Genomic DNA, 43,213 nt, shown 5'->3' with positions numbered 1-43,213 from the left:
TGTCTCGCAGGGCGCGCGATTTCATTCGTCGTCGGAGATCATGAGAAAGTTGCGTCGTCTACGACAGAAAGATCCGCAAGAATTGGACAATCCGGTCGGTGATCGCCAGCACACTGGTGCACGAGAGACGAAAGAGTTTCTTTCATCGACATGAGTTTAGAGATCTTTTCATCAATCTGGCGCAGGTGCACCTCTGCGACGGCCTTTACCTGCGCACTTTCTCGATTGTCATCGTTATAGAGCGCCAAAAGCGTACGGCAGTCTTCGATTGTAAATCCCAAGGCTCGCGCTCGTCCGATGAATGCCAGCTTATGAAAATCGATCTCTCTGAAGCTTCGATACCCGTTTGCAGCGCGCAAAGGTGTTACTAGACCGATATCCTCATAGTAGCGAATGGTCTTGGCCGGCACTCCTGACCGCTCGGCAACATCACCAATGTTCATTTCTGCCTCCTCTCACTCGGCCGGGACGGGGGCGAAGTCCTCCACCCGCCCAGACTCTTGGCGCTCGTCCATCGCCGGTCTTACGCGCCGCAGCCGCAAGGCGTTCGTCAAGACAAAGACCGAGCTAAGTGCCATCGCACCGGCAGCGACGACCGGTGACAGCAGCACGGCGAAACTCGGATAAAGCGCTCCGGCGGCCAAGGGTATCAAAGCCACATTGTAACCAAAGGCCCAACCAAGGTTCTGTTTGATGTTTCGCATGGTGTGTCGCGAGATCTCGAAAGCGTTCACAACGCCGCGAAGATCACCGGACATCAATACGACATCTGCGCTTTCGATCGCCACATCCGTGCCAGTGCCGATGGCGATGCCAACATCCGCGTGGGCGAGCGCGGGTGCATCGTTGATGCCATCGCCAACAAAGGCCAATGTGCCCTGCTGGCGCAGATTTTCCAGTGCCGCCACCTTGCCGTCGGGCAAGACCCCCGCGATCACGTGGTCGATACCAGTCTCTTCGGCAATTGCTTCTGCCGTTTCGCGTTTGTCGCCGGTAATCATTGCCACCTTCAAACCCAGACTGTGCAGTGCGGCAATCGCGGCTCGGCTCGAGGGTTTGACCGGATCGGCGACGCCAATCGCAGCCACCGCCTTGCCATTGATTGCGGCGAAGAGTGCGGTGCGACCTTGCCGTGCGAGCATAGTTTCAGCCTCTGCGAGTTCACCAAGATCGATCCCTTCGCGCTGCATCATTCGGTCAGCTCCGACAACAACCTCGGCCCCGTCAACGATGGCGCGCACGCCATACCCTGTAATCGAAGTAAACGCGCTCGGTTCCGACAGTCTGATGTTTTCCGCCTGCGCGCCGCGCACGATAGCTTCGGCGATCGGGTGTTCTGATCTGGCTTCGACCGATGCGACTGCCGCAAGAACGGTGCAGCGCTCGGCTCCTTCCGCCAGCACAAGGTCGGTCAGCGCGGGACGTCCGGCGGTGACGGTGCCGGTCTTGTCCAGAGCGACAACCTTGACGTCCCCCAATGCTTGCAGAGCATCCCCCTTGCGGAACAACACGCCCATTTCAGCAGCGCGACCGGTCCCGACCATGATCGACGTCGGCGTCGCCAGTCCCATCGCGCAGGGACAAGCAATGATGAGAACTGAGACACCCGCGACCAGCGCATAGGTGAGGGCGGGATCAGGGCCGAATATTAGCCAGACAAGGATCGTCAAGGCGGCGAGGGTCATCACAGCGGGGACGAACCAAAGCGTGATCCGATCCACCAACCCTTGAATGGGGAGCTTGGCGCCCTGCGCATCTTCGACCATGCGGATGATTTGGGACAACGTGGTATCCGCACCAACACGCGTTGCTTTATAGGTCAGACTGCCCGCGCCATTGACCGTACCGCCCGTGACAGGATCACCAGCCGACTTGCCGACCGGCACGGGTTCCCCGGTGATCATGCTTTCATCGACATGGCTTTCGCCGTCCACAACCTCACCGTCCACGGCGAGTCGTTCTCCGGGGCGCACAACAATCAGATCTCCGGTGCGCAAGGCATCGATCTCGACCTCGACCGCATCGCCGTCACGCAAAATACGCGCCGTACGAGCCTGTAGGCCGAGCAGCTTCTCGATTGCAGCCCCTGTTCGCCCTTTCGCTCGCGCTTCGAGCCAGCGCCCGATCAGGATCAGGACCACGATGACCGCGGCGGCCTCGAAGTAGACAGCGCGGACGGCCTCGGGCATCAGCGACGGGAAGAACGTTGCGACAACTGAATAAAGATAAGCTGCGCCTGTGCCGACGGCGACCAGACTGTTCATGTCTGGAGCACCTTTCAGCAAGGCCGGAAACCCTTTCAGATAGAACTGTCGGCCGGGCCCAATGAGCACAGCCGTTGTGAGGATGAACTGGATCAACCAGCTGGCCTGCTGTCCTATGGTATTGTTGATCGCCATATGCACGGCCGGGATCAGGTGCCCGCCCATTTCCATCAGGAAAACCGGCAAAGCGAGTGCTGCGGCCAGTGCCACCCGGCGTGCCAACCCGCGCGCTTCCTCTTCTTTTCGCGAAGTGCGATCCTGTGTTGCCGTGGCCTCGGCCACGCTGGCTGGATATCCGGCTTGCTCGGATGCACGGATGAGGGCCACAGGGTCGGTCATGCCCTCAAGATATGTGATGCGCGCATTTTCCGCCGCAAGATTAACGTTGACCTCCAACACGCCGGGAACCAAGGCAAGTGCCTTGTCGACGCGCCCGACACAAGAAGCACATGACATGGACGCGATGTTCAGCGTCACGGATGCCGTTCGCGCTGGATACCCGAGATCTTTCAGGGCTTGGACCGCATCTTGCAGGTGGGGCGAACCATCCACGCTGAAACGCGCCGTCTCGTTCGCGAGGTTCACCGAGACATCGGATATTCCCCTCAACGCGGCTAGGCCCCGATCCACGCGCCCTACGCATGAGGCGCAAGACATTCCTTCAATCGAGAGCGTCACTTTGGATTGATCTGTCATTTCAGTCTCCTGGAATCCCATTTGACACCCCAAATAGGAGTTCCAGTGACTGGAAGGTCAATACCCAATTTGAACTTTCCTGGCTTCGCTTTAAAAATCTACGGAGACCCTTGACCTTCCCCCCACTGGAAGCCCCATCTGCACTGAACAAGCTGTCACAGAGGAGACATCGACATGAAATTCAACGTTCCCGACATGAGTTGTGGTCATTGCACCAGTACGATCGAAAAGGCGATCAAGGCAGCTGACGCAAATGCGAGCGTATCTTGCGACATTCCGGCCCGCACGGTTTCTGTTGAAGGTGCACTGTCAACAGAACGGCTGACGGCCCTGCTTCGTGAAGCTGGGTACGAAAATACCGTGACTGCCTAATCTATGGGTCATCGCACCCGTCGTGACGGGTGCGATGACCTAGCGATTTCTAGCGACGGATTTGCCTGGTTTTCTGAGGTTCCGCAGATCATGAGCGCGAAGGCAACAGGATGAGAGCACTGCCTAAGAGGCAAAGAAGAATGCCTGCAATGTCCCAGCGGTCCGGTCGGCTCCCCTCCACTAGCCACATCCAGATCATGGACGCCGCTATGTAGACGCCCCCGTAAGCTGCATATGCCCGACCGGCCATTTCGCTTTCTGCGCGCGTCAAAAGCCATGCGAAGAGTGCCAAACTTACCAGACCTGGCCCGACCAAAAGTGGCGAACGATCGAGCCGCAACCATGCCCAGAAAGCAAAACATCCGGCGATCTCGGCAAAGGCAGCAATAAGATACCAAAGGTAAGTCATCTTCTCGCCGCCTCTTTCAGTGGTAGGCCGTGCCTAGGTCTTTTGGTATGTAGGGGCTCCGGCTCATTCGCCTGCATCATTGCTCATCGGGCGTGATGTCAGAACCCACCGCAGAGTGCTAGTTTGCCGACGCCCGCACGTTGTCGACCAGTTCCGTGAGCTTATCGCTCTCCACGAAGCCTGGAACCAGATTGTCGCCGATCACAAATGAAGGCGTGCCACTGAAGCCGAGCGACTGCGTCAACCGCATCGAGGTCGCGATGTGCTCTTCAATTTCGGGGCGCTCCATGTCGGTTTGAAGGCGTTCGATGTCGAGACCAACTTCTTGTGCTATCCTGAGAACGCTTGCCTCTTCCGCCCGGCCGTTCATACCCATTAGGGCCCAGTGGAATGCCTCATACTTGCCTTGCAGCCGCGATGCGAGTGCAGCTTTGGTTGCAAACACTGACCCGTCCCCGAGAATTGGCCATTCGCGATAGACCAGACGCACATCAGGATCGGCCTCCAACAGAGCCTGAACTTCCGGCATAGCGCGTCGACAATATGGGCAGTTGTAATCGAAAAATTCGATAACGGTCACATCCCCATCGGGATTGCCGAGAACCGGTGCATTCGGGTCTTGCTCGAGCAATTGTCGCTGATCGCGCAAGACGGTTGCCTGCGCTTGTGCCTGGGCTTCGGCGTCCTGACGTTGAAGTATTTCGACTGCTTCCATGATGATTTGCGGATTCTCGCGGATAGCCTCATATACAAGTTCCTTGACCCGCGCTTCGTCCAGGTCTGCGGCCTGCACTGCCATTGGAAGTAAGGCAAATGACGATACGAGCATCAAATTTCTGAAAATCATGTCCATTATCCCTCTTGTTCTGCTGCTGTGCGTGCGGCCTGAGCATTGCGCTCTCGCTCTGGCCAGGTCGACTTAATGAAGCCGAGAATGTTCCAAATTTCCTGATCTGTGAGTTTGCCGGCGAAGCCCGGCATGCCACTGTCGAAATCTGAGCCCTGTTGTCGCATCAGTTCCGCCCCCCCGAGCTTGGTGTAGGAGAACAAAATCTGGTCACTATGGTGCCAGGTATGACCGTTGCGATCATGCGGCGGCGCGGGCAGGCGGCCATCTGAACCAGGGCTTCGCCAGTCTGGTTGCCCTTCGAGATTGGCGCCATGGCAGGACGCACAGTTTTCAGAATAGAGAGCTTGCCCCAGTTCGATATTGACGTCGTCAAACGGGGAAGAACCCTGGGAGGCATTGCCGCTGAACCACCAGGTTGCACCTAGCCCAATCAGGCCAATGGATGAAATTACCGCCAGGTAAGCTGATCTCATGCGACCTCCAGCCACGTCATCATGCCGGATGCCGCGTGCGAGAGCATGTGACAGTGAAACAGCCACTTTCCCGGATTGTCGGCAACGAAGGCGATCTCGCGAGTCTCGCCACCGAACATCAGCAAGGTATCCCGCAGGGGACCAACTTCACCGCCCTCCAGCACCTCCCGGAAATGCATCCCGTGCAAATGCATGGCGTGGGGGAAGGATGTATCGTTGTAGATCTCCACTCGCGCTGTTTCACCGCGTGACAGGCTAGCCAGTGGCTTCTCGGTCATGCCCACGGTACCATTGAAAGCCCAGAACTGGTTCGCGTCGACCAGTTGGCGGAACGTTTTTCGCTCACCCTCAAGTATGGCTGCGTCAAGGTTGCCCATTGCCCCGCCTTCCATGTTGAGCCTGATGCGTCTCGCCTGCTCCAGTCCCGGCACATCCATATTAGGGTTCGGTGGCAGAACTTGGGGGACATCCCGCACAGCGGAGGCCAAAGTGCCGGTCACGCGAAACTCGGTTTGGGCAAATCCCTGGCCGTCTTCAAGCCGCACCAGATGAGCACTTTCCCCTTCATCCGCAATGACGTCGACAAACAAATCCGCTCGTTGGCCCGGCCCAAGGATGATCGGTTCGCTGATCTCACTCGGCGTCACCAGTGGCATTCCGTCGAACGCCATCACCCACCCCTTTAGACCTGACAGGCCCAAAACAAAGATCCTGGCATTTGCCGCGTTGATCAACCGAAGCCGCATCCGCTCACCCTGGCTCACGTTGAGCGTAGAATTGAAGCTTCCGTTGGTGGCGACAAAGTTGCCACGTCGGCCTGCATGGCTACGATCATGAACGGCTTCAAAATCTGGGTCGAGTTGTGCGGTCTCCGGGTTGAGGAGCCAATCGTCAAGAATAAGGACTTCATCGCGATCAACATCCGGGGCTATCGGTTCTTCGACGATCAACGCTCCGTAGAGCCCACGAGCGACCTGTTCGACGGAGCGATTATGCGCGTGAAACCAAAAAGTTCCTGCATCTGGAACGGCAAAATCGTAGTCGAAGGTTTCGCCTGTGGGGATGGCATCTTGGGTGAGCCCGGCCACGCCGTCCATCGCATTTGATATCCGCACGCCATGCCAGTGCAGGGACGTCGCCTGCGGCAACTTGTTGACGAGCCGACGTTGAAGACGCGCGCCCTGCCGAACACGGATCACGGGGCCAGGAAACTTTCCGTCATAGCCCCAAATCTCCGTCTTGGGGTAGTCCGGAGGGGCGAGTTGTACGGCGCCACTTTGCGCTGTCATCACCTGAAATTCAGGGGTGGCTGCAGATCCGGCCTTGGGGAAGACGCTCAACGCACTCATTGCCAACCCCGATTGAATGAATGCTCTTCTGGTGTGTGTCATTTCGTTCTCGTTTGTTGTGCGAGCCAGTTTTGGCTCACACATTGTCTCTATTGCAGTCACATGTCTTTATTAGCAGCGGCGCCCTCGCCCTGAGCGACCCGGTCGGCTCGAGGTTCGTCACCATCAAGCAAGTACACGGCCATCGCTTCCAGATCATCGGGGGACAAAAAGCGCGTATTGCCCTGCACGACCTCCACCATGCTGCCGCCGAAAGCGTCGCCTGACGGCGTCACGCCAGTACGCAACGCATAGGCGAGGTTGGAAACGGTCCAGCCGCGTTCTGCCAGAGAGTTCGGCGTGATCGAAGGCGCCTTGCTCCCCCCTGGCAATGCCTCATTTCCAGCAAAAACCGCGTCAAGCAGGCGCCCGCCTCCGATATTGCGTGGCGTGTGGCAAGCACCGCAATGTGCTGCACCTCGAACCAGCTCGCGACCGCGGTTCCATTGTGCGTTTTTCTCGTCAATGGGTTCCGTGGGTGGATCGTAGAGATAGGCCGCCCGCCATAGCTTCAGGCCCCATCTCTGATCGAAAGGAAACTTGACATCATGCTCAAGCGCTGCCTCGGCGACTGGTGGCACGGTCTGGAAAGCTGCCCAAAGGTCGGCAATGTCCTGATCCGTGAAATCCGCATAGAACGGATAGGAAAAAGCGGGATAATACGGCTCTCCGCTAGGACTAATGCCCTGGCGAACCGCCTTGGCGAACTGCTCAACCGTCCACCCCCCGATGCCGTTCTCTTTGTCTGTCGTCAGATTGGGCGGAAAAAACGTGCCAAAATCTGTCGCCAGCCCCGCGCCGCCTGCGAGTGCGGCGCCGCCAGCCTCTGAATTGGTGTGGCATGAAATGCACCCGGATACGCGAGCCAAATAGGCGCCGCGCTGGACATCACCCGTTTGCGTGATCGACGCGGGCACCTTGCCAATCGGCCAGATCACAAGGCCGCCGACCACAAGGGCGCAAAGCGCCCCTGCAGCAAAGACCAGTTTTTTCATCCGGCACATCTTTACTTCGCCTCGTAGCGGAATTTCGCGTGACATGCCGAACATGTCTGGGTCACCATGTTGAATGCCCCATCTGCGGGCATCGAGGCATAGTCCATCATCGGGCTTCCTGACGAAGTTCCCATCATGGACGAAGCTCCCATCATGCTTCCGGGGGATTGCGTGCCCATCATGGAGCCTGCATCCATTCCCGCACCTGACGCCATAAGCCCGTTGTCGGCGGCCTCGGCAAGACCTTCGCTAACCACCTTGAGCTGCTCTGCGAGCGCACTGAATTCTTCCCAATCCGACCAGATCTCGGACTTTGCTTCGGACGGTTTCCCAGCAGACCCTTCGGGAAACAATTCGGTCATGCCTTCGCTATGTTCGACAAAGACGCGTGCTCCCGTACGAACAGCTTCAGCATCATAGGTGATTTCACCACGCATCATCGGAGCCAGTTCTTTGACCGATTGCCCCATGGCCATCATGCCGTCCATGCGTTCTTTGACGACACCTTCCGCGCCACCATGTGCAAATGCAGCTGCGGCCATTGTCGTTCCAGCCAAGAGGCCGATCATCAGTTTGCTTTTCATCGTTCCGTATCCTGTATTTCCATGCTTGATAGATTTAATTTGATGAGGCGTGGTTGCCCCTAGGTCAGGATAGGTGTTTGGGAGGCGGGGTGTCCCTTAGGACATTCCGGTTAGAAAAGCTCTGATCTGGATGTTCGCGAGGCAATTGCGACAAGTTGGTCGAAGCTCTCGGAGCTGATAAAATGACAATTACCATATTTTTCGAGCAGTCCGGCCCCGGATCGCAATGCCCGGGGAGAAGATTATCTGCATCTTCCTCATGAGAGGTCTGATGTTTTTGCGCACTTCGTTCGGAAACTTTGGCAGCGACCGTTTCATGGCCAATTGCATCGAGAGATCCCGCCGGGAGGACGACAAATAACGCGATCGAGACCAACAGGAGAATCTGGATCGCGCTACGGAATATGTTCAGCCTGGCGACCAAAGTCAGTTGATCCCGTTCGCGCGCTGCAGTTCGCGCACGTATCCCGCAATCATCTTCACATCACCTTGGGTGAGGCCTTCAACGGGAGGCATATTGCCAAAATTCCAGTGATGAGATTGGACGCCGTTTTGCGCCGCATTCAGGAACGCGGCATCCGAATGGTGGTTCGGCTCGTAGATTTTGTGAACAAGCGGAGGAGCGACCCCATTCTGGCCTGCGGCATTTTCACCATGACAGCTGGCGCATTTTGCCTCGAACGCGCGTTGCCCCATTTGGGCTTGCGGAGAGAATTCAGCTGGAAGGAGTACATTGGCAATGGGCGCGCCCTGAGGTATGCCGCTCGTGTCCGGCGGAACCATTGAGTGTCCTTGAGCGGTCTGCGCCGGGGCCGGCTGCAACGCCTGCCAACCGACCGCTCCAAGGCCGAGCACGAAGAACCCGCCAACGAACCATCCCCAGAAATTCATAGTGTTTTACTCTCCTGCATGTGATCCGTTCAGATCAACTTAACCTGCGTCCCGACCGGCGTGCGGTCGAAGACCTCTTCTATATGTTCGTTGTAAAGGCCGATGCAGCCGTTTGATGATCTACGCCCGATTTTCCGCGTGTCTTGAGTTCCGTGGATCCTGTAGTATTGCCACGACAGATAGAGCGCACGCGTTCCCAAAGGATTGGAGGGATCTCCTCCAGGCACATAGGCTGGCCATTCCGGGTTGCGTTCACGCATTGAAGGGGTCGGCGCCCAACCTGGATTTTCCCGTTTCTCGACAACTTCTGTATACCCGCGCTTCGTCAATTCATCAGTCAAGGGAACAGAGGTCGGGTAAATCCGCATCTCTTCATCTTCTGTCCAGTGTTGGAGCACCTTTGTGACAGTATCCGAAATGATGATGCCCTTCCCGAGACGGTCAAAGTGATCACGCCAATTGTGGAGAACGAACGACGAGATATTGCGTCTTACCACACCAGCCTCTTCCGCCCGGAGAGTGTGGGGGGTCATCAAGAATGCGCCTGAAATTGCAATCAGGCTCCGCCTGTTCAAACTCGGTCTCTCTGCCATTTGTTCGTCCTTGGTTACTCAATTGGACGAGACAGGCATTGCTCAGATGGGGCTGAATCTCAACCGCAACAGGCCGCAAGATTTGTATCGAAGTGTATCCTTGACCTTCCAGCGGGAGATCAAGCTAAACAGGATACGTTGACCAAAATCAGAGGTGGATTCCATGCAAGAGGATAGCGAGTCAGGTGGCAATCGCCACGGAAAGTTGATGCACTGGGGCATGATGGCTTGCTGTGCTGTCATGCTTCTACCCATCGCAGCTTTCCTGATTGGCGGAGGCACCGTCGCAGGCCTTTGGGCAAACGCTACCGTCTTTGCGCCTCTGGTGCTCTGCGTTGGCGCCCATTTTGTGATGCACAAGATGATGGGGCGTTCATGCCATGGAAGCGACAAGCACAAGAAGACCGCCCCCCAGCCAGTGCTGATTGAAGATATGACCGACAGCGCCGTCCGGCGGTAAGTCGAAATGAGAACAAGAGCGCGGCTGGCGACTGTCTTCTTGGGAGCGATTTTCGTGAGCGCTTGTTCCGGCGGACCAGTCCTGTGCCCGACAAACCCGCCGCCAACTTTGTCGACAAAGTCACCAGAGCTGGAGCTGCCCAATGGATGTCGTCTGGCAGGGCCTATCTCCAACGGTGTGGGCCAGTTGGATTGTGTAAACGGCCGATCAGGCTTTGTTGCCACTCAAGTTCAAAGCCTGGAGATAGTGCGATGACCATCTGGCGCTCGCCAATCCGTCTTGCTTTCTGCGGTACCCTCGCTGCCGCAATGTTCTGGCTCTTGATCCCCTTTGCTGCAACGGCCGAGGTATCAGTCGCCCACAAGGTCACTGCGGTGGAAGCGCGGCTGATCTCCGCCGAGGATGCCGTTTCCGCCGAAGCTCAAACGCTCTCCGCCGGTCTGGATCTGAACCTTGCTGACGGATGGAAAACCTATTGGCGTTCGCCTGGCGAGGTTGGCATTCCGCCACAGATCGACTGGAGCGGGTCGACGAATGTCGCGGGCGTTGATTTCCTATGGCCTGCGCCCGAGCGGTTCACTGCCTTTGGCATCGAAAACTTCGGCTATCATGATGAGGTTGTCTTTCCACTTCAGATCACCCTGAAGGATCCTGGGGAACCTGTCGAACTCAGAGCAAACGTCAAGCTCTTGACCTGCTCAGCAGTTTGTGTCCCCCAGGATTTTGACTTGGCACTTTCGTTGCCTCAGGGGAACTCAATCGATCAAGTCTCGGCTAATCGTATCGGGGCATTTCTCGCACGCGTTCCGGCGGAAGGAGGAGCGGCAGGCGTGACCGCCGCCACATCCCATATAAACGATGATTTCACCCGCCTAACGATAGAAATAGCTGCCACGACTGCCTTCAAAACCCCGGACGTCTTTCCTGAAATTGGTGATGGCAACACGTTGGGGAAGCCCGACATTCGCCTTGGGGCAAGCGGGCGAACGCTTTGGGCTGAATTCCCAATTCTTGCCTACATGGCAGATACAGACGCGCCGCCACGGGTAACCGTGACGGACGGGCCGGATCACGCCCTCACCGTCACGCCAGATCGGGCAACAACCGCCCCAACTCCCCCTTTCAGTATTGATCGGGTGGTCCCCGGCATTGATCAAGTGATCTGGATCGCCATCATCGCTTTTCTTGGGGGCTTGATCCTGAACGCCATGCCTTGCGTGCTTCCTGTTCTGTCGATCAAGTTATCTTCTGCCCTGAAATCCGAAGGACGCGGCAATGCCCAAGTCAGGGCAGGCTTCTTGGCCGCCGCCGCCGGAGTCATGGTCTTTATGTGGGCACTCGCGGCTGTTCTCTTCGCATTGCAAAAGATTGGCGTTGCCGTCGGTTGGGGGCTCCAGTTCCAGAGCCCAACGTTCCTGGTTCTGATGCTCCTGATCCTTGGTCTGTTCACCGCAAACCTGTTTGGACTGTTCGAATTCTCTTTGCCTGCCGCCCTGACAACGCGGTTGATGAAAGCAGGAGGTACGGCCGGGTATGGAGCGGATTTTGCCACCGGATTTTTCGGGGCGGTCATGGCTACTCCCTGCTCCGCGCCGTTTCTTGGAACAGCTATCGCATTCGCACTTGCGGGGCGGGTGATAGACATCGCTGTCGTTTTCACCTTTCTCGGGTTAGGTCTGGCCAGCCCATATCTGTTGGTGGCCATCGTGCCGAACGTTGTTCGGTTCGTGCCCAAGCCCGGCCGCTGGATGATCGCCTTGAAAGCCGGCCTTGGCATCCTCCTGATGGGTACCGCGGCATGGCTGTTCTATGTCCTGCTCGGCGTTGCTGGATCGCGCGCGGCCCTAACAGTTGCATCTCTCGGTGCGGTTATGCTCTTCATAGCGGCATCGCCCTGGGTGCCAAGATCTCTTCGCTGGCCCTTTGGGCTGGCGCTGGCGGCACTCGCGGTCGCGGCCGCGCCATTCTTGGCAACACCCGCCGCACCCGATGCCCAAGCAGGAAAAATTGCCTGGGTCACATTTGACCGCGGCGATATTGCCCGTCGAGTATCACGCGGAGAGGTCGTTTTTGTCGATGTAACCGCCGATTGGTGTTTGACCTGCAAAGCCAACAAGGCGCTCGTTCTTGAACGCGACCCGGTTCTTTCGGCATTGAACAGCTCTGGTGTCACGCCGATGCTGGCCGACTGGACCCGCCCAGATGACGCGATCACCCGTTTTTTGGAGACCAACAACCGTTACGGCATTCCATTCAACGCGGTTTATGGGCCGTCTGCTCCCGAAGGAATTATCCTATCTGAAATATTGTCGACTCAGGATGTTCTTGCTGCTCTGCACGCGGCGCGTCCGGGGGCCGCTCAAGCAACGCTCATCGAGGACGATGTGAAGGTTTCCAGATTTGGAAACACTTTGGAGCAAAGTGCCGACTGAGTAATTTCGCCTAAGCTGCGCATCAAGGACGCCGAGTCAGGCAGCATTTAACGCCCTGATTTAGATCAACCACACCATCTGGATAGCGTGTTATAATCACCTAGGAAGGACTCAAATCATGCGATCAAGGCCACATATCGATGTCAGAAGAGTGTCGCGTATTCGCGTCAGCTTCGTCCTGATATTGATCGGAGCCTTGTTTTTCGGTCTCATTGCCGATGGTTTGCATGCGCATGAGGGCGAGCCTGCCGGGTTAGAGACGCAGATTGTTCAGGTCACCGACGCAAATTCCTCCGTCCACGTTATTCTGGACGCGGATTGCGGAATTCATCCCGGTTGCGCCGCTGCTCTGATCCCTAACGGGCTTGTCAGCGCAGTAGTTTCGAACCGTAGCACGCGAATGGTAATGTCGTGGCGGCAATCGGCGTCTTTCGCCGATGACGAATTCATACACGTCCCCATTCTCTTCTGAGCATTCCAGTCAGCGAGGTAGCGAAGCGCCTCCCTTTCGGCTTTTACGCCAATCGTGACGCTTAGGTTTTTCGACAGGCTCGTAGTCTGGATGTCCGGATTCTACCTGACCGCGCTCCTCACTTCATTCGCTCCTATCAACCGTGGATCCGCCGGTTTTCTGCCCTCGCCACGGCCACCGCATGATCTCGACCAGATAAAGGTTCCAAAAATGAACATGTCGTCCCGCATCGCCTATACGCTCGCCACTTTGTTCGTGTCAGCACCAGCTTTGGCCGCTCCGCCTACGGTCTTCATTCCAGAGGGCAGCGCCAATTCAGTCCTGATGGTTCAGGCGGAGACTGGAAAAGTCCTGCGTCGGATCAATGATGTCGAGGCGGTCCACGGTCTCGCAGGCGCACCCGGCGTGCCGTATCTGGTCGCCGGCAGCTATTCGGAGATCCCGCGCGAGGATGTCGCGTCGCTAGAAAAGCCCTCCACCGTGTCTGCAGACGATCACGCCGCGCACCACGCACCAAAGGCCGCGCCAATGGGGCCACCGGATGCCGGGATCAGTCTTCTCTCGATTCTGGACGCAAAAAGTGGCGATATCCTCCGCCGGATAGAGGTGCCGGGTGCCGTACATCATACGGCAGTTTCCCCTGATGGACGCTTTGCCGTTGCGACCCATCCGGCAGGTGACGGAATATCGGTGATTGACTTGGCGACTTTCGGCATGACGGCATTTGTCCCGACTGGATCGATGCCGAACTATGCAGCGTTCGGAACTGATCCAAATCTCGTCTACGTCTCCAACACCGGTAACGGAACGATCAGCGAAGTAGATCTGTCGCGGGGTATCGTTCGTCGCAACTTCATTGCAGGTGACACCCCGGAACATATGGCGGTTTCGCCCGAAACTGATCGACTCTTTGTCGCAGACGCGGACGCAGGTCAGGTTCTGGAACTGTCTTTGAGTACCGGTGAAAAGCTGCGGACCTTCGAAATTGGCGGCGAGATTCATGGACTGGGGCTGTCAAATGATGGGGCAACTTTGTTCGTCGCGGGTAGGGGAGAGGACAAACTCGCCTCAGTTGCACTCGCTACCGGGGAAGTGCGCACAGCCACGCTTGCACCAGAACCCTACCACCTGACGGTAATTCCAGGCTCCGACATCCTTTATGTCTCAAGCCGTGCAGAGCCCGTGGTTTGGCTCATCGATACCAGCTCACTGCAAACGCGTGAAACAGTTTCTGTCGAAGGAGAAGGACATCAGATGGTGGCGCTTCCCTGAAGGGCTGCCGATGGGAATGAAAGGCACAGGATCATGGCACAGGACACTCGCCCAACACTTCGTTTTCTGGGAGCCGCCGGAACAGTAACCGGATCGCGCTATCTGATTGAAACCGGGGATCGCCGCATTCTAGTTGATTGTGGCTTGTTTCAAGGCTTCAAATCGCTGCGGGACCGCAACCGCAAGGCGTTTCCGGTACGCCCCACCACCATTGACACCGTACTTCTGACGCACGCGCATCTCGATCATTCAGGCTATCTGCCTGCGCTGATCCGCGGCGGGTATCGAGGGAAGGTGATGTGTACCGAAGCGACGGAGGAACTCTGCGGCCTGATCCTGCCGGACAGCGGCCATATCCAGGAAGAGGAGGCACGTTTTGCCAAAAGGCACCGATACTCCAAGCACAAGAACCCCAAGCCGCTCTACACGTTGAAAGATGCTCAGGCGGCGCTTGAGCATTTGCACAGAGTTCCCTTCAACAGCACAGTCGATGTTGGTGACGGAATATCCGCAGAGTTCATCCCGGCGGGCCATTTGCTCGGTGCGGCGCAGATCCGTATCAGACTGCCAGGAAGGACAATCCACTTCAGTGGCGACCTCGGCCGACAGAACGACGCACTGATGCGACCACCACAACCGTTCTCAGGTGCGGACGTGTTGGTTTGTGAATCCACCTATGGCAATCGCCATCACGCAGCCATCGACGCGGAGGAAGAGCTTCTGCCAATCCTGAAACGTGTTTTCGGGCGGGGCGGTACGGTTCTCATCCCCTCATTCGCGGTTGGGCGCGCGCAGGGGCTTATGTATCACATTGCACGCCTGCAAAACCGCGGCGAGATCCCATATGTGCCGGTTTATCTCAACTCGCCAATGGCGATCGACGCGACCGAAATCTACCACGGCCATCACGAAGAACATCACGTTGCCTGGGAGGATTGCCTTGCGATGTTCCAGATCGCCAAGCGGGTCACTTCGGTCGAGGAGTCGAAGAAGCTGAACACGCAGCATGGCCCGATGATCATCATTTCGGCGAGCGGCATGTTGACCGGCGGGCGGATCCTGCATCACCTCGCCAGCTTCGGCGGCGACCCGCGCAACGCAATCCTGCTGTCGGGCTTTCAGGCTGGCGGTACCCGCGGGGCGGCACTGGCCGCTGGCGCGGACAGTCTGCGCATGTTCGGTCGAGATTTCCCGATCAGGGCAGAGGTGATCCAGCTCGAAGCCTTTTCCGGACATGCCGATGCCGAAGAGTTGCTGGCCTGGATGCGCGCGTCGGATCGCGCGCCGCGCATGACCTATGTGACTCACGGCGAACCTTCTGCCTCGGACCGGCTGCGCTGGCGGATCGAACATGAACTCGGCTGGCCTGCCCGCGCCCCCGAACACCTCGAAACGATCCGGCTGGACAATCCAAAATGACAGAAATCGACAATACGCTCGCCCTGTCCCGCGCGGGGATCGACACTTACCGGCAACCCGTTGTCTTCATGCGCGAAGACTGCCACGTCTGCCGCGCCGAAGGCTTCGCAGCCCTGACCCGGATCGAGGTCACGCTCGGCGACAGGTCGGTGATTGCCACGCTGAACGTGTTGACCAATGGCGACTGGCTGCCCGACGACACTGCCGCCTTGTCGGAAGAAGCCTGGGCCGCCCTGAAGCCCCAACCGGGGGACCGGGCAAGTTTTACGCACCCGGAGCCACCGGACTCCGTCTCAGCGATCCGCGCCAAGGTCTATGGAGAAACCCTTGAGCAGCAAAGGTTCGACGCAATCATTCGTGACGTCCTCGATCATCGTCTCTCCGATCTCGATCTGGCAGCCTTCATCACCGCCTGCGCGGGCGACCGGCTTTCGATTGCGGAAACCATCGCACTGACCCGATCCATGCAGGCGGCGGGCGAAACGCTGGATTGGGGCGGCGCCGAGATCTACGACAAGCATTGCGTCGGGGGGCTTCCAGGAAACCGCACCACGCCGATCATCGTTTCGATCATCGCGGCGGCGGGGCTGATGATCCCCAAGACCTCTTCTCGCGCGATCACTTCCCCCGCAGGCACGGCCGACACGATGGAGGTCATGGCTCCCGTCTCGCTCGACATCCCCGCGTTGAGACGCGTCGTCGAGGCTGAGGGCGGGTGCATCGTTTGGGGGGGCAACCTCGCTCTCAGCCCTGCGGACGATGTTCTGATCCGGATTGAACGGCCACTCGATTTCGACAGCGACGGACAGCTGGTGGCGAGCGTCTTGTCGAAGAAGGCTGCGGTCGGTGCGAAGCGCGTGCTGATCGATGTGCCCGTCGGACCAACGGCCAAGGTCCGCTCGGCGGAAACCGCCGCTGCGCTGGCAGAGCGGCTCCGCGCCGTTGGCAAGGCCATCGGCCTGACGCTCTCGATCCATCAAAGCGACGGGACTGCACCTGTCGGACGCGGAATTGGACCCGCACTTGAAGCCCAAGATGTCCTTGCCGTGCTACGCCGCAACGAGAACTTCCCTGTCGACCTGCGCGACCGTGCACTCGACATCGCTGGAGCGCTGCTGGACCTTGTCCCCGAGACGGGCGGCGCGGGCGGGCGAAAGGTGGCCGCACAGCTGCTCGACAGCGGCGCTGCCGAGGCGAAGTTCATTGCGATTTGCGATGCACAAGGCGGTTTCACTGAGCCCGGTGAGGCGCGTTATCATGCGGTGATCACCTCCCGCACGGCGGGGCGCCTCATTGCGATTGACAATCGCCGCATCGCGCGCACAGCGAAACTCGCCGGCGCACCGCGGCAGCAGCTCGCAGGGCTGCGCCTTCTGGTCCAGATCGGTGACCATATCGAATTTGGCAAGCCGCTGTTCGAGATCCACGCCGAAACGCTGGGAGAACTGGAATACGCCCGCTCCTATGCCGAGGCGCAATTGGGACTTTGCACAATTGAGGAGGCAAACTGATGACCATTATCGCCCCCTTTCCCGGCATGGAGCCATTGGCGCGCAGAATGGCGGCGACATCCGGTGCCGAAATCCAGCCGGTGGACTTGCACCATTTTCCCGATGGTGAAACCCTCGTGAAGCTCGGCGGCGATCCTGCAGGACGCGAAATCGCCTTCCTCGCCACGTTGCGCGATCCTGATCGGCTGGCGTTGCCTCTGCGTTTCGCAGCTCTGACGGCGCGCGAACTTGGGGCCGCGCGTGTGGGGCTGGTCGCGCCCTATCTTGGCTACATGCGCCAGGACAAGCGGTTTCATCCACGCGAAGCTGTGAGCGCCCCGATCTTCGCGGGATTTCTTGATGAATGTTTCGACTGGGTGATGACCGCTGACCCCCATCTGCATCGCAACCCGAGCCTTTCAGCGCTGTTCCGCATTCCCGCATATCGTGTCGCCACAGCCCCTCTGCTGGCCGACTGGATTGCGGCGAACGTTCCAGAGGCCGTGCTCCTTGGGCCTGACAGCGAAAGCCAGCAATGGGTGGCTGAAGTCGCCAGGCTCGCCGGACGCCCCTACGAAGTGCTGACAAAACATCGCTCCGGGGATCGGCAGGTCGAGATCAGCCTGCCGGGCAGCGCCGTTTTCCGACAGGGGACACCCGTGATCCTCGATGATATCGCCTCGTCCGGACACACGCTGATCCGAACGCTCGAACAACTCGAGCAGGCCGGTGCCCGACCTGCGACTTGCGTAATTATCCACGCGGTTTTCGCACACGGCGCAGAGGAAGCAATCCGCCATGCCGGTGCCGCGCGGATCGTCAGTACCGATACGATTCCACACTCAACGAACGCAGTCTGCGTCGGCGAGCTGTTAGCGACAGAAATGAAAGTTGCTCAATGCGCCACTTGACCTTCCAGTTACTGGAAGAATTAGGTTTGAGGCAATGAGCTAGAAATACGGGAAAGGATCCCCGAATGAACAACCATCACGAACATGCCAACGGATCTGACGATCAAGTTCCTTCTGGCTACGCGGGCACGGTCTTCACTTGCCCGATGCACCCCGAGGTACGCCGCGCCGAACCGGGAGATTGCCCGAAATGCCAGATGCATCTGGTGCCGGAGGGCGAGCCCTCGCAACACCACGCCCATCATCAGCACACGGGCGACGCGGTGGAGCCAAACCACTTGGACTCGGTTCCCAACGACTACACTGGCCCGGTTTATACCTGTCCGATGCACCCTCAGGTGCGCCAGACGCATCCCGGGTCTTGTCCGATCTGCGGTATGGGGCTGGAACTGGAATCGGCCGCCATGGAAGCGGAAGGCCCGAACCCGGAGCTTGTGGATTTCAGCCGTCGTTTCTGGGTGGGGGCCATTTTGACCGTACCGCTCCTTGTGCTGACCATGGGCCCCTATCTTGGCCTGAGCGGGGTGCGCGAGATATTCGGAGAACGCGTCACCCTCTGGGTCGAACTCGCGCTCGGGACACCCGTTGTCTTTTGGTCCGGCTGGCCTTTCCTTGTTCGTGGCTGGAACTCGTTCCGGACAAGGAACCTCAATATGTTCAGTCTCATTGCCATGGGTGTAAGCGCCGCATGGCTGTTCAGCATCATCGCCGTCCTGGCACCGGGCATATTCCCCGATGGGTTCCGGGATGCCGAAGGGCATGTCGGCGTCTATTTCGAGGCGGCGGCTGTGATCGTCACGCTGGTCCTTGTGGGACAGGTGATGGAGCTGCGCGCTCGCGAAGGCACTGGCAAGGCGATCCGTGCTCTTCTGGATATGGCCGCCAAGACGGCACGTATTATCCGCGACGACGGAAGCGAGGAAGAGGTTCCATTGGAACAGGTCCAGGTCGGCGACCGACTACGTGTGCGACCCGGTGACAAGGTGCCGGTCGATGGTATGGTCGTCGAAGGCAGGTCCTCAGTTGACGAAAGCATGATCACGGGCGAGCCGGTACCGGTAGAAAAGGTCGGAGGAGACCCTGTAACGGGCGCCACGATCAACGGAACCGGCAGCCTGATCATGGAGGCGACGCGCGTCGGCGCCGACACGATGCTGAGCCAAATCGTCGAGATGGTGGCCAATGCGCAGCGGTCTCGCGCGCCGATCCAGAAATACGCCGACAAGGTCTCCGGATATTTCGTGCCTGCAGTTATTGGCATCGCCGTGCTGGCCTTCATTGGCTGGGCCATTTGGGGCCCGGTCCCGGCCCTTTCCTATGCTCTTATTGCGGCCGTTGCCGTTCTCATCATCGCTTGTCCCTGTGCCCTCGGCCTTGCGACACCGATGTCTATCATGACGGCGACGGGGCGCGGCGCGCAGGCGGGTGTCCTGATCAGGAATGCAGAGGCACTGGAACGGTTCGAGAAGGTCGATACCCTGATCGTCGACAAGACCGGCACGCTGACGGAAGGCAAGCCGAAACTTGTCGGCGTCTACCCTGAACCGGGTCACGATGAGGTAGAAGTGCTTCGGCTTGCCGCATCGCTGGAACGCGGCTCCGAGCATCCTCTCGCGGAAGCCATCGTACGCGGTGCTGAAGAGCGTGGCGTCGACCTGGCAAAAGCCGACGCCTTCGAGGCGGTCACCGGCAAGGGCGTCAAAGGCACGGTGGACGGGCGGGTAGTGGCGCTCGGCAACGTGAAACTCCTGACTGACCTCGGACTTGATGCAGCAGAGCTTCGGGACAAGGCGGATGCCCGTCGGGATAATGGCGAAACGGTTATGTTTGTCGTCGTCGAGAATGACGTTGCCGGTCTTGTCAGCGTCGCAGACCCGGTAAAGGCGACCACACCGGCCGCCCTGAAGGAACTGCACGCACTTGGGTTCCGTATTATCATGGCGACGGGAGACAATGAGCGTACCGCTAGGGCCGTCGCGTCCAGTCTAGGCATCGACGAGATCCGCGCCGATGTGATGCCGGAAGACAAAGCGAAGATCATCAAGGAACTTCAGGCCAAGGGGCACAAGGTTGCCATGGCCGGCGACGGTGTCAACGATGCACCTGCCCTGGCTCAGGCCGATGTCGGGATTGCCATGGGCACCGGCGCCGATGTGGCCATTGAGAGCGCAGGGTTCACGCTCGTCAAAGGGAACCTCGACGGTATCGTGCGTGCGCGCAAACTCGCCCGCGCGACCATGCGGAACATACGCCAGAACCTGTTCTTTGCTCTGATCTACAACACTGCGGGCGTGCCCGTCGCTGCGGGGATCTTGTTCCCATTCCTCGGGATCTTGATCAGTCCGATGTTTGCGGCCTTTGCCATGAGCGCTTCCTCAATCTCGGTCGTCCTAAACTCCCTTCGGCTACGGCGCGCGCAGATTTGAGGGGAAACAAGAACGATCGCGAGGTCCATCAGACCGTTCAATAAACAGTATTGGGTACAATCCATCGCCGGAGAAGGGGCAACAGCGTTCAGACAATCACCTGCAAACCAAGGAGACCAAAATGACCTACATTTCCAGACAGATGATCTTAGCCATTGCTGTGGTGTGGGCGCTGCCAGTCGGCGCCCAAGACAGCGGGCATATGACAGATAATGGGGCGATGAGTCAGATGATGAGCTCCGGACTGTTCCTGCCAAACATGGATGCAGCCAAGGGGCGTGCGCTGTTCGCCTCGAAAGGCTGTGTCGTTTGTCATTCTATCAACGGGGTCGGAGGCGAGGATGCCCCCGCCCTTGATGCAGCGTATATGGACCTGCCAATGAACCCGTTTGAATTTGCCGCCCGAATGTGGCGCGGCGCGCCGGCGATGGTCGCTGCCCAAGAGGATGAGCTCGGCGGGCAAATTGAATTCACAGGTCAGGAGCTTGCCGATATCATCGCGTTCGTTCACGATTCCGAAGAACAGAAGGCATTCTCTGCCGGCGACATCCCCGAAAAGATTGAAGAAATGATGCACCAAATGGGTGAGGAGGATCACGACTGAAGCGTCAGGGGATATCGCAGTAGAATAAGGCAATGCGTCGAAAGTTTCATTTGCGCCCTAAGATGCCGATCCTATGGCGGACCGCTTCTGCGCCAGCCAAAGTAATCCAAATCCCGCGGCTAACATCGGCAAGGAAAGGAATTGCCCCATCGTAAGCCCCCAGTCACCAAACTGCACAACATACCCAATCGGATTGTTCACGTCTGCGAATTGAGCGTCGGGCTGGCGAAACAACTCTACAAAACTTCTCGCAAAACCATATCCGGCCAGGAAGAGCCCGCAAATTGCCCCTGGTGTCCTAAGCCATCCGCGCCGCCACGCAAGGAATAGGAGAGCGAAGCCAAGCAACAGGCCTTCCAAAAGGGCTTCGTACAGTTGCGAAGGATGCCGTGCGCAAATGTCGGTTATTCCCGGGCATGATTGCGCTGCGTCACCGGGAAATATGACGGCCCAGGGCATGTCCGATGGGCGGCCCCATAGTTCATTGTTTATGAAATTTGCGATCCGGCCCAAGAACAAGCCCGGAGGCGTTGCCAGAGCGAGAAGGTCAGCCATGCTCAGGAGCGGCATACGCTGACGGATGCCATAAACAAGCGCGGCAATGGTTACGCCAGCAAACCCACCATGAAATGACATTCCCCCTTGCCAGACCTTCAGAATTTCTAACGGATTGGCAAGATAGAACCCGCGCTGATAGAACATCACGAACCCTAACCGCCCGCCAACGATCACCCCGATGATAATCCAGGTCAAAAGATCCTCAATTTGGCGCGGTGTTAGCGGGGCGCCCGATGCAGGCCACAGAGCGGCGCGTTTGACCGTGGCAACACAAATTCTCCAGCCGACGAGAAGGCCGATGATATAGGCCAACGCATACCAGCGGAGAGTCAACGTAAACGTGCCGATCTCAACCGAAAATATATCCGGCCCGATATTTGGGAACGGAAGTGCGGACAAAGGCATGGACATTCTTTCTAGTCATTCGGGTGAGGTCGGATCGTGCACATACGCCGTTCGTGCTCTCTCATGGTTTGTTCATCGCGAGTGAAGCTTCCGCGGGCTATTGGCCCGACTGGAGTTCTTCCAAGGACTGCAAAATGACACTTTGGCGCGGGTCTTCGGAGGAAACGGGCACCAATAGCTCTTTGGCTCGACTGTACGCGTTCAAGGCGAGGTCAGTTTCGCCGAGCACCCTGTAGGCCCTGCCAAGACGCATCCATCCATCGATATCGTCTGGTTCAGCCTCAAGGCGTGTTGCCAAACGTTCCACCATGGATCGGATAAATGCATCTCGATCGACATCATCCATCTGGCTGGCCGCTTCGACATCTGCAGCAGTGGGGCCGGGCGAATTGCCTGACATTACTGGAGCATAATCCGACAAACTGATAGGCGCTCGGCCCAGTGCCGCACCTATCCGGTTTGCTTCCGCGACAAATGTTTCCATCCAGGGTGCGAACCCATCCACTTCGTCCAATCGCGTGAGAAGACGATTGTAGGCCTGCTCATTCGCACCCGCTTGCGCAAGCCCGACAGCATCGTAAAAAGTTCCAGCAGGATTGGTCGGATCGAGCTCAAGTGCTCTTGCAATGGCCCGCTTCGCTTGGGGTGTCACGATCCCCTGTTCGGAAACGATGAGAGCTTCCGCATAGATCGAAAACACAGCAGAATCGGCATTCATGGATTGTGTTGCACGCTCGTAGGCCGATGCGGCATCCGAAGCGCGGCCCAATTTCATGAAGGTCTGTCCAAGGAGCATCCAGCCCTCCAAGGCTCCGCCTTCTGAATCCGCCTGCAACCGCTGCAATAGCTTCTGCGCCAACGCTTCGATTTCACGATTTTGCGCGACCTCTGCCTGGCGATCCTCGAAAGCGATGCTGGATAGGTTTGGCGCTCCAGCAAAACTGTAATACCCCGCCGCGAACAGCGGCACAAAGACCGCAGCAGCCATGAGTATGACCCTGCCGCCGCCGTTGGATTCCCCGGTGTTTTTTACTCTCCCCACGGAGAGAACCCGCCGCTTGATTTCCTGTCGCGCCGCATGCGCCTCTGCGACAGAAAGCAGGCCGCGTTCAGCATCCCGATCGACTTCAGACAACTGGTCCTTCAAAACTGCGAGAGTCCTGTCTTCGGCCGGACCTTGCACCAAGGCAGGCTTCCACGCCGAAGCCGCAACAATACCTGAGGCAGTCAAGGCGAGGACTGCCATTGCAATCCATATCATCGGTGGTCCCCTTCGCTGGATGAAGTGAAAATGCGTGCGACCTCGGCCTCCTCGTCATCGCTCAGGTCTGCGATTTTTTTTCTTTTTCGAGAGCCCATCAGGATGCCGCCACCGATCCCCAGAGCCAAGAGCCCAAGGAGTGGGGGGGTAAACCAGAGAGCGTAGGTCTCGGGTTTAAACGGAGGCTTCAGTAGAACGTAATCGCCGTATCTCGCTTGGATGAAAGCAATTGCATCTTCGTTCGTGTCACCCGCAACCAACCGTTCCCGGACCAAAAGTCGTAGGTCGCGCGCAACGCCGGCGTTCGAGCTGTCAATATCCTGATTTTGGCAAACTACGCAGCGAAGCTGCCTGGAAACCTCCCGTGCCCGAGCCTCGAGGATTGGATCGGAGAGGATTTCGTCGGGCTCAACAGCCTGCGCAGACATTGGCATGATGAGTGCCAACACAAGGAAAAAACGACGCATGTCAGCTCCTCTCCTCTAACACACCCGCTTGTCGGAGAGCCTGGCGAAAGGTTGATACAGCCTCTTCACCGACGATCGGGCCGACGTATCGGTAGAGCACCGTTCCATCGCCTCCGACAATGAATGTCTCGGGCACACCCGAAATCCCCCACTCGATCCCGGCACGACCTGACAGATCCAAGCCAATACGTTCGTACGGGTTCCCGAGATTTTGAAGCCAATTGACCGCGTCTACCGGTTGATCCTTGTAGTTGATCCCGAACAAACGCACGCCATCGCGCTCAACCAAAGCGCTCAGAACCGCGTGTTCGGCACGACAGGGAACGCACCAGGAAGCGAACACATTAACGACGACTGGCGTTGGGTTTCCGAGCAGGTTTTCCCGAGACAGTCCCTGTACATCAAGACCCGGCACCGGCCCGAGAATGAACGAGGGAGCTGGCTGAGAAATGAGAACCGAAGGAATCTCGCTTGGGTCACGATTGGGATTCAGGCCCCACAAGAAAAATCCGCCGACAATCACTGCCAGTACCAAGGGAATAATCGCTACAGCTCGTTTCATTGCTCACTCCGCTGCGACCGGTTTCGTGGATCGTGCCTTGGAGCTTTGGGGTGCCCCGACCCGGAAGCGGCGATCGGACAAGGACAGACTGCCGCCTATGACAAGCATGGCCGCACCCAACCAAAGCAAGCCGACGAATGGCTCATAGAGAATACGCAGAGTCCAGGCACCGCTCTCTTCGGCTTTGTCCAGAGAGGGTTCCGTGATCGAAGCGTATAGGTCTCCCGCCAGGGTTGACCGTATCGCCGATTCTGTTGTCGTACTTTGTGCGACCGGATAGCTGCGCCGTTCAGGTTTGAGAGCCGTCACGAAAGAGCCGCCCCTTTCGACGCGCAGGGTTCCCTGATCCGCAATATAGTTCGGGCCACGAACGCGCTGCACACCTTCAAATGTGACATCAAATCCCGCAATGTTGACACTCGTGCCGGGCTCTACAAATGCGATCTCTTCAGATTTCCAAACCGAAGAGCCAATCATGCCGATCATCAAGACCGCAACTCCCGCATGAGCGAGCGTCATTCCATGCGCCGCGCGGGGCAAATTGCGGGCACGCCGGATGCTTTCCTGGAGCGGAACCTCGAACAAACGAACCCGCAGCGCCCATTCACGTAAGGAAGCAAAAAACAACCAAAGCGCGATGAGGATCGAAAGATATGCCAACACGGGCCCGCCTTTGGCGAAATACCAAATTGCGAGCGTTGCCAGCACCGCCAGCACCACCACGAAGCGGACACGTTGAAGCACTCCGACGAGATCGGCTCGTTTCCAGGACAAAAACGGCCCCAGACCCATGACAAAAACCAAGGGGAGCATCATTGGTACGAACGCGCCATTGAAGAACGGCGGACCGACGGAAATCTTGTCACCAGAAACGGCTTCGAGAAACAGCGGATAAAGCGTACCGAACAGAACCGTGCCAGTCGCTGTAGCCAGGATCAGGTTGTTTAGCAACAACCCTGCCTCTCGACTAATCGGCTTAAACAACCCGCCACCTTCCATCATTGGCGCCCGCCACGCATAGAGTGCAAGTGAGCCACCAATTGAAATCGCAAGCAGGCCAAGAATGTATAGGCCTCGCTCCGGATCCACGGCAAAAGCATGCACAGAGGTCAGCAAGCCAGACCGAACCACAAATGTGCCGAGGAGTGACAGCGAAAACGTCAAGATCGCGAGTAGGATTGTCCAGCTTTTGAACGCGTCACGCTTTTCAGTGACAATCGCCGAATGGAGAAGTGCTGTCCCGAGAAGCCAGGGCATAAAACTGACATTTTCAACCGGGTCCCAGAACCACCATCCACCCCAACCCAGTTCGTAATATGCCCACCACGATCCCAGAGCTATCCCCGCAGTCAGGCTGATCCACGCGGCCAGTGTCCAGGGTCGAACCCATCTTGCCCAGGCTGTGTCGATCCGTCCCTCGATCAAGGCTGCGGCTGCAAACGAAAAGACGATCGAGAAACCGACATATCCAAAATACAGCAGAGGCGGGTGCATCGCGAGGCCGATATCCTGGAGCAGAGGATTGAGGTCAGCGCCATCAAGCGGCGGAGGAAAGACGCGCTCGAACGGATTGGATGTGAAGAGAAGGAAGGACAGGAACCCGACGCTGATCCATGCCTGCATTGCCAAAGTTCGCGCTCGAAGTGTTTCCGGTAGGTTTGAGCCGAAAGCAGCAACCGCAGCACCGAAGATGGTCAGAATGAAGACCCAGAGAAGCAACGATCCTTCATGACTTCCCCAAGTCGCCGCGACTTTGAAGATCATTGGTTTCAGCGAATGCGAATTGTTCGCAACGTTCAAAACAGTGAAATCAGAGACAACAAAAGCGCGCATCAAGGCTGCAAAGGCAAGTCCGACGAAGACGACCTGCCCAAAAGCAGTCGACCGGGCCGAACGCATCCAGAGAAGATTGCCCCGGGCCGCGCCGAAAAGAGGAATAGTCGATTGGACGAGGGCCAACGCCAATGCGAGGGCCAGCACAAAATGGCCGAGTTCCGGGGTCATAGGAGCCTCACGATCTTTAGCAGTGGGGTCGACTGGTGATCACTTTCTCAGTCGTCTAGAGCGGCTTTGCGCTTGCGATACTCTTCTTCATCAATCTCACCGCGCGCGAAGCGATCCCTGAGAATGTCATGCGCGCTCGACCCGGAGGCACGGCCCTTTTCGCTGAACCAGCGAACGGCGAAGAATATCAGCGCAATAATCACGCCCCAGAACACGATCATCATCAGCCCTCCCAGCATTCCAAATCCACCGCCCCACATGTGGCCGTAATAATCTCCGCCGGGGTCCGCCATGGCGGTCGTCGCGAACAGTGTGAATGCTGCGGTTGTGTTGGTAAGTCTAAGCATGTCGGTTTCCTTTTCTGTCATTTCATGTTTCAGCAACTGGCAATCGAATTGTCGCGATAAGCCCCCCGTCCGGGTGGTTCGCCAGACTGATCTCCCCACCCTGCGCACGAAGAATGGACCTTGCGATCGACAGGCCCAGCCCATGCCCGCCGGTTTCCAGAGATCGGCTTTCTTCAAGCCTGAAGAATGGGTCAAATATGCGTTCCAATTCTGCGGTTGGAATCCCCGGCCCTCTGTCAGTGACGGAAATTTCTATTTCCCCCTCGGCTGATATCCAGCCCAGGGTTGCGGACCCGCCGTAGCGCACCGCGTTCTCGATCACGTTTCGCAATGCGCGTCGAATGGCATTGGGGCGCAATCGAACCGTGACTTCGGGGCCGTCAGAGAGCACAAACGGTACGACCATATCCCCCCGCAGAGCTTCTAGGAACGATTGCAGGTCAACATCCTGCATTGGTTCGTTCCCTGAGAGACCTTTCGCGAAGGTAAGGGTTGCTTCCACCATCGACTGCATTTCTTCGACGGTTGCGACGAGACTCTCTCGGGTTTCGTCTTCCTCTACCATTTCTGAATGTACTCTCATTGCGGTGAGCGGAGATCGAAGATCATGTCCAAGGGCCGCCAGAACCCTCGTTCTGTCGGCAACGAACCGTGTCAGCCTGTCCTGCATACGGTTGAAACCAGCGGTCAGCTCCCGAACCTCCTGGGGTCCCCGTTCTGGCAACGCGTCTATGTCTTCTCCACGCCCCAATCGTTCCGACGCCCAGGCCAATCGCCGCAGAGGGCCCAGCAGTCCGGTCATGACAAACCAGCTCACTGCGACCAACAGGGCCATTGCCGTCAGACCAAATGTCAGCATGGAATAAAGCGGCCACTGGATCGGCGGACGCTCAAAGCGCGTACTTACGTTCAACCACTGGCCGCCGGCGATCGAAATTGAAAGGTTCATCTCGATTGCGGACAGTTCACCTCGCATCATGGCCAAGTGCATCTCGGTCATTTCGTGCGAAAGGTTCGGTAGCGGCAGGATCGCGCCTTGGATCTGGTGAAGCTCCACACGAATGTCGCGACTGTAGCTGTCGTTCAGGAGTGCGCGGACGCGGGTTTCAACCAACCCGCCATCCGAATGGTCGCTATGTTGCACAAGCGGCTTCGTCCCGAGGTCAAAGCGAACAAGGGGCGAGTTCGCCGCGCGGATAATTGATGGGCGCAGGTCAGCGGGTGCCTCTTCAATCAAGCGCGCAACATTTGCCGCTCGTCCAGCTGCCTCAAACCCAAGAGCAGCCCGTATGGCGAGGCTTCGTTCATCGGCGAAGAGCCACAGGCTGACAAACTGTGCGATCCCCAACGCGATAATGATGAGAAGAACGAGTTGGACCCGGAGAGATCGTAGGAGCCGCCAGATCATTCGGACACCTCGACGTCGACCGACAGGCAGTAGCCGCCGCTTCTGATCGTCTTGATAATACGTGGACGGAGAATGTCGGGCTCGAGCTTTCGCCGAAGGCGCGAAATCTGGTTGTCAATTTTCCTGTCCAACGGACCAGCGGAAATGCCCTGAGAAAGATCTAGCAACTGATCGCGGCTCAACACCATCCGAGGGCGCTCCAGAAGGACCGTCAGCAGTTTGAATTCTGCGACCGTAAGAGCGGTCTCTTGTCCCGCGTCGTCGAGAAGCACCTGCCGGTCTACATCCAAGGTAAGGTGTGCAAAGCGGACTTTGCGGCCGCTCAGAGATCCGGTGAAGGCCTCTTTGTGCTCGCTTCTTCGCAGGACGGCTTTGATCCTCGCAAGGAGTTCGCGTGGATTAAACGGCTTGGGAAGATAATCGTCCGCACCGATCTCCAAACCGACAATACGGTCCGCATCTTCACCGAGCGCGGTTAACATGATGATCGGCAGTCGCCCTTCGCTTGACAGACGTTGGCAAACGGAAAGGCCATCCTCGCCAGGCATCATGATATCCAGGACCAGTAGGTCGAAGCTTCCGACAGCCAGCTTCGCGTCCATCTCCGCCGCATCCTTGGCAGCGGTTGCTCGCATGCCATTCTTTTCCAGATAGCGGGTTACACTTTTCCGGATCTGTTCATGGTCATCCACGACGAGAATATGTGGCGCGTGTTGCATGGGGCCCTTCTAAAGCATTGGAAATCAGACGGTCAGGTTCCTTTTTGTCGCCAATTGTATCAGCCCCTGTCCATTGCGACAGACGGATACAAATCCACGGGTGTACGTCCTTACATTCAAATGTTTGATGCCAAGTTGTATGAGGTCAAAAGAAGGAAAGGCTTCAAAATGTCCTACTCAACAAAAGTTTCTACCGGTCTTCTGGTTGCCGTTCTCACAGCAGGTGCTGCGCTCGCCGATGACAGCCATCACCAAGCTGCGGGCGGTGAAAGCGTCTCTCCCAATGTACTTGCTCAACCGATGGCAGGGACGGGCGGGCCCGGAATGATGATGGGTGGCGGCATGATGGATCCCAGTCAGATGGCCGAGCATCTTCAGATGATGCACGGCATGATGCGCATGATGATGCAAATGCATTCGGGCATGATGAGCGGAAACGGCAGCATGATGGGACCAAGCACAACCGGTCAAGGTATGTTCCCGATGATGGGGGGCAACATGATGTCAATGTTCGATATGGATGGAAACGGCGCGGTGTCTCCCGAAGAGGCGCATGAGGGCCTTCAGTCGATGCTGTCGGACTATGACGCCGACGGTAATGGCACGCTCTCGATTGACGAATTCGCGTCGCTTCACGCCAAGGCGATGCGCGAGACCATGGTCGATCGTTTCCAGATGCTTGATGCTGATGGCGACGGCCAGATTTCTCAAGGCGAAATGGTCGCCCCTGCCGACAACATGGCACAGGGTATGGCCGCAAATCCCGGAATGATGACGGACGAAGACAACTGAACCCCGTCGTTCAGAAATTCCCCATTCAGGTAAGCCCGTCAACGGTTCGGTGCTTTGGGTTTGCCTGAACAAGATCGAGAGGGCTCAAAATGAGTTATACCTACAACAGACATCTGCCCAATACGGCGATTGATGATGCGGAGATGCGCCTGCGCGAAGCCCTGAAAGAAAAGGGATTTGGTGTACTGACCGAAATCGACGTACAGGCAACAATGAAGAAAAAGATTGACCGCGACATGGATGGATACCGCATTCTGGGTGCGTGCAACCCTCATATGGCATGGGAGGCCATTGGGCTGGAGCCCCGTATAGGATCGATGCTGCCTTGCAATGTGATCTTGCGGACGGTCGAAAACGGCACTGAAATCAGCGCTGTTGATCCAGTGGCTTCGATGGCCGCTGTCGAGAATGAGAAGCTGCACGAAGTCGCCGCGCAGGTGCGCGATATGCTGCGATCTGCGGTTGATAATGCATAAACTAAACTGAGGAGGCAGACCATGCTGAGCCGCCGTCAAACTTTTGGCCTGTTCGCATCGAGCACCTTGCTTGCCTATTCGCCAGCTTGGGCTGACAACCATGACGTATGGGCGCTCGATACTCTCCATGATGCGCTGAAAAGCGATTTGGCAAGGCTTGTGGACATCCGCAGACCCGAGGAATGGCAAGATACCGGCGTCGCGGAGGGGGCGTGGCCAATCGACATGACCCATCCGCGGTTCGGGGAGCGCCTCTTCGACGCCCGCGATCTTGCTGCGGGACGCCCGGTCGCCCTGATTTGTCGGACCGGCCATCGCTCAGGTCTCGTAATGAGCAAGTTGCGTGAAGCGAAAGCTGCCGGCTTTGTTGACGCCGTAGGCGGGATGCTTGGCGCCCCGGGGAGATCCGGCTGGATCGAGCAAGGTCTGCCGACAGTAACAAGAGAAGCCGCACTGGCCGCCCTCCCAAGTGAGCTAGCGTGAGACACAAGCTATACCATGACAAATCGTAGAGCCTTCATCGCCGGCTTGGCTGGCCTGCCGTTCGCCACAGGTCCGCTGGCGGCCATCGCACAGGGGAGTGTCAGGGCGTTGGCTATGCCACCATTGCTCGACGCAACCCGCGATCGGCATTTCCGTCTGACTGCCCAAAAGGGCAAGACCGATTTTACAGGACTGGGCGGCGGTGAGACCTGGGGGTTCAACCAATCCTTTTTGGGGCCTACGCTACGTCTTCCCGCAGGAGCTTCGACGCAAGCACAGATCGACAATACGCTGTCAGAGAAAATCTCGGTGCACTGGCACGGTATGCTGATACCCGGCGAAGTTGACGGCGGCCCACACCAGACCATTGAACCGGGCACGACTTGGTTTCCCGAACTGGATCTGACACAACCACCCGCTACTCTTTGGTACCACTCGCACGTTCATGGTGACACCGGACGACAAGTTCAAAGGGGATTGGCCGGTGTGATCCACGTTGATGACGGTCGGGACGATGCTCGGGGTCTCCCGATCTCATACGGCGTCGATGATTTGACCTTGGTTCTGCAAGACCGCCGGTTCGACCGGCAGGGCCGCATCGATTATGGCCTGTCTATGCCAGATCAGATGATGGGTTTCATGGGCAATGTCATTCTTGTTAACGGTCAGCTAGGCACCCAGGCTGTCGTCCCTCGCGGTATTGTCCGTTTGCGCTTGCTCAACGGCTCGAACGCGAGGATTTATCCCCTATCGTTTTCTGACCGTCGCGAGATGCACCTCATCGCGACGGACAGTGGCTATCTCAATCAACCTGTCGCCATTGAGTCCCTCGTGATCGCTCCCGGCGAACGATACGAAGTCCTCGTCGATTTTTCGGGAGGAGAGGCTGGCACGCTGGTATCCTCTGCAAATCCCAATCAGATGATGGGTGGGATGATGGGCGGCGCGAGCACTGCTGGGGGGAGCTTCGTAGTTGTACCCTTTGGTGTGGATGCGAGACTTCCTGCCCGCATTCTGGAAATACCCGCCGACTTGGGCGGCGTCCTGCCTGACGGTGAGGCCCGATCAGTCAATACACGTCAGATCACACTCGATATGCCAATGGGGATGGGCATGATGATGCGTAGGTCGAATGATCGGTTTGCGATCAATGGGCAGTCCTTCGACATGGGGAGGATAGACTTGTCTCTTTCGAAGGGGGCGACCGAGATTTGGCAAGTCTCCTCAAACATGATGATGCACCCGTTTCATGTTCATGGCGTGAGGTTTCAGGTGCTCGCCGAAAACGGAAAGAAACCAAGCATACAAAATTCTGGCTGGAAGGATACCGTGCTCGTAAATGGCCGAGTCGATATCCTGGTCAGCTTTGAGCAGACGGCAGATCGCGCCAATCCCTTCATGTATCACTGTCACATCCTTGAACACGAAGATGGAGGAATGATGGCGCAGTTCACGGTCACATGATCGTGCAAGCATGGGGATATGGTCGCCTGATTGGTTGTTTGGCGATAGCAACAGTTCTGTCTCTTGCAGCTTTCGGTTTTTTTTCGGGCACGGTTTCTCTGAGCAATCTTGGGGTCGCCTTTTCACAGGCTGAAGTGCAGCGCCATATTGAAAATGCCGGAGCCGTTGGCCCCCTCGCGGTTATTGCACTCATGGCCCTCGCGATTGTCGCAAGCCCCATACCGAGCGCACCAATCGCACTTGCCGCCGGGGCTGCATTTGGTCACTATCTCGGAGCCGCCTACGTAGCCATAGGCTCGGAGCTCGGTGCTACAATCGCATTTGTCTTCGCGCGAAAACTCGGTCGAAGCACAGTTCGGCGTTTTTTGGGTAAGTATTCAGAGTTCGGGCTGTTGGGGTCGCAAAAGGCTCTGATGTTATCAGTGTTTGCGTCCCGCCTGCTTCCATTCGTTTCTTTCGATGCAATCAGCTATGTTGCGGGCTTGAGCCAACTTCATCTATGGCGCTTCATGCTGGCAACTTTTGCCGGGATTTTGCCGGCGAGTTTTGTTCTTGCCCATTTTGGAGCTGTGGCCATGTCAGGGGATTGGGGAACGGCTGAATGGATCACGATAGGACTTGGGGTTGTGACAGCACTGCCTTTTGTCTTTTTGACCCTCAAAAATAGAAAGCAGATCGACGATGAATAGCGACTATAAAGCGGGCAGCATTTCTCTTTGGGATGCCGTCGCCATGGGGACTGGTGTCATGATTGGCGCCGGAATTCTGGCACTCACAGGCCAAATTGCGGAACTGGCCGGCCCTACCTTTCCACTTGTGTTCATCGTTGGAGCCATCGTTACAGCCTTCAGCGCTTACACTTACATAAGAATGTCCAATGCCTACCCGTCAGCTGGCGGAATTGGAATGATCCTGCAAAAGGCCTATGGACCAACCGCCGTAGCCGCTGCAGCGGCTTTGCTTATGGCTCTGTCAATGGTCATTAACGAAAGCCTAGTCGCACGGACCTTCGCAAACTATTTGCTCCGTGGACTGGGCATTGCACCAGATGGCTTACTGGTTCCGGCAATAGGCGTTGCTCTCATTATCGCAGCCTATGTCGTCAACATCTCGGGCAACCGCTCTGTAGGCTGGATTTCCCAGTTGCTCGCGGTACTGAAGGTTGGCGGTATCACTCTGTTTGGGATCTCTGCGCTTTGGGCCGGCGGGTTTACTTTTGGCACAACAGGAGATGGAACAGCTTCACAGGGTCTCAGCGGATTTGTTGGTGCCACAGCGTTGGCAATTCTGGCATTCAAAGGGTTCACGACAATCACCAACAGCGGCGCCGAGATAGTGGACCCACACCGCAACATCGGACGCGCGATCATCATTTCATTGGCGGTCTGCGTAGTGGTGTATCTCTTGGTAGCATTTGCGGTGGGAAGCAGCTTGCCGCTTGGCAAGATCGTCGAAGCAAAAGACTATGCGCTCGCGGAAGCGGCAGCACCGTCCCTTGGGGAAACGGGCTTCTATCTGACCGTCGCGCTCGCTTTGATCGCAACTGCATCAGGCGTGATTGCCAGCATCTTTGCGGTATCTCGTATGTTGGCAATGCTGACAGAGATGAAATTGATCCCGCACAGTCATTTTGGGATGTCAGGCGGAGTCCGCGACCATACACTGATCTACACAGTAGTGATTGCGAGCCTGCTGACCATTCTCTTCGACGTTAGCCGAATAGCGTCGATGGGGGCCTTCTTTTACCTTGTAATGGATATGGTTATTCACTGGGGAGTGTACCGAAACCTTAGGGCCGAGCTTTCTGCGCATGGATGGATCATGTTGACTGCAATCGGTCTCGACGCGATCGTGCTTGCCGTATTCGCTTCACTAAAGTGGCAGAGCGATCCAATGATTGTAGTGGTCGCATTCGCGATCATGGCTTGTGTATTGATCTTTGAGCATTGGTTTCTTCAGCGCACAAAAACCGAGCCACATCAACATGATCACAATGGGCATTGAGTGCTCGCGTGATGACCAGGTATCGAAGCAGTAATTCTTAGCGCTTCCAACATTCAAATTGGTCGGGTTTGAGCGATTTTGAGACCCACTTTGCCGATGTGTAGGACTACTTTCGTTGCCTCGATGGCGGGCGCCAACGCGCGTTTCACGAGGTCAGTGAAGACTATGGAAGACTGGTCGAGCCATTGAAATGAGGAAACGCAAGGGCTTAACCGCCGTCGAGATCCTCGTAGTAGACGAGCGCGGGCATGTTGCGGCGCTGATGCACGATGCGCAGGATGACTGCCGCCCCATCCGCCGCATCTAGCCGCTTGTAGAAGATCACGTGACGTTGGCAGTTGACGGACCGCAACCCCGGAACGAAGAGACTCCTGTCCCGACCCCGGTCGGGATCCCCGGTGATCTGCTCGAAGGCGTTGACCAACTGGCGGTAATAGACGAGCCATTGGTCCCTACCCCAAGTTTCGACGGTGTAGGCACGGATCTCTTCAAGGTCGGCCCTGGCCCGACCGGAAAGTCGAATAATCATATGGGTCAGCGATCAAATGCATCCGGTTCGAAGGCATGAGCATCGAACTCGGCGAAATCCCCATTTTCGGCCAGGGAGGCTGCTTCCTCTAGGTCGGCCTTGAGGGCATAGAACTGCCGGGCGCCATCCTTCTCCATCAGCATCCTTACGCCGGCGCGCACGACTTCGCTCAGATTGGCGTAGGCGCCGGACTCGATCTGCGCCTGCACATATTTCTGCATCGGTTCGGTCAGGTGGACGTTTGGCATCAGACTCTCCTATCCATGCTCAATCGTATCAGATACTGACATAGATATTCAAGCTCATGCTCGATCCCAACTTGGGCCCCAAATCGGCTCGCTGGCTGCTCCCGCCCTTCTGCTCCCGGATTCCATGCGGAGAGCCGGGCCGGGCAGTTTCCCGATACAGCCCTTCCCGAGGCCAGGAGCGCTGCGCCACGCGGTTTGGAGGGCTCATTCGATCTGTCCTTCCGTGACCACTTTCGCGGCCACATTGGAACACCCAATTTCCCCTTTGTAACAGACGTTTGTTTAGCAGCTAACATGAAAGGGGTCCGCAATTTTGGCCACTTTCAAGACGCAGAAGCAGCCAGAACCGGCGTCAGATCTTGGAAGCGGTCAAGCGACACAAGCGAACAGTCGCAAGCAACCATCAATCAAATCTCCTTGCTATCATTAATGTTGTTTCGTATCGCTGCACCATTATAGATGGAGTCGGCATCATGAAGCACGTGATCCACAGCGTGGCAACAGCCACGGCACTAACCATATCCGGACTAATGGCCTCGTCAGGTCCGGCTCAGGCCTATCAGGTGGACTGTGCAATCCTCCTCTGCCTTGCGGGCGGCTGGCCTGCCTCCGCGCCCTGCGCGCATGCCAGAGCGGTCTTCATTCGGCGGATCACACCATGGCCGATCGAGCCGCCCTTACAAATCTGGCGGTGTCCGATGGGTGTGTCGTTCAACGATCCCAGCCCGATGTCGCCTATGGAACGCCTTTATGACACCACGTTCCGCGATCCGCCCGAACCGCAGGAATCGACTTCGAAACCCCTTGTTCGCGTCCAAGCAGATGAGCAAGCTGACATCGACATTTCGGGCGACGCCTTTGATTTCGTGCGCAGCATACGGGTCTATCACATCCAGTATCGCCAGCACGAAAACCGAGATGGCGACTGCAATCGCAGCGACTCGACGCGATTGGGGTCCTACGGCGTGCAGGGCGACTACCGATGGACAAGATCCACCGTGGGCCAGGTGCCAGCCGCATCCGGCCTGAGCATCCCGAATGGATGCGGCAGCTACTTTTACCGTTCCGTCTTCGTCGACTGGCGTGATCACGCCGGGAACTATGGCTCTGAAGAGGTTCGCTACTGACAAAATCTGCGCGCGGTATTACCGCGCGCGTCCTGACAACCCCGCACGGAAGGCTGTGCAAAACCCCCGAAAAGGAGACGACGCCAGACCGTGAAGCCTGACGCCGTGCTAGAAAACTCCGTGAACAAGAGTTTCCTAGCGCACCGCTAAAACACCCGCAACCAGCAAAGTTGTTTTGCTGGCAAGAATGTTGTTGTCTCACGACATGGCGTCGGTTCTCCAAGGAGACCTCGACCATGGAATCTACGACCGGCCTGATCCTGCGACGGATCACACAGACAAATCTCTCTGTTGCTGCGCACAAGCTTGCTACCCTCATCCTCGATGCCATCGCCTGGAAGGATGGCTACAACGGTTTGTCGCGCGGAACGGCAGCCTTCACCCTCTCGGCCCTGGCGGAGAAGATGGGTGTTTCACGACAATATCTTTCGGTTCTATTGAGCGAACTTGAGACGTCGAAGTTGCAGCTCGAGCGGGCAAAGCCGAATGGAAAGTTCGCGCCCTGGATCTTTCGGTTTTCCGCCTTCGACGAGGAGAGTGAAACCCATGATCTCGTGTCAGGTGAAGGTGACACATCACTATCTAGAGATAATAATAACAAAACTATCTTCTCAGGACTGATCGACATCACCGCGAGTTCGAACGTTTTTCAGACCAGTTGGGCAGAGCTCATCAAAGCAGCGAAGGCCACGTTGCCCTGCTGGAACATCGACACCCAGGTCATCTGGGATCGCTTCCTCGCCTTCAATCGGTCCCGAGGCAACGGCAGGGTGCCGGCCGGCTTCCTGCTTGGCTTCATGCGCCGGTGGCGAAATTCGTCGGGAACTCCAACTCGTCCCGCGGTCAAGCCGCCCGCGAGACCAATAACGGACCCCAAAGAGCGCGAATTGCTGAGACAGATGCAAGCCGCACCAACTTCGAACCGCCAGTTCCACGCGTCCGACTTGTGTCGCTTGATCGGATACACTGCCTACGAAGCGCGTGTACTCGATGTGATCCACGAGTTTGGGTGCCAGAGGTTTTCAGCGACGTTGGCGGTGCACGGACGAGCGGTGCTGGCAGGGGAGATATCCAGGTAGATTCACCTGCCAAGCTTTGGATCCGGGAAGGCTCTGCCCCCGCGTACAGAAAATCGGCAGATAATGAAGTTTATGTTAAATTTCGAAGAATTCAGCGCGTAGGGACTTATTTTGCAGCCTAAAGTCGACATCAAACTTCATCGGATTTTTTCATCCGAGCAGACAAATGTTGCTGACTACATTTAGATCGTTCCGATCCTCCATTAATCGTGAAGCATCTGATGTGATGTCAATTTCCAGGCCAGAATCCTTTTCTTGCAGAATCGCTGGCTACCCGTCACGCGCCCACGCAATTGCGGACTCGGTATCGCTGGATTCGAACCACTGCATCTCGGAGCCCGTCAGTAGGTTGACCACCCGTGCGCCCCATTCCATCCATCTGCGTTCTCCGACAACCGCTATGCGACCGAAATCGTTCACGTGGGCGGTGTCGACCTTCAGATCTTCCAGCATCGCCGAAGGCTCTTCGTAGCCCTCGAAACTTGTAAGGTCGAGAACCAGACCCGGATTATCGGTTGTTCCAAGACGCTCATGAAGCAGCGCGTGCATTTGCTTGAATTCTGTCTCCGTCAACTTGCCTTCGCAGACGAGCCCGATGACATCATCACGCTCGGTCAGCGTTTCCTTGAACATTGGTCTTCTCCTTTTCACTTGCGTTGCCGTGACAGTAGAGATCGGCGTTCTGATGAGCGCGATCCTCGTGCTCGAATTCGAGGCTGGAATGGCTGATGCCGAATTCTTCCTTCAGCCGCTTCTTGATCGCGCTCTTGATCTCTTCAATCTTCGACCACCCTTCGGCTGCCACGACGACATGGCAGTCGAGCGCAGCCTCGTGCTCTTGCATTTGCCAGAGATGGACGTGGTGGACGTCGGCGACGCCTTCGACTTTCCGCATCGCTTCGACGACGGCCTCGTTGTCGATGTCCGGCGGGCTCCCGAGCATCAGGGTTCGGATTGGGCCGCCTATTTCAGTGAAAGACAGATACAGGATGTAGATCGCGATGCCGATGGTGATGGTAGGATCGACCAAACGCATGTCGTAAAGGATGATCATCGACCCAGCGACGATAACCGCGACCGAAGCAAGCGCGTCCGACAGGTTATGCAGGAAAAGCGCGCGGATGTTCACGCTCCCCTTCTGCATCGAATAGGTCAGCATTGCGGTCAGCGTGTCGACCACAAGCGCGATTCCACCGAGAATGACGACGGTCCACCCCATGACTTCGGGTGGATCAATCATGCGCATGCCACCTTCGTAGATCAGATAGAAGCCGATCACGATGAGGGTGGTGTAGTTGATCAGGGCCGCGACGATTTCGACCCGACCATAGCCGAAGGTCATGCGCTCATCGGCCGGGCGGCGCGCGATCTTGCGTGCGGCGAAGGCAATGACAAGCGAGGCCATATCGGAAAAGTTGTGCAGCGCATCGGCGATCAGTGCCAAACTACCCGAGAATATGCCCCCGACGATCTGCGCAACGGTAAGAAGCCCGTTCGCCCAGATCGCGATGGCAACCCGCCGATCGCCAGAATCCGGTTCGATATGCGCGTGCCCATGATCATGCGGCATTGGCAGGCTCCTCATGCGCGTGTGTCGCGCGTCGGTCAGTCTTGAGGCGGCCGCTGCGGAAACCACGTACGCGCGCATTCATCCAGTGGCGGATGATATGACGGTAAAGGGCACCACGCAGCCACCCAAAGGATTGCTCATGGGACAAATAGAAGGCGTCCGGCGTATCGTACACGCCAAAATCTTGCACAATGCCGGTTTTCTGAATGTAGGTATCTTCTCCGTTCCAGGCGACGGGAGGCGCGCCAAGGCAATCCGTGCCCGCGCCATAACCGCAGAGACTTTCTGTGTCCGAGAATGACGTTTGCAGGACATCGAGGAAAGCGTCATCCAGGATGAAGCCTTCAAGGTTGATCCAGGCACCTTGAAATTCGATCTCGACCCATGAGTGGAGAATTTCCTGCGGAGCAAGCGGATACACCAGCTCAGGGACAACACCGCGCTGCAAGCCTTTGTGGATCGTAAACCCATGCAACCGGCAACGAATGCCGACACCACGCAGCAGCGCCATCAAGAGCGTGCCTTTGGTATTGCACTGCCCATAGCCGTCGGAAAGCACTTCGGATGCGGGGATGTCGTCAGCTCGATTGTATCCGAACGCGATTTCATTCCGAACGAAATCATAGGCAGCTCCGATCCGATCGTATTCGGATAAGCCGCGCCAGCTGCGGTTCTCAATTAGACGCGCAAGAGGCGCGGCATCAAAATCCAGTAGTTTGGTGGGTACAAGTAGGGGGTCGGTCATCTGCAACGGGTCGCTCCTCGAATCGTCTTGGAACAAGACTAATTGCTATAGTCACTATAGCTTCAATCCTTTCTTTCAGAAAGAATCTCCCGCAACTATTTGTCCGTGTGAACCGCTTTGTGGTGTTCGCCGTGTGCGTCGCGCAGGATGTCGATACCGCCCCAGGCCGCGATCCCGGCGACGATCACACCGACGACAAGGTCCGGCCAGTTGGTTCCTAGCCAAGCGACGAGGCCACCGGCCACGACGATCCCGAGGTTCGCGGCGAAATCGTTGTAACTGAAGGTGTTGGCCGCGCGGATATTGACGTTTGGATTTTTGAGCTTAGCGAGCAGCCAAACGCAGACTGCGTTGATAGCCGCCGCGATCAGGGCCATTGCAATCATGATCGTCCCGAGCGGATCTGACCCACCGATGTAGCGGCGCCACGCATCGTAGAGGATGCCTGCAGCGAACAGGATCAGCAGCCCGCCGGAAACGTTCGCCGCCCCGCGTTTCCATTTGGCGGATCGGGACAAAGCGAAAAGGCTGATCGCGTAGACGAAGCTGTCGGAGAGGTTATCGAGCCCGTTGGCGATCAGGGCACTTGAGTCGCCGAAGGCGCCTGTTGCGAAAAAGGCCACGGCCAAACCGATATTGAGCGCCAGAACGATCCAAAGCGTCCGTCTCTCCATTGAATCTTGTCTAGCGGCCATTTTGTGGTTCCAGCTTGTGTTGTACGACACATTAACTTCTGCGGCTGATCTGCGTTCCAGCCGGAATGTTGGCTGAATTCCTTCAGGCCCCGATTTCCTCGTGTTCGGTCAAGCATTCCGAATGGTCCCGCAACACCTCAAGCACCTTGCAATCTCCCGTCCGCCCGCCGCTGCATTCGTGAACCATGCGTTTCAGTTCCGTGCGCAGCGCCTTCAGGCGGGCCATGCGCTGCTCCACCTGTTTGAGCTGGCGACGCGCGATGGCATCAGCTTCATCACAGGGCCGATTGGGATGGTCGCTGAGGTCGAGCAGCTCGCGGATCGCATCGAGCGAGAAGCCGAGTTGCCGCGAGTGGCGGATGAAGGACAGTCGATCAAGCTGTGCATTGTCGTAGCGCCTCTGTCCGCCTTCGGTCCTGCCAGGTTCGGGCATGAGTCCGATCTGTTCGTAGTACCGGATGGTCTGCACTTTTGTGCCAGTCTTCTTTGACAGAGTACCGATCGTGAGCATTTTCGCCTCCATGAAAAAGATACAGTTTGTGTAGGTTTTGCCGTCGGAATAGACAAGTGTCGGATTCACAGACGCGTGAGTTCAAGCTATACCATGATTTCGTGCTTGAACCTCTAGCAGCTAGAGGATGTATCCGCACAAGCAATAAGAATCAAAATCAGGCGAACAGGATTGTCCCTTACATCGGCACAGAAGTTTCTTTGGGTTTTGGCAGGCGTGGCAGCGCTTGCCTTCGTATGGCTTTTGCTATGGTCCGATTATCGTGCCGATAGCGCCCGAACCGACGCCGAACCGCCTTTTTTCGCTGAGTTCGAACTGACGGACCACCAGGGTATGGTTCGAACCGAGGAGGACTTTGCGGGGCGCTGGATGCTGGTTTTTTTCGGCTTTACCAACTGCCCCGACGTCTGCCCGACGACCCTATCCGAGGTCGCGGCGGTGATGGACGGTCTGGGCGACGATGCCGCCAAGGTCCAGCCGATTTTCATAACAATCGACCCTGAACGAGACACGCCCGCAGCACTCGCCGAATACGTCCCGCTGTTCGATGCGGGCATCATCGGGCTGACCGACACGCCGGAACAGATCGCCGCCACATCCGAGACCTTTCCGATCTTCTTCGAACGCGTCGAAGAGGCTGCGGCGCCGGATGGTTACACGATGGGCCACACGTCGCATCTGTTCCTCTTCGATCCCGACGCGGGCTTCGCCGACTCGTGGCCCTACGGCACCTCCGCCGAAGAGATCCTCGCCAATCTGGAAGAGAGGATCTGACCGACATGAACCGTATGTCCGGAGAAACAGCCCTCGGGCTGGCGTGGATCATCGCGCTCGTCGCCTCGCTTGCCGTGCTTTTCATCGGCGAGGTGCTGGGGCAGACGCCCTGTGTGCTGTGCTGGTTCCAGCGCGCCTTCATGTTCCCCTTGGCCATTGTCCTCGGGCTCGGCCTTTGGTGGCGGGACGGCCGCGTGGGGCGCTACGGCATCGCATTGGCGCTTGGCGGCGGCGCAATCGCCCTCTGGCACATGGGGCTGTACGTCGGTCTTGTTCCCGAACGCGTCCAGCCCTGCACGGCCACCGGCCCCTCTTGCACCGATGACAACCAACTGGTCTTCGGCATCCCTATCCCGCTGATGGCGCTCGCCGCCTTCGCGCTGATCGGGGCGCTGTCGGCCCTTTCATTAAAGGACACACGAACATGAATCGACGCGGCCTGATCCTGTCCGTTCTTGCCCTCGGCGCCGCCGGTTTCGGCGGAGCCACCTGGTTTGCAAACCGCCCCGGCCCAGTGGCCGAAGCGGAGCCCGTTGCTCCGGAACTTGCGGAGGCGATGATCCGCCCCTACTCGCCCATCCTCGGGCCTGCGGATGCGCCCGTCACGATCGTCGAATTCTTCGATCCGGCCTGCGAGGCCTGTCGCGCCTTTCATCCCATCGTGAAGGACATCATGGCCGAGCATGGGGATGCTGTCCGCGTCGTGATCCGCTACACGCCTTTCCACGGCGCGGCATCCGAGGAAGCGATCCGCGTGCTCGAGGCGGCGCGCATGCAGGACGTTTACATGCCGGTGCTCGAGGCCGTTCTGCGGGAACAGCCGAGATGGGCGTCGCACGGTGCCCCGGAGCCCGGCCTGATCCTTCAGATCGCCGCCACGGCCGGGCTCGATGCCGAGGCCGCCCGCACGCAAATGCTGGCACCCGGTGTCGTGGCGATCCTTAACCAAGATCGTGCTGACGTCGAGGCCGTGGGAATTCGCCAGACGCCCACATTCTTTGTGAACGGCAAGCCGCTCGATCCATTCGGGGAGGCAGAGTTGCGTCGTCTGGTGGCCGCCGAAGTCGCTGCCGCGCAAAGCTGAATGGAAAGGGCAGGATCAGAACGATGAAAAAGTATATTTTGACTGGCACACTGGCCGCGCTTTTGACCCTAGGAGGGCTCTCAGTGCCCGCGCTGGCCGGACCCGAGGATGTTGTCGTCGAGAACGCGTGGTCCCGCGCCTCCATCGGGATGAACCGTCCCGGGGCCGCTTACATGACGATCCGCAACACTGGCGACGAGCCGGTGACGCTGATCGGCCTTACAACACCGCTCGCGATGATGCCCGAAATTCACGAGACGAAGACAAATGCCGAAGGTGTGAGTTCCATGAGCCCGGCGGGGGAGATCGCGATCGCCCCGGGCGAGAGCATCGCGCTCGAACCGGGGGGCCTGCACGCAATGCTGATGCGGCTGCAAGAACCAATGACGGAAGGGGACACTTTTCCGCTGACACTGCTTTTCGACGACGGAGGCGAAGTGACGGTCGAGGTTCCGATCCTCGGCATCGCCGCGCGGGGGCCAGAGGACTGATGCAGCGACGGGCGATCCTGGGGTACGGCGCGGCTGGTGTCGGGGCGGTCGCCCTGATGCTCTTCGTCGGTTGGTGGCGGGTCGACGGACCCGGTGCACCCGCACCTGTCGGGCAGCGGCCTGTGACCCTTACCGAGATGGACTTCCGTCTGACGGATCATGAGGGCAACGCGGTCGGGCCGGAAACCCTGATCGGTCGCCCGACGATGGCGTTCTTCGGCTTCACCTACTGTCCCGATGTCTGCCCGACCACGCTTTCTGACATTTCGGGATGGCTCGACGATCTGGGAGACGAGGCCGACGAGATGAACGTGGTTTTCATCACGGTCGATCCCGAGCGCGACACTGTAGAAACGATGGCCGAATATGTCGGCTACTTCCATCCGGCGATCCGCGGCTGGACGGGACC

General features: G+C 57.6%; 47 protein-coding genes (1 of these 47 cut by a window edge). 22 read left to right on the top strand and 25 right to left on the bottom strand.

The window, feature by feature from the left end; translation table 11 throughout:
* Positions 1–38: 38 nt before the first annotated feature.
* Complete coding sequence (gene cueR / locus B30_RS18160; protein ID WP_009573646.1) at positions 39–443, bottom strand: Cu(I)-responsive transcriptional regulator; 405 nt, start codon at positions 441–443, stop codon at positions 39–41.
* Positions 444–455: 12 nt separating this feature from the next.
* Positions 456–2,960, bottom strand: coding sequence for a heavy metal translocating P-type ATPase (locus B30_RS18155; protein ID WP_040402909.1), 2,505 nt, complete (start codon positions 2,958–2,960; stop codon positions 456–458).
* Positions 2,961–3,134: 174 nt separating this feature from the next.
* Here B30_RS18155 and B30_RS18150 point away from each other — a divergent pair, with 174 nt between their 5' ends.
* Positions 3,135–3,332 (top strand): heavy-metal-associated domain-containing protein, encoded by a 198-nt coding sequence (locus B30_RS18150; RefSeq protein WP_009573644.1) that lies wholly within the window; start codon positions 3,135–3,137, stop codon positions 3,330–3,332.
* 88 nt (positions 3,333–3,420) lie between these two features.
* Here the strand turns inward: B30_RS18150 and B30_RS18145 are convergent, their stop codons facing one another.
* From B30_RS18145 to B30_RS18110, 8 genes are all read right to left on the bottom strand, one after another.
* Positions 3,421–3,741 (bottom strand): YnfA family protein, encoded by a 321-nt coding sequence (locus B30_RS18145; protein WP_009573643.1) that lies wholly within the window; start codon positions 3,739–3,741, stop codon positions 3,421–3,423.
* A 118-nt stretch (positions 3,742–3,859) separates the two neighbouring features.
* On the bottom strand, positions 3,860–4,588 hold the full coding sequence (locus tag B30_RS18140; RefSeq protein ID WP_040402930.1) for a DsbA family protein: 729 nt from the start codon (positions 4,586–4,588) through the stop codon (positions 3,860–3,862).
* 5 nt (positions 4,589–4,593) lie between these two features.
* Positions 4,594–5,064, bottom strand: a complete 471-nt coding sequence (locus B30_RS18135) for a c-type cytochrome (RefSeq protein ID WP_009573641.1) — start codon at positions 5,062–5,064, stop codon at positions 4,594–4,596.
* On the bottom strand, positions 5,061–6,455 hold the full coding sequence (locus B30_RS18130; RefSeq protein WP_009573640.1) for a multicopper oxidase family protein: 1,395 nt from the start codon (positions 6,453–6,455) through the stop codon (positions 5,061–5,063). Before B30_RS18130 ends, B30_RS18135 begins: the two co-directional genes overlap by 4 nt.
* 56 nt (positions 6,456–6,511) lie before the next feature.
* Positions 6,512–7,447, bottom strand: a complete 936-nt coding sequence (locus B30_RS18125) for a c-type cytochrome (protein WP_009573639.1) — start codon at positions 7,445–7,447, stop codon at positions 6,512–6,514.
* 11 nt (positions 7,448–7,458) lie between these two features.
* Complete coding sequence (locus tag B30_RS18120; RefSeq protein WP_009573638.1) at positions 7,459–8,031, bottom strand: c-type cytochrome; 573 nt, start codon at positions 8,029–8,031, stop codon at positions 7,459–7,461.
* A gap of 426 nt (positions 8,032–8,457) precedes the next feature.
* Positions 8,458–8,922 carry a c-type cytochrome gene (locus B30_RS18115; protein WP_009573637.1) on the bottom strand — a complete coding sequence of 155 codons (465 nt, stop codon included), beginning with the start codon at positions 8,920–8,922 and terminating at the stop codon, positions 8,458–8,460.
* Positions 8,923–8,951: 29 nt separating this feature from the next.
* Positions 8,952–9,515, bottom strand: a complete 564-nt coding sequence (locus B30_RS18110) for a L,D-transpeptidase (RefSeq protein ID WP_009573636.1) — start codon at positions 9,513–9,515, stop codon at positions 8,952–8,954.
* Positions 9,516–9,678: 163 nt separating this feature from the next.
* Between B30_RS18110 and B30_RS18105 the strand changes: the two genes are divergently transcribed.
* The 8 genes from B30_RS18105 (at position 9,679) to B30_RS18065 (ending at position 21,001) form a co-directional block, all read left to right on the top strand.
* Positions 9,679–9,975, top strand: coding sequence for a DUF2933 domain-containing protein (locus tag B30_RS18105; RefSeq protein ID WP_009573635.1), 297 nt, complete (start codon positions 9,679–9,681; stop codon positions 9,973–9,975).
* Between the two features lie 251 nt (positions 9,976–10,226).
* Positions 10,227–12,407 (top strand): protein-disulfide reductase DsbD family protein, encoded by a 2,181-nt coding sequence (locus tag B30_RS18100; RefSeq protein WP_009573630.1) that lies wholly within the window; start codon positions 10,227–10,229, stop codon positions 12,405–12,407.
* Between the two features lie 562 nt (positions 12,408–12,969).
* Positions 12,970–14,151: a YncE family protein gene (locus tag B30_RS18090; RefSeq protein WP_229861855.1), complete on the top strand. Its 1,182-nt coding sequence runs from the start codon at positions 12,970–12,972 to the stop codon at positions 14,149–14,151.
* Positions 14,152–14,184: 33 nt separating this feature from the next.
* Positions 14,185–15,570, top strand: coding sequence for an MBL fold metallo-hydrolase (locus B30_RS18085; protein ID WP_009573627.1), 1,386 nt, complete (start codon positions 14,185–14,187; stop codon positions 15,568–15,570).
* A complete protein-coding gene (locus tag B30_RS18080; protein ID WP_009573626.1) occupies positions 15,567–17,081 on the top strand; it encodes a thymidine phosphorylase family protein in 1,515 nt (504 codons plus the stop codon). The genes B30_RS18085 and B30_RS18080 overlap by 4 nt, the downstream gene beginning before the upstream one ends.
* Complete coding sequence (locus B30_RS18075) at positions 17,081–17,971, top strand: ribose-phosphate diphosphokinase (RefSeq protein ID WP_009573625.1); 891 nt, start codon at positions 17,081–17,083, stop codon at positions 17,969–17,971. Before B30_RS18080 ends, B30_RS18075 begins: the two co-directional genes overlap by 1 nt.
* Before the next feature lie 146 nt (positions 17,972–18,117).
* A complete protein-coding gene (locus tag B30_RS18070; protein ID WP_167668791.1) occupies positions 18,118–20,397 on the top strand; it encodes a copper-transporting P-type ATPase in 2,280 nt (759 codons plus the stop codon).
* A gap of 121 nt (positions 20,398–20,518) precedes the next feature.
* Positions 20,519–21,001, top strand: a complete 483-nt coding sequence (locus B30_RS18065; RefSeq protein WP_009573623.1) for a c-type cytochrome — start codon at positions 20,519–20,521, stop codon at positions 20,999–21,001.
* Positions 21,002–21,058: 57 nt separating this feature from the next.
* Here B30_RS18065 and lgt read toward each other — a convergent pair whose 3' ends face one another.
* The 8 genes from lgt to B30_RS18025 form a co-directional block, all read right to left on the bottom strand.
* Positions 21,059–21,964, bottom strand: a complete 906-nt coding sequence (lgt, locus tag B30_RS18060) for a prolipoprotein diacylglyceryl transferase (protein ID WP_009573622.1) — start codon at positions 21,962–21,964, stop codon at positions 21,059–21,061.
* 97 nt (positions 21,965–22,061) lie between these two features.
* Positions 22,062–23,225 (bottom strand): c-type cytochrome biogenesis protein CcmI, encoded by a 1,164-nt coding sequence (ccmI, locus tag B30_RS18055; RefSeq protein ID WP_009573621.1) that lies wholly within the window; start codon positions 23,223–23,225, stop codon positions 22,062–22,064.
* The gene (locus tag B30_RS18050) at positions 23,222–23,692 is read right to left on the bottom strand and encodes a cytochrome c-type biogenesis protein (protein ID WP_009573620.1); all 471 of its coding nucleotides are present in this window, start codon (positions 23,690–23,692) and stop codon (positions 23,222–23,224) included. The genes ccmI and B30_RS18050 overlap by 4 nt, the downstream gene beginning before the upstream one ends.
* A 1-nt stretch (position 23,693) precedes the next feature.
* Positions 23,694–24,254: a DsbE family thiol:disulfide interchange protein gene (locus B30_RS18045; RefSeq protein ID WP_009573619.1), complete on the bottom strand. Its 561-nt coding sequence runs from the start codon at positions 24,252–24,254 to the stop codon at positions 23,694–23,696.
* 3 nt (positions 24,255–24,257) lie between these two features.
* Positions 24,258–26,258 carry a heme lyase CcmF/NrfE family subunit gene (locus B30_RS18040; protein WP_009573618.1) on the bottom strand — a complete coding sequence of 667 codons (2,001 nt, stop codon included), beginning with the start codon at positions 26,256–26,258 and terminating at the stop codon, positions 24,258–24,260.
* Positions 26,259–26,305: 47 nt separating this feature from the next.
* On the bottom strand, positions 26,306–26,626 hold the full coding sequence (locus tag B30_RS18035) for an SHOCT domain-containing protein (RefSeq protein ID WP_232616942.1): 321 nt from the start codon (positions 26,624–26,626) through the stop codon (positions 26,306–26,308).
* Between the two features lies 1 nt (position 26,627).
* The gene (locus B30_RS18030) at positions 26,628–28,013 is read right to left on the bottom strand and encodes an ATP-binding protein (RefSeq protein ID WP_009573616.1); all 1,386 of its coding nucleotides are present in this window, start codon (positions 28,011–28,013) and stop codon (positions 26,628–26,630) included.
* On the bottom strand, positions 28,010–28,732 hold the full coding sequence (locus tag B30_RS18025) for a response regulator (RefSeq protein ID WP_009573615.1): 723 nt from the start codon (positions 28,730–28,732) through the stop codon (positions 28,010–28,012). Before B30_RS18025 ends, B30_RS18030 begins: the two co-directional genes overlap by 4 nt.
* Before the next feature lie 168 nt (positions 28,733–28,900).
* On the opposite strand from B30_RS18025, the gene B30_RS22575 reads away from it, so the two are divergent.
* The 6 genes from B30_RS22575 (at position 28,901) to B30_RS17995 (ending at position 33,951) form a co-directional block, all read left to right on the top strand.
* Positions 28,901–29,524, top strand: coding sequence for an EF-hand domain-containing protein (locus B30_RS22575; RefSeq protein ID WP_009573614.1), 624 nt, complete (start codon positions 28,901–28,903; stop codon positions 29,522–29,524).
* A gap of 89 nt (positions 29,525–29,613) precedes the next feature.
* Positions 29,614–30,000: a DUF302 domain-containing protein gene (locus B30_RS18015; protein ID WP_009573613.1), complete on the top strand. Its 387-nt coding sequence runs from the start codon at positions 29,614–29,616 to the stop codon at positions 29,998–30,000.
* Between the two features lie 21 nt (positions 30,001–30,021).
* The gene (locus B30_RS18010; RefSeq protein ID WP_009573612.1) at positions 30,022–30,483 is read left to right on the top strand and encodes a rhodanese-like domain-containing protein; all 462 of its coding nucleotides are present in this window, start codon (positions 30,022–30,024) and stop codon (positions 30,481–30,483) included.
* Positions 30,484–30,498: 15 nt separating this feature from the next.
* Positions 30,499–31,947, top strand: a complete 1,449-nt coding sequence (locus B30_RS18005; protein WP_009573611.1) for a multicopper oxidase family protein — start codon at positions 30,499–30,501, stop codon at positions 31,945–31,947.
* Entirely contained in the window at positions 31,944–32,636 is a 693-nt protein-coding gene (locus tag B30_RS18000; protein WP_009573610.1) for a TVP38/TMEM64 family protein, read from the top strand. Before B30_RS18005 ends, B30_RS18000 begins: the two co-directional genes overlap by 4 nt.
* Entirely contained in the window at positions 32,629–33,951 is a 1,323-nt protein-coding gene (locus B30_RS17995; protein WP_009573609.1) for an APC family permease, read from the top strand. Before B30_RS18000 ends, B30_RS17995 begins: the two co-directional genes overlap by 8 nt.
* A gap of 208 nt (positions 33,952–34,159) precedes the next feature.
* On the opposite strand, the gene B30_RS17990 is transcribed toward B30_RS17995, so the two are convergent.
* Entirely contained in the window at positions 34,160–34,480 is a 321-nt protein-coding gene (locus tag B30_RS17990; protein WP_009573608.1) for a type II toxin-antitoxin system RelE/ParE family toxin, read from the bottom strand.
* A 5-nt stretch (positions 34,481–34,485) separates the two neighbouring features.
* On the bottom strand, positions 34,486–34,728 hold the full coding sequence (locus B30_RS17985; RefSeq protein ID WP_009573607.1) for a type II toxin-antitoxin system ParD family antitoxin: 243 nt from the start codon (positions 34,726–34,728) through the stop codon (positions 34,486–34,488).
* 473 nt (positions 34,729–35,201) lie between these two features.
* Between B30_RS17985 and B30_RS17980 the strand changes: the two genes are divergently transcribed.
* Both B30_RS17980 and B30_RS17975 read left to right on the top strand, forming a co-directional pair.
* The gene (locus B30_RS17980) at positions 35,202–35,855 is read left to right on the top strand and encodes a hypothetical protein (RefSeq protein ID WP_040402907.1); all 654 of its coding nucleotides are present in this window, start codon (positions 35,202–35,204) and stop codon (positions 35,853–35,855) included.
* 236 nt (positions 35,856–36,091) lie between these two features.
* Positions 36,092–36,934 carry a hypothetical protein gene (locus B30_RS17975; protein ID WP_009573605.1) on the top strand — a complete coding sequence of 281 codons (843 nt, stop codon included), beginning with the start codon at positions 36,092–36,094 and terminating at the stop codon, positions 36,932–36,934.
* Positions 36,935–37,204: 270 nt separating this feature from the next.
* On the opposite strand, the gene B30_RS17970 is transcribed toward B30_RS17975, so the two are convergent.
* From B30_RS17970 to B30_RS17950, 5 genes are all read right to left on the bottom strand, one after another.
* The gene (locus B30_RS17970) at positions 37,205–37,567 is read right to left on the bottom strand and encodes an STAS/SEC14 domain-containing protein (RefSeq protein ID WP_009573604.1); all 363 of its coding nucleotides are present in this window, start codon (positions 37,565–37,567) and stop codon (positions 37,205–37,207) included.
* Positions 37,539–38,504 carry a cation diffusion facilitator family transporter gene (locus B30_RS17965; RefSeq protein ID WP_009573603.1) on the bottom strand — a complete coding sequence of 322 codons (966 nt, stop codon included), beginning with the start codon at positions 38,502–38,504 and terminating at the stop codon, positions 37,539–37,541. Before B30_RS17965 ends, B30_RS17970 begins: the two co-directional genes overlap by 29 nt.
* A complete protein-coding gene (locus B30_RS17960) occupies positions 38,494–39,249 on the bottom strand; it encodes a transglutaminase-like domain-containing protein (protein WP_009573602.1) in 756 nt (251 codons plus the stop codon). Before B30_RS17960 ends, B30_RS17965 begins: the two co-directional genes overlap by 11 nt.
* A 95-nt stretch (positions 39,250–39,344) precedes the next feature.
* Entirely contained in the window at positions 39,345–39,923 is a 579-nt protein-coding gene (locus B30_RS17955; RefSeq protein ID WP_009573601.1) for a cation transporter, read from the bottom strand.
* A gap of 103 nt (positions 39,924–40,026) precedes the next feature.
* The gene (locus tag B30_RS17950) at positions 40,027–40,455 is read right to left on the bottom strand and encodes a MerR family transcriptional regulator (RefSeq protein WP_013959865.1); all 429 of its coding nucleotides are present in this window, start codon (positions 40,453–40,455) and stop codon (positions 40,027–40,029) included.
* 171 nt (positions 40,456–40,626) lie between these two features.
* Between B30_RS17950 and B30_RS17945 the strand changes: the two genes are divergently transcribed.
* The 5 genes in view from B30_RS17945 to B30_RS17925 are tightly spaced (at most 23 nt apart) and all read left to right on the top strand, a layout consistent with a single transcriptional unit that may run on beyond the window.
* Positions 40,627–41,229 (top strand): SCO family protein, encoded by a 603-nt coding sequence (locus tag B30_RS17945; RefSeq protein WP_232616941.1) that lies wholly within the window; start codon positions 40,627–40,629, stop codon positions 41,227–41,229.
* Positions 41,230–41,234: 5 nt separating this feature from the next.
* The gene (locus B30_RS17940) at positions 41,235–41,657 is read left to right on the top strand and encodes a disulfide bond formation protein B (protein WP_009573598.1); all 423 of its coding nucleotides are present in this window, start codon (positions 41,235–41,237) and stop codon (positions 41,655–41,657) included.
* Positions 41,654–42,313, top strand: coding sequence for a DsbA family protein (locus tag B30_RS17935; RefSeq protein WP_009573597.1), 660 nt, complete (start codon positions 41,654–41,656; stop codon positions 42,311–42,313). Before B30_RS17940 ends, B30_RS17935 begins: the two co-directional genes overlap by 4 nt.
* A gap of 23 nt (positions 42,314–42,336) precedes the next feature.
* Entirely contained in the window at positions 42,337–42,804 is a 468-nt protein-coding gene (locus B30_RS17930) for a copper chaperone PCu(A)C (protein ID WP_009573596.1), read from the top strand.
* Positions 42,804–43,213 carry the 5' portion of an SCO family protein gene (locus B30_RS17925; protein ID WP_009573595.1) on the top strand. It continues 217 nt past the right edge of the window, so only the first 410 of its 627 coding nucleotides appear in the window; its start codon is at positions 42,804–42,806; its stop codon lies off the right edge, out of view. Before B30_RS17930 ends, B30_RS17925 begins: the two co-directional genes overlap by 1 nt.

The organism is Celeribacter baekdonensis B30, assembly GCF_000299875.1.
Taxonomy (GTDB): domain Bacteria; phylum Pseudomonadota; class Alphaproteobacteria; order Rhodobacterales; family Rhodobacteraceae; genus Celeribacter; species Celeribacter baekdonensis_A.
The sequence above is the reverse complement of the archived record's forward strand: the minus strand, read 5'-3'. Positions and strand labels throughout refer to the sequence as shown.

Excerpts from the sequence above, each read along its gene's own strand:
- cueR (WP_009573646.1), bottom strand. The coding sequence starts at position 443 with ATGAACATTGGTGATGTTGCCGAGCGGTCAGGAGTGCCGGCCAAGACC.
- B30_RS18155 (WP_040402909.1), bottom strand. The coding sequence starts at position 2,960 with ATGACAGATCAATCCAAAGTGACGCTCTCGATTGAAGGAATGTCTTGC.
- B30_RS18150 (WP_009573644.1), top strand. The coding sequence starts at position 3,135 with ATGAAATTCAACGTTCCCGACATGAGTTGTGGTCATTGCACCAGTACG.
- B30_RS18145 (WP_009573643.1), bottom strand. The coding sequence starts at position 3,741 with ATGACTTACCTTTGGTATCTTATTGCTGCCTTTGCCGAGATCGCCGGA.
- B30_RS18140 (WP_040402930.1), bottom strand. The coding sequence starts at position 4,588 with ATGATTTTCAGAAATTTGATGCTCGTATCGTCATTTGCCTTACTTCCA.
- B30_RS18135 (WP_009573641.1), bottom strand. The coding sequence starts at position 5,064 with ATGAGATCAGCTTACCTGGCGGTAATTTCATCCATTGGCCTGATTGGG.
- B30_RS18130 (WP_009573640.1), bottom strand. The coding sequence starts at position 6,455 with ATGACACACACCAGAAGAGCATTCATTCAATCGGGGTTGGCAATGAGT.
- B30_RS18125 (WP_009573639.1), bottom strand. The coding sequence starts at position 7,447 with ATGAAAAAACTGGTCTTTGCTGCAGGGGCGCTTTGCGCCCTTGTGGTC.
- B30_RS18120 (WP_009573638.1), bottom strand. The coding sequence starts at position 8,031 with ATGAAAAGCAAACTGATGATCGGCCTCTTGGCTGGAACGACAATGGCC.
- B30_RS18115 (WP_009573637.1), bottom strand. The coding sequence starts at position 8,922 with ATGAATTTCTGGGGATGGTTCGTTGGCGGGTTCTTCGTGCTCGGCCTT.
- B30_RS18110 (WP_009573636.1), bottom strand. The coding sequence starts at position 9,515 with ATGGCAGAGAGACCGAGTTTGAACAGGCGGAGCCTGATTGCAATTTCA.
- B30_RS18105 (WP_009573635.1), top strand. The coding sequence starts at position 9,679 with ATGCAAGAGGATAGCGAGTCAGGTGGCAATCGCCACGGAAAGTTGATG.
- B30_RS18100 (WP_009573630.1), top strand. The coding sequence starts at position 10,227 with ATGACCATCTGGCGCTCGCCAATCCGTCTTGCTTTCTGCGGTACCCTC.
- B30_RS18090 (WP_229861855.1), top strand. The coding sequence starts at position 12,970 with ATGTCCGGATTCTACCTGACCGCGCTCCTCACTTCATTCGCTCCTATC.
- B30_RS18085 (WP_009573627.1), top strand. The coding sequence starts at position 14,185 with ATGGCACAGGACACTCGCCCAACACTTCGTTTTCTGGGAGCCGCCGGA.
- B30_RS18080 (WP_009573626.1), top strand. The coding sequence starts at position 15,567 with ATGACAGAAATCGACAATACGCTCGCCCTGTCCCGCGCGGGGATCGAC.
- B30_RS18075 (WP_009573625.1), top strand. The coding sequence starts at position 17,081 with ATGACCATTATCGCCCCCTTTCCCGGCATGGAGCCATTGGCGCGCAGA.
- B30_RS18070 (WP_167668791.1), top strand. The coding sequence starts at position 18,118 with ATGCACCCCGAGGTACGCCGCGCCGAACCGGGAGATTGCCCGAAATGC.
- B30_RS18065 (WP_009573623.1), top strand. The coding sequence starts at position 20,519 with ATGACCTACATTTCCAGACAGATGATCTTAGCCATTGCTGTGGTGTGG.
- lgt (WP_009573622.1), bottom strand. The coding sequence starts at position 21,964 with ATGCCTTTGTCCGCACTTCCGTTCCCAAATATCGGGCCGGATATATTT.
- ccmI (WP_009573621.1), bottom strand. The coding sequence starts at position 23,225 with ATGATATGGATTGCAATGGCAGTCCTCGCCTTGACTGCCTCAGGTATT.
- B30_RS18050 (WP_009573620.1), bottom strand. The coding sequence starts at position 23,692 with ATGCGTCGTTTTTTCCTTGTGTTGGCACTCATCATGCCAATGTCTGCG.
- B30_RS18045 (WP_009573619.1), bottom strand. The coding sequence starts at position 24,254 with ATGAAACGAGCTGTAGCGATTATTCCCTTGGTACTGGCAGTGATTGTC.
- B30_RS18040 (WP_009573618.1), bottom strand. The coding sequence starts at position 26,258 with ATGACCCCGGAACTCGGCCATTTTGTGCTGGCCCTCGCATTGGCGTTG.
- B30_RS18035 (WP_232616942.1), bottom strand. The coding sequence starts at position 26,626 with ATGACAGAAAAGGAAACCGACATGCTTAGACTTACCAACACAACCGCA.
- B30_RS18030 (WP_009573616.1), bottom strand. The coding sequence starts at position 28,013 with ATGATCTGGCGGCTCCTACGATCTCTCCGGGTCCAACTCGTTCTTCTC.
- B30_RS18025 (WP_009573615.1), bottom strand. The coding sequence starts at position 28,732 with ATGCAACACGCGCCACATATTCTCGTCGTGGATGACCATGAACAGATC.
- B30_RS22575 (WP_009573614.1), top strand. The coding sequence starts at position 28,901 with ATGTCCTACTCAACAAAAGTTTCTACCGGTCTTCTGGTTGCCGTTCTC.
- B30_RS18015 (WP_009573613.1), top strand. The coding sequence starts at position 29,614 with ATGAGTTATACCTACAACAGACATCTGCCCAATACGGCGATTGATGAT.
- B30_RS18010 (WP_009573612.1), top strand. The coding sequence starts at position 30,022 with ATGCTGAGCCGCCGTCAAACTTTTGGCCTGTTCGCATCGAGCACCTTG.
- B30_RS18005 (WP_009573611.1), top strand. The coding sequence starts at position 30,499 with ATGACAAATCGTAGAGCCTTCATCGCCGGCTTGGCTGGCCTGCCGTTC.
- B30_RS18000 (WP_009573610.1), top strand. The coding sequence starts at position 31,944 with ATGATCGTGCAAGCATGGGGATATGGTCGCCTGATTGGTTGTTTGGCG.
- B30_RS17995 (WP_009573609.1), top strand. The coding sequence starts at position 32,629 with ATGAATAGCGACTATAAAGCGGGCAGCATTTCTCTTTGGGATGCCGTC.
- B30_RS17990 (WP_009573608.1), bottom strand. The coding sequence starts at position 34,480 with ATGATTATTCGACTTTCCGGTCGGGCCAGGGCCGACCTTGAAGAGATC.
- B30_RS17985 (WP_009573607.1), bottom strand. The coding sequence starts at position 34,728 with ATGCCAAACGTCCACCTGACCGAACCGATGCAGAAATATGTGCAGGCG.
- B30_RS17980 (WP_040402907.1), top strand. The coding sequence starts at position 35,202 with ATGAAGCACGTGATCCACAGCGTGGCAACAGCCACGGCACTAACCATA.
- B30_RS17975 (WP_009573605.1), top strand. The coding sequence starts at position 36,092 with ATGGAATCTACGACCGGCCTGATCCTGCGACGGATCACACAGACAAAT.
- B30_RS17970 (WP_009573604.1), bottom strand. The coding sequence starts at position 37,567 with ATGTTCAAGGAAACGCTGACCGAGCGTGATGATGTCATCGGGCTCGTC.
- B30_RS17965 (WP_009573603.1), bottom strand. The coding sequence starts at position 38,504 with ATGCCGCATGATCATGGGCACGCGCATATCGAACCGGATTCTGGCGAT.
- B30_RS17960 (WP_009573602.1), bottom strand. The coding sequence starts at position 39,249 with ATGACCGACCCCCTACTTGTACCCACCAAACTACTGGATTTTGATGCC.
- B30_RS17955 (WP_009573601.1), bottom strand. The coding sequence starts at position 39,923 with ATGGAGAGACGGACGCTTTGGATCGTTCTGGCGCTCAATATCGGTTTG.
- B30_RS17950 (WP_013959865.1), bottom strand. The coding sequence starts at position 40,455 with ATGCTCACGATCGGTACTCTGTCAAAGAAGACTGGCACAAAAGTGCAG.
- B30_RS17940 (WP_009573598.1), top strand. The coding sequence starts at position 41,235 with ATGAACCGTATGTCCGGAGAAACAGCCCTCGGGCTGGCGTGGATCATC.
- B30_RS17935 (WP_009573597.1), top strand. The coding sequence starts at position 41,654 with ATGAATCGACGCGGCCTGATCCTGTCCGTTCTTGCCCTCGGCGCCGCC.
- B30_RS17930 (WP_009573596.1), top strand. The coding sequence starts at position 42,337 with ATGAAAAAGTATATTTTGACTGGCACACTGGCCGCGCTTTTGACCCTA.